General features: G+C 53.8%; 60 protein-coding genes, 1 pseudogene and 1 other annotated feature (2 of these 62 only partly in view). Of the genes and pseudogenes, 50 read left to right on the top strand and 11 right to left on the bottom strand.

The window, feature by feature from the left end; all coding sequences use genetic code 11:
* The 25 genes from B5G42_RS01080 to B5G42_RS00970 all read left to right on the top strand — a co-directional run.
* A protein-coding gene (locus B5G42_RS01080) for a VirB4-like conjugal transfer ATPase, CD1110 family (protein ID WP_087265852.1) crosses the window boundary here: on the top strand, window positions 1-2,166 show its 3' portion. It extends 171 nt beyond the left edge of the window; 2,166 of the gene's 2,337 nt are visible here — the last part of the coding sequence; the start codon falls outside the window, past its left edge; the stop codon is at window positions 2,164-2,166.
* A gap of 90 nt (window positions 2,167-2,256) precedes the next feature.
* Window positions 2,257-4,317: a C40 family peptidase gene (locus B5G42_RS18425; protein WP_242961085.1), complete on the top strand. Its 2,061-nt coding sequence runs from the start codon at window positions 2,257-2,259 to the stop codon at window positions 4,315-4,317.
* Between the two features lie 255 nt (window positions 4,318-4,572).
* On the top strand, window positions 4,573-7,797 hold the full coding sequence (locus B5G42_RS01070) for a helicase-related protein (RefSeq protein ID WP_087265850.1): 3,225 nt from the start codon (window positions 4,573-4,575) through the stop codon (window positions 7,795-7,797).
* 15 nt (window positions 7,798-7,812) lie between these two features.
* Window positions 7,813-8,472 (top strand): DUF4391 domain-containing protein, encoded by a 660-nt coding sequence (locus tag B5G42_RS01065; protein WP_087265848.1) that lies wholly within the window; start codon window positions 7,813-7,815, stop codon window positions 8,470-8,472.
* Window positions 8,447-9,016 carry a hypothetical protein gene (locus B5G42_RS01060; protein ID WP_087265847.1) on the top strand — a complete coding sequence of 190 codons (570 nt, stop codon included), beginning with the start codon at window positions 8,447-8,449 and terminating at the stop codon, window positions 9,014-9,016. The genes B5G42_RS01065 and B5G42_RS01060 overlap by 26 nt, the downstream gene beginning before the upstream one ends.
* Before the next feature lie 8 nt (window positions 9,017-9,024).
* A complete protein-coding gene (locus tag B5G42_RS17700) occupies window positions 9,025-9,315 on the top strand; it encodes a hypothetical protein (RefSeq protein WP_140399764.1) in 291 nt (96 codons plus the stop codon).
* Window positions 9,316-9,319: 4 nt separating this feature from the next.
* Entirely contained in the window at window positions 9,320-11,263 is a 1,944-nt protein-coding gene (locus tag B5G42_RS01055) for a site-specific DNA-methyltransferase (protein ID WP_087265845.1), read from the top strand.
* Between the two features lies 1 nt (window position 11,264).
* Window positions 11,265-11,582, top strand: a complete 318-nt coding sequence (locus B5G42_RS01050; RefSeq protein ID WP_087265843.1) for a hypothetical protein — start codon at window positions 11,265-11,267, stop codon at window positions 11,580-11,582.
* Between the two features lie 5 nt (window positions 11,583-11,587).
* Complete coding sequence (locus B5G42_RS18050) at window positions 11,588-11,737, top strand: hypothetical protein (RefSeq protein ID WP_162611023.1); 150 nt, start codon at window positions 11,588-11,590, stop codon at window positions 11,735-11,737.
* A gap of 4 nt (window positions 11,738-11,741) precedes the next feature.
* On the top strand, window positions 11,742-14,798 hold the full coding sequence (locus B5G42_RS01045) for a type III restriction-modification system endonuclease (protein ID WP_087265840.1): 3,057 nt from the start codon (window positions 11,742-11,744) through the stop codon (window positions 14,796-14,798).
* 81 nt (window positions 14,799-14,879) lie between these two features.
* Window positions 14,880-15,602, top strand: a complete 723-nt coding sequence (locus B5G42_RS01040) for a helix-turn-helix transcriptional regulator (protein WP_087265838.1) — start codon at window positions 14,880-14,882, stop codon at window positions 15,600-15,602.
* A gap of 44 nt (window positions 15,603-15,646) precedes the next feature.
* Window positions 15,647-16,750 carry a hypothetical protein gene (locus B5G42_RS01035; RefSeq protein WP_087265836.1) on the top strand — a complete coding sequence of 368 codons (1,104 nt, stop codon included), beginning with the start codon at window positions 15,647-15,649 and terminating at the stop codon, window positions 16,748-16,750.
* Between the two features lie 185 nt (window positions 16,751-16,935).
* Window positions 16,936-18,822: an XRE family transcriptional regulator gene (locus B5G42_RS18540; RefSeq protein ID WP_242961084.1), complete on the top strand. Its 1,887-nt coding sequence runs from the start codon at window positions 16,936-16,938 to the stop codon at window positions 18,820-18,822.
* A gap of 55 nt (window positions 18,823-18,877) precedes the next feature.
* On the top strand, window positions 18,878-20,032 hold the full coding sequence (locus B5G42_RS18535) for a hypothetical protein (protein WP_242961083.1): 1,155 nt from the start codon (window positions 18,878-18,880) through the stop codon (window positions 20,030-20,032).
* Window positions 20,033-20,314: 282 nt separating this feature from the next.
* Window positions 20,315-20,656, top strand: coding sequence for a DeoR family transcriptional regulator (locus B5G42_RS01015; RefSeq protein ID WP_006574316.1), 342 nt, complete (start codon window positions 20,315-20,317; stop codon window positions 20,654-20,656).
* A 381-nt stretch (window positions 20,657-21,037) separates the two neighbouring features.
* Entirely contained in the window at window positions 21,038-22,966 is a 1,929-nt protein-coding gene (locus tag B5G42_RS01010) for an ATP-dependent DNA helicase (protein ID WP_087265832.1), read from the top strand.
* Window positions 22,966-23,112 carry an SHOCT domain-containing protein gene (locus B5G42_RS18345; protein ID WP_006574319.1) on the top strand — a complete coding sequence of 49 codons (147 nt, stop codon included), beginning with the start codon at window positions 22,966-22,968 and terminating at the stop codon, window positions 23,110-23,112. The genes B5G42_RS01010 and B5G42_RS18345 overlap by 1 nt, the downstream gene beginning before the upstream one ends.
* A gap of 69 nt (window positions 23,113-23,181) precedes the next feature.
* Window positions 23,182-24,729, top strand: a complete 1,548-nt coding sequence (locus B5G42_RS01005; RefSeq protein WP_087265830.1) for a recombinase family protein — start codon at window positions 23,182-23,184, stop codon at window positions 24,727-24,729.
* A 3-nt stretch (window positions 24,730-24,732) separates the two neighbouring features.
* Window positions 24,733-25,509, top strand: a complete 777-nt coding sequence (locus tag B5G42_RS01000; protein ID WP_087265828.1) for a recombinase family protein — start codon at window positions 24,733-24,735, stop codon at window positions 25,507-25,509.
* A gap of 23 nt (window positions 25,510-25,532) precedes the next feature.
* A complete protein-coding gene (locus tag B5G42_RS00995) occupies window positions 25,533-27,170 on the top strand; it encodes a recombinase family protein (RefSeq protein ID WP_242961082.1) in 1,638 nt (545 codons plus the stop codon).
* Between the two features lie 24 nt (window positions 27,171-27,194).
* The gene (locus B5G42_RS00990) at window positions 27,195-27,944 is read left to right on the top strand and encodes a metallophosphoesterase family protein (protein WP_087265824.1); all 750 of its coding nucleotides are present in this window, start codon (window positions 27,195-27,197) and stop codon (window positions 27,942-27,944) included.
* Window positions 27,945-28,507: 563 nt separating this feature from the next.
* A complete protein-coding gene (locus tag B5G42_RS00985; protein ID WP_087265822.1) occupies window positions 28,508-29,041 on the top strand; it encodes a GDSL-type esterase/lipase family protein in 534 nt (177 codons plus the stop codon).
* A 156-nt stretch (window positions 29,042-29,197) separates the two neighbouring features.
* A complete protein-coding gene (locus tag B5G42_RS00980; RefSeq protein ID WP_087265820.1) occupies window positions 29,198-29,926 on the top strand; it encodes an alpha/beta fold hydrolase in 729 nt (242 codons plus the stop codon).
* A 13-nt stretch (window positions 29,927-29,939) separates the two neighbouring features.
* Window positions 29,940-30,158, top strand: coding sequence for an aspartate dehydrogenase (locus B5G42_RS00975; protein ID WP_087265818.1), 219 nt, complete (start codon window positions 29,940-29,942; stop codon window positions 30,156-30,158).
* A 142-nt stretch (window positions 30,159-30,300) separates the two neighbouring features.
* Window positions 30,301-30,777, top strand: coding sequence for a flavodoxin (locus B5G42_RS00970; protein WP_087265816.1), 477 nt, complete (start codon window positions 30,301-30,303; stop codon window positions 30,775-30,777).
* A 50-nt stretch (window positions 30,778-30,827) separates the two neighbouring features.
* Here B5G42_RS00970 and B5G42_RS00965 read toward each other — a convergent pair whose 3' ends face one another.
* The 4 genes and pseudogenes from B5G42_RS00965 to B5G42_RS00950 all read right to left on the bottom strand — a co-directional run bounded on the left by B5G42_RS00965 (window position 30,828) and on the right by B5G42_RS00950 (window position 32,606).
* Window positions 30,828-31,271: a GNAT family N-acetyltransferase gene (locus tag B5G42_RS00965; protein ID WP_087265814.1), complete on the bottom strand. Its 444-nt coding sequence runs from the start codon at window positions 31,269-31,271 to the stop codon at window positions 30,828-30,830.
* Entirely contained in the window at window positions 31,193-32,020 is an 828-nt protein-coding gene (locus B5G42_RS00960; protein ID WP_206406149.1) for a MerR family transcriptional regulator, read from the bottom strand. The genes B5G42_RS00965 and B5G42_RS00960 overlap by 79 nt, the downstream gene beginning before the upstream one ends.
* Before the next feature lie 53 nt (window positions 32,021-32,073).
* Window positions 32,074-32,190 (bottom strand): annotated as a pseudogene (locus tag B5G42_RS18905) (chloramphenicol acetyltransferase); the annotation flags it as partial.
* Between the two features lie 68 nt (window positions 32,191-32,258).
* Window positions 32,259-32,606 (bottom strand): hypothetical protein, encoded by a 348-nt coding sequence (locus tag B5G42_RS00950; protein ID WP_087265810.1) that lies wholly within the window; start codon window positions 32,604-32,606, stop codon window positions 32,259-32,261.
* 159 nt (window positions 32,607-32,765) lie between these two features.
* On the opposite strand from B5G42_RS00950, the gene B5G42_RS00945 reads away from it, so the two are divergent.
* The 11 genes from B5G42_RS00945 to B5G42_RS00895 all read left to right on the top strand — a co-directional run bounded on the left by B5G42_RS00945 (window position 32,766) and on the right by B5G42_RS00895 (window position 39,687).
* Window positions 32,766-33,317: a PadR family transcriptional regulator gene (locus B5G42_RS00945; protein ID WP_087265809.1), complete on the top strand. Its 552-nt coding sequence runs from the start codon at window positions 32,766-32,768 to the stop codon at window positions 33,315-33,317.
* A complete protein-coding gene (locus B5G42_RS00940) occupies window positions 33,314-34,684 on the top strand; it encodes an NAD(P)H-dependent oxidoreductase (protein ID WP_087265808.1) in 1,371 nt (456 codons plus the stop codon). The genes B5G42_RS00945 and B5G42_RS00940 overlap by 4 nt, the downstream gene beginning before the upstream one ends.
* A 127-nt stretch (window positions 34,685-34,811) precedes the next feature.
* Window positions 34,812-35,390, top strand: coding sequence for an SGNH/GDSL hydrolase family protein (locus B5G42_RS00935; RefSeq protein WP_242961081.1), 579 nt, complete (start codon window positions 34,812-34,814; stop codon window positions 35,388-35,390).
* On the top strand, window positions 35,387-35,797 hold the full coding sequence (locus B5G42_RS00930; RefSeq protein WP_087265806.1) for a peptide deformylase: 411 nt from the start codon (window positions 35,387-35,389) through the stop codon (window positions 35,795-35,797). Before B5G42_RS00935 ends, B5G42_RS00930 begins: the two co-directional genes overlap by 4 nt.
* Window positions 35,794-36,108 (top strand): TIGR04076 family protein, encoded by a 315-nt coding sequence (locus tag B5G42_RS00925; RefSeq protein WP_087265804.1) that lies wholly within the window; start codon window positions 35,794-35,796, stop codon window positions 36,106-36,108. Before B5G42_RS00930 ends, B5G42_RS00925 begins: the two co-directional genes overlap by 4 nt.
* A gap of 12 nt (window positions 36,109-36,120) precedes the next feature.
* Entirely contained in the window at window positions 36,121-36,837 is a 717-nt protein-coding gene (locus B5G42_RS00920) for an SDR family oxidoreductase (RefSeq protein ID WP_087265802.1), read from the top strand.
* The gene (locus B5G42_RS00915; RefSeq protein ID WP_087265800.1) at window positions 36,834-37,292 is read left to right on the top strand and encodes a flavodoxin family protein; all 459 of its coding nucleotides are present in this window, start codon (window positions 36,834-36,836) and stop codon (window positions 37,290-37,292) included. Before B5G42_RS00920 ends, B5G42_RS00915 begins: the two co-directional genes overlap by 4 nt.
* Window positions 37,293-37,304: 12 nt before the next feature.
* On the top strand, window positions 37,305-37,943 hold the full coding sequence (locus B5G42_RS00910; RefSeq protein ID WP_087265798.1) for a Vat family streptogramin A O-acetyltransferase: 639 nt from the start codon (window positions 37,305-37,307) through the stop codon (window positions 37,941-37,943).
* Between the two features lie 13 nt (window positions 37,944-37,956).
* Window positions 37,957-38,415 carry a metallophosphoesterase family protein gene (locus B5G42_RS00905; protein WP_087265796.1) on the top strand — a complete coding sequence of 153 codons (459 nt, stop codon included), beginning with the start codon at window positions 37,957-37,959 and terminating at the stop codon, window positions 38,413-38,415.
* A complete protein-coding gene (locus tag B5G42_RS00900) occupies window positions 38,415-38,960 on the top strand; it encodes a DUF6933 domain-containing protein (protein ID WP_087265794.1) in 546 nt (181 codons plus the stop codon). Before B5G42_RS00905 ends, B5G42_RS00900 begins: the two co-directional genes overlap by 1 nt.
* A gap of 7 nt (window positions 38,961-38,967) precedes the next feature.
* Window positions 38,968-39,687 (top strand): DUF5714 domain-containing protein, encoded by a 720-nt coding sequence (locus B5G42_RS00895; RefSeq protein ID WP_343286678.1) that lies wholly within the window; start codon window positions 38,968-38,970, stop codon window positions 39,685-39,687.
* 48 nt (window positions 39,688-39,735) lie between these two features.
* Here B5G42_RS00895 and B5G42_RS00890 read toward each other — a convergent pair whose 3' ends face one another.
* The 4 genes from B5G42_RS00890 to B5G42_RS00875 form a co-directional block, all read right to left on the bottom strand.
* Window positions 39,736-39,942, bottom strand: a complete 207-nt coding sequence (locus B5G42_RS00890) for a hypothetical protein (protein WP_087265790.1) — start codon at window positions 39,940-39,942, stop codon at window positions 39,736-39,738.
* Between the two features lie 54 nt (window positions 39,943-39,996).
* Window positions 39,997-40,653 carry a vWA domain-containing protein gene (locus B5G42_RS00885; RefSeq protein WP_087265788.1) on the bottom strand — a complete coding sequence of 219 codons (657 nt, stop codon included), beginning with the start codon at window positions 40,651-40,653 and terminating at the stop codon, window positions 39,997-39,999.
* An 87-nt stretch (window positions 40,654-40,740) separates the two neighbouring features.
* Entirely contained in the window at window positions 40,741-41,091 is a 351-nt protein-coding gene (locus B5G42_RS00880; protein ID WP_087265786.1) for a DUF2200 domain-containing protein, read from the bottom strand.
* Window positions 41,092-41,095: 4 nt separating this feature from the next.
* A complete protein-coding gene (locus tag B5G42_RS00875) occupies window positions 41,096-42,211 on the bottom strand; it encodes an O-acetyl-ADP-ribose deacetylase (RefSeq protein ID WP_087265784.1) in 1,116 nt (371 codons plus the stop codon).
* Window positions 42,212-42,410: 199 nt separating this feature from the next.
* On the opposite strand from B5G42_RS00875, the gene B5G42_RS00870 reads away from it, so the two are divergent.
* The 8 genes from B5G42_RS00870 to B5G42_RS00835 all read left to right on the top strand — a co-directional run bounded on the left by B5G42_RS00870 (window position 42,411) and on the right by B5G42_RS00835 (window position 48,575).
* Window positions 42,411-42,968, top strand: coding sequence for a TetR/AcrR family transcriptional regulator (locus B5G42_RS00870; protein ID WP_087265782.1), 558 nt, complete (start codon window positions 42,411-42,413; stop codon window positions 42,966-42,968).
* A gap of 65 nt (window positions 42,969-43,033) precedes the next feature.
* Entirely contained in the window at window positions 43,034-43,525 is a 492-nt protein-coding gene (locus tag B5G42_RS00865) for a hypothetical protein (RefSeq protein ID WP_343286677.1), read from the top strand.
* Window positions 43,522-43,932 carry a DUF2871 domain-containing protein gene (locus tag B5G42_RS00860; protein ID WP_087188173.1) on the top strand — a complete coding sequence of 137 codons (411 nt, stop codon included), beginning with the start codon at window positions 43,522-43,524 and terminating at the stop codon, window positions 43,930-43,932. Before B5G42_RS00865 ends, B5G42_RS00860 begins: the two co-directional genes overlap by 4 nt.
* A 143-nt stretch (window positions 43,933-44,075) precedes the next feature.
* The gene (locus B5G42_RS00855) at window positions 44,076-44,522 is read left to right on the top strand and encodes a MarR family transcriptional regulator (RefSeq protein WP_087265780.1); all 447 of its coding nucleotides are present in this window, start codon (window positions 44,076-44,078) and stop codon (window positions 44,520-44,522) included.
* The gene (locus B5G42_RS00850; RefSeq protein ID WP_087266066.1) at window positions 44,509-45,573 is read left to right on the top strand and encodes an FUSC family protein; all 1,065 of its coding nucleotides are present in this window, start codon (window positions 44,509-44,511) and stop codon (window positions 45,571-45,573) included. The genes B5G42_RS00855 and B5G42_RS00850 overlap by 14 nt, the downstream gene beginning before the upstream one ends.
* A 205-nt stretch (window positions 45,574-45,778) precedes the next feature.
* A complete protein-coding gene (gene amrA / locus B5G42_RS00845; RefSeq protein ID WP_087265778.1) occupies window positions 45,779-47,167 on the top strand; it encodes an AmmeMemoRadiSam system protein A in 1,389 nt (462 codons plus the stop codon).
* On the top strand, window positions 47,164-47,988 hold the full coding sequence (amrS, locus tag B5G42_RS00840; protein ID WP_087265776.1) for an AmmeMemoRadiSam system radical SAM enzyme: 825 nt from the start codon (window positions 47,164-47,166) through the stop codon (window positions 47,986-47,988). Before amrA ends, amrS begins: the two co-directional genes overlap by 4 nt.
* A 26-nt stretch (window positions 47,989-48,014) precedes the next feature.
* Complete coding sequence (locus B5G42_RS00835) at window positions 48,015-48,575, top strand: flavin reductase family protein (protein ID WP_087265774.1); 561 nt, start codon at window positions 48,015-48,017, stop codon at window positions 48,573-48,575.
* 61 nt (window positions 48,576-48,636) lie between these two features.
* Here B5G42_RS00835 and B5G42_RS00830 read toward each other — a convergent pair whose 3' ends face one another.
* A complete protein-coding gene (locus tag B5G42_RS00830) occupies window positions 48,637-49,533 on the bottom strand; it encodes a LysR family transcriptional regulator (RefSeq protein ID WP_087265772.1) in 897 nt (298 codons plus the stop codon).
* Window positions 49,534-49,671: 138 nt separating this feature from the next.
* Between B5G42_RS00830 and B5G42_RS00825 the strand changes: the two genes are divergently transcribed.
* The 6 genes from B5G42_RS00825 to B5G42_RS00800 all read left to right on the top strand — a co-directional run bounded on the left by B5G42_RS00825 (window position 49,672) and on the right by B5G42_RS00800 (window position 54,271).
* Window positions 49,672-50,253 carry a sugar O-acetyltransferase gene (locus tag B5G42_RS00825; RefSeq protein WP_087265770.1) on the top strand — a complete coding sequence of 194 codons (582 nt, stop codon included), beginning with the start codon at window positions 49,672-49,674 and terminating at the stop codon, window positions 50,251-50,253.
* Window positions 50,250-50,792, top strand: coding sequence for a flavodoxin family protein (locus tag B5G42_RS00820; RefSeq protein ID WP_087265768.1), 543 nt, complete (start codon window positions 50,250-50,252; stop codon window positions 50,790-50,792). The genes B5G42_RS00825 and B5G42_RS00820 overlap by 4 nt, the downstream gene beginning before the upstream one ends.
* A 119-nt stretch (window positions 50,793-50,911) precedes the next feature.
* Window positions 50,912-51,253, top strand: a complete 342-nt coding sequence (locus tag B5G42_RS00815) for a cyclophilin-like fold protein (protein ID WP_242961080.1) — start codon at window positions 50,912-50,914, stop codon at window positions 51,251-51,253.
* Between the two features lie 12 nt (window positions 51,254-51,265).
* The gene (locus B5G42_RS00810; protein WP_087265764.1) at window positions 51,266-52,018 is read left to right on the top strand and encodes a carboxymuconolactone decarboxylase family protein; all 753 of its coding nucleotides are present in this window, start codon (window positions 51,266-51,268) and stop codon (window positions 52,016-52,018) included.
* A 229-nt stretch (window positions 52,019-52,247) separates the two neighbouring features.
* On the top strand, window positions 52,248-53,753 hold the full coding sequence (locus tag B5G42_RS00805) for a GH25 family lysozyme (protein ID WP_162611022.1): 1,506 nt from the start codon (window positions 52,248-52,250) through the stop codon (window positions 53,751-53,753).
* Between the two features lie 128 nt (window positions 53,754-53,881).
* Window positions 53,882-54,271: a NifB/NifX family molybdenum-iron cluster-binding protein gene (locus B5G42_RS00800; protein ID WP_087188184.1), complete on the top strand. Its 390-nt coding sequence runs from the start codon at window positions 53,882-53,884 to the stop codon at window positions 54,269-54,271.
* Between the two features lie 58 nt (window positions 54,272-54,329).
* Here the strand turns inward: B5G42_RS00800 and leuA are convergent, their stop codons facing one another.
* On the bottom strand, window positions 54,330-56,021 hold the full coding sequence (leuA, locus tag B5G42_RS00795; RefSeq protein WP_087265760.1) for a 2-isopropylmalate synthase: 1,692 nt from the start codon (window positions 56,019-56,021) through the stop codon (window positions 54,330-54,332).
* 54 nt (window positions 56,022-56,075) lie between these two features.
* Window positions 56,076-56,311: a binding site (T-box leader), on the bottom strand.
* A 44-nt stretch (window positions 56,312-56,355) separates the two neighbouring features.
* Window positions 56,356-56,704 carry the end of a hypothetical protein gene (locus B5G42_RS00790; protein ID WP_087265758.1) on the bottom strand. The gene runs 1,046 nt beyond the window's last position, so only the last 349 of its 1,395 coding nucleotides appear in the window; its start codon lies beyond the right edge, outside the window — the gene reads right to left on this strand; the stop codon is at window positions 56,356-56,358.

Genomic DNA, 56,704 nt, shown 5'->3' with positions numbered 1-56,704 from the left:
TCCAAAGAGGACAAGACGTCCATGTTCCTGGGCTACTCGGAACTACTCAATGCCCTGGACACCGGCTCTACCACCAAAATCACCATCAACAACAAGCGGCTCAACCGCCGCAACTTTGAGCAGGAGATCCTGATCCCGCCCCAGGGGGATCATCTGGACGGGGGGCGCTCCGAGTACAACGCTATGCTGCTGGACAAGGTCACCGACTCCTCCAACAGCATGGTGCAGGAGCGATATGTCACCGTCTCCACCCATAAGAAAACGCCCGAGGAGGCTCGGACCTTCTTCGACCGGGTCATGAATGATGTGACCACCCGGCTCAATCACCTGGATTCCCACTGTGAGGAGCTGGACGCGGTGGAGCGGCTGCGTGTGCTCCATGATTTTTACCGGGTGGGCGAGGAGTCCCGGTTCCATATCGATCTGCGGGAGTGCATGAAAACAGGCCGTTCCTTTAAGGACGCCATCTGCCCGGACAGTATGGAGTTTCGGAAGGACCACTTCATCCTGGGCGACAAATATGGCCGGGCCATGTTCCTCAAGGAGTATGCCAGCTACATCAAGGACTCCATGATCAATGAGCTTACCAGCCTGAACCGCACCATGATGCTGTCCATCGACGTGATCCCTGTCCCCACCGATGAGGCCGTGCGTGAGATGCAGAACCGCCTGTTGGGGGTGGAGACCAACGTCACCAACTGGCAGCGGCGGCAGAACAGCAACAACAACTTCTCCGCGGTGGTGCCCTACGACCTGGAGCAGCAGCGGAAAGAGACGCGGGAAATGCTGGATGATCTAACCACACGGGATCAGCGGATGATGTTCGCCGTGGTGACTCTGGTGCATCTGGCCGACAGCAAGGAGGAGCTGGACAGCGACACAGAGACCCTCCAGTCCATCGCACGCAAGCATTTGTGTCAGCTGACCACTCTGAACTGGCAGCAGGACGCGGGCCTTGTCACCGCCCTCCCCTTGGGTCTGCGGCGGATCGACGCCCTGCGCACCCTTACCACCGAGGCCCTGGCCGTCCTCATGCCCTTCAAAGCCCAGGAGATCCGGGACCGGGGCGGCATCTACTACGGCCAGAATGTCATCAGTAAAAATCTCATCATTGCCGATCGCAAGCAGCTCCTCAACGGCAACGGATTTGTTCTGGGCGTGTCTGGCTCCGGCAAATCCTTTACCGCAAAACGGGAGATTACAGCCCTGGCCCTCTCTACCCAGGATGACATCCTGATCATCGATCCGGAGTCGGAATATCGGCCCCTAGTGGAAGGGCTGGGCGGCGAGGTGGTGGAGATCTCCGCCACCTCCAGCAACCACATCAACGCCATGGACATGGAGCAGGGCTACGGCGAGGGTGAAAACCCCGTGGTGCTGAAATCGGAGTTCCTGCTTTCTCTCTGTGAGCAGTCTGTGGGGGCCGGAAAGCTGTCTGCCAAGGAGAAGTCTATCATCGACCGCTGTACAGCACAGTGCTACCACGACTATGTGCAGGACGGCTGCCGGGGCCAGGCCCCCACACTCCAGGACTTTCACGCCGAACTGCTGCGCCAGCCGGAGGCCGAGGCGCGGGATGTGGCTCTGGCCCTGGAACTGTTCACGGAGGGCAGTCTCAACACCTTTGCCAAACCCACCAATGTGGACATGAGCTCCCGCATCGCCTGTTATGACATCCGAAAACTGGGCAAACAGCTGCTTTCCATGGGCATGCTGGTGATCCTGGACAGCTTTCTCAACCGGATCACCCGCAACCGCCGCCTGGGGCGGAATACCTGGATCTACATCGATGAGATCTATCTGCTGTTCCAGCATGAGTACAGCGCCAACTTTCTGTTCACCCTTTGGAAGCGGGTTCGGAAGTACGGTGCCTGCTGTACCGGCCTGACCCAGAATGTAGACGATCTGCTCCAGTCCCACACGGCCCGGACCATGCTGGCCAACAGCGAGTTCCTGGTCATGCTCAACCAGGCCAGCACCGACCGGCTGGAGCTGGCCCGTCTACTGAACATCTCCGACAACCAGCTCTCCTATATCACCAATGTGGACTTTGGACGGGGCCTCATCAAGTGCGGCAGCGCCATTGTGCCCTTCATGGACAATTTCCCCCGTCATACGCAGCTCTATAAACTGATGACGACCAAGCCCTCTGACTTGGCCGCGTAATAAAACCAGGGAGGGGCCAAGGCCCCTCCCTGCTGGAGTGAGGTGAGATATATCGATAAAATCAAAGAGAAACCCCAGGTGCAGCACACTTTGAAAGAACGGGTCAAGTCCGCGCCGAAGGAATTGATCCGGCGGGGGCTGGATGACGGCACAGAGCGCCTGCGGGGCCAGCTGCGGGACACGGCCCAGCACGGCCAGCGGGATGACTTCGGCGGCGACCAGCTGGGCGATGCCGAGGTGAGCGGTGTCAAACGGGCGGAGCAGCTGGCCGAGCATCTGCTGGGAAAACGAAAGAAAGGTGCAAAGCACACCCCGGATGCAGGCCCGGACGGATACCCTGACCGTCACGATCCGCCAGGAGCGGCAAGACCAAGAGATGACGGCACTCTGCCTCCAAGGGGCCGCCGCCGCGGGAAAGAAGCGGGAGATCTGCTCCGGACGCAGAGTGCGGGCAGAAGCCAGCCCCAGCCGCAGTCCGCACTCCAAACGCCTCAAAAAAGAAATATCAAGACCAAGGACGCCTATCTGAAGATGCAAGCCGATCCCGCGCCTGCCACACCGCCAAGCGCCTTGCAGCAGGGAAAAACGTCCTTTGTGCGGGAGCGCCAGGGCACCCTTCTCCGCAGCAGGAAACTGGAGCAGCGCTTGCCTGTGAGAAAGGTCGGCCCCTTGGCAGCTCCTCCCTCGGGAAAACGGCCACAAGGTACAGAGGCCCGCAAGCAGCTACATCAGGTGTCCGGGCAGACAGGTGGTTCTCGTGTGCAGCCCCGGCCTCACGGGGAGGTCTCCAGGCAGGCTATGGGCAGCACCGCAAAGACGGCAGTAAAAGAACGGGGTGTGCCGGTCAAATCGGCTGGCCATCCCATTCGCAAAACGGCTGGGATTGGAAAGCCGGGTGGGAAACCGCCTGTAAGAGCGTTTCCGGCCCGACAGGCCCGCCGTGCGGCGGAGGCGGGAGCCAGGCTGGCACAGACTCAAAAGGCCGCAAAGGTGGCCCGTATGACCGCCAGACAGGCCGCACAGGCGGCAAACCGCGCACTACGCGCTGTGATCGCGGCAGCTAAGGCTTTGGCCGCCGCGGCCACAGCAGGCGGTGGGGTGGTGATCGCGGTGGTGGTTGTCATCTGTTTGTGCGGCATCATCCTTGCCTCACCGCTGGGGATCTTTTTTGCCGGACCTGATGAAACAACCGGAGCCATCTCTCCCGCCCAGGCGGTGGCACAGATCAACGGCGAATTGGGAGAGAAGATCTCCAGCATGCAGGCGGAGGGTGGATATGACACGCTGGAGATCCAGGGACAGCCGCCCCCCTGGTCTGATATTCTGGCGGTGTTTGCCGCCAAAACGGCGGGCGCTGCTGATGGAACGACCGTGGCGATATTGGATGCGGCCAATGTAGAGGCCCTGCGCACAGTCTTCTGGGACATGACAAAACTTGCCTCCTCCTCCAGAGCGGTGGAGCATCCCGCCTCCGGAGACACTCCGGCCTGGACAGAGCAAATACTCACTGTGACGATCACCGCCAGGACGCCGGATGATATGCGGGTATTTTATTCTTTCACAGAGGAACAGAACAAGGCTCTGGATGAACTGCTGGCAAATTCCGACATGCTGGCTGCCTTGACCGGGGATCTCACGATCTCTGACGCCACAGCAAAGAAGCTGCTGGCTGACCTGCCCGCTGATCTGGACCCAGAGCGCCGGGCTGTGGTGGAAACAGCCTGTAGGCTGGTAGGCAAGGTCAACTACTTCTGGGGCGGGAAGTCTCTGGTGATTGGCTGGGACTCCCGCTGGGGCCAGCTCACCAAGGTATGGGCGGACGGCAGCTCGACTACCGGAACCTACCTGCCTTACGGGCTAGATTGCAGTGGATTTGTCGATTGGGTATTTTACAATGTTACTGATGGAGAGTACGTCATAGGCCACGGCGGTGGTGCCCACATGCAGCACACCTACTGTACCCCCATCTCTTGGGATGAGGCCCTACCGGGGGATCTGGTGTTTTATCCCGGTGACGAGCACGTGGGAATCGTAGGCGGCAGAGATACAAATGGCAGGCTTTTAATAATTCATTGCGCTTTTAGCCAAAATAATGTAGTTATTACGGAGTCAGAAGGCTTTGTGGCTGCTGCAAAACCATCATTTTATTAAATTGCAAAAGGAGGACAATACCACATAAAAATAGAGGAGCAGTGTGGTATTGTCTTAAATTTATCCGTACTACGATATATGCTGCTTGATTCTATTCACTTTCGGCGGTGTACATTTAATAGACCTGTTTATGGGACTCCTAATTTGATAGGATTTTTATTGTGGAGATTATTGGGATTTTGTGCTATCCTGTAGATAATTTATATGAATAGTCAGCACAATGATGCGATTCAAGTAATGAGGTGGATACAGCTTATGAAGATCATCAATAACATTACAGAAAAATTATCCGATGACCTGCACGTGGAGATCTCTCCCCACAGCAAAGTATCCATTGCTGCCGCCTGCTTCTCCGTCTATGCCTATGAAGAATTAAAAGAACAACTGGAGCAGGTGGATTCATTACGCTTTATCTTCACTTCACCTACATTCCTCTCCGAACCGTCGGCAAAAGAGAAACGGGAGTTCTATATCCCCCGCCAGGCGCGTGAAAAAACGCTGCATGGCAGTGAGTTTGAAATCCGCCTGCGCAACGAGTTTACACAGAAAACCATCTCCAAAGAATGTGCTGATTGGGTACGCCGTAAAGCGCAGTTCAAATCCAACTGCACCGATGAGACAATGCCAGGGTTTCTTGCCGTGGACAGTGAGCACCCGGTAGCTTATGCTCCCATCAACGGCTTCACTCGAGCAGATCTGGGCTGTGAGCGGGGCGGAAATATGTTCAGCATGATCCAGCAACTTGACGCACCGGAAAGCAAAGCCTATCTGCAGCTGTTTGATCAGCTTTGGGCCGATAAACGGCGTATGCAGGATGTAACGGAGCAGGTTCTGGAGCGGATCACCACTGCCTATCAGGAAAACAGCCCCGAGTTTCTCTACTTCTTTGCTCTTTACAACATCTTCAATGATTTCCTGGAGAATCTCAGTGAGGATGATCTGCCAAACGAAGCAAATGGTTTTAAGGACAGCTTAGTCTGGAATAAGCTCTACACCTTCCAAAAGGATGCCGTGCTGGCAATCATCAGTAAACTGGAGCAGTACAACGGCTGTATTCTGGCGGATAGTGTAGGCTTGGGCAAGACCTTTACCGCTCTGGCTGTTATCAAGTACTACGAGAACCGCAACCTGCGGGTGCTGGTGCTCTGTCCGAAAAAACTCAGCGATAACTGGATGACCTACAAGGCCAACTATGTGAATAACCCCATCGCCGGTGACCGTCTGCGGTACGATGTGCTATTCCACACCGACCTGTCCCGCAGCAAGGGATTTTCCGGTGAACTGGACCTTTCCAAAATCAACTGGAGTGCCTACGACCTGGTGGTCATCGACGAGTCCCACAACTTCCGTAATGGCGGCAGCAGCCACAGCGACGAGGGAAAATATAACCGCTACGACGCCCTGATGGAGAAAGTCATCCGTCCCGGTGCCCGTACCCGTGTGCTGATGCTCTCTGCTACTCCTGTCAATAACCGCTTCTATGACCTGCGCAACCAGCTGGCTCTGGCCTACGAGGGCAACAGCGAGGCATGGCGGGACAAGCTGGACACCACCCGCTCGGTAGAGGAGATCTTCCGCAATGCGCAGAAAGCTTTTAACACCTGGAGCGAGTGGGATGTGGAGTTGCGTACCACCGACAAACTTATGCGGATGCTGGACTTCGATTTCTTTGAGATCCTGGACGCTGTCACCATCGCCCGCTCCCGGCGGCACATTGAGAAGTACTATAATGTGGGCGAGATCGGCAAGTTCCCCACACGGCTGCCGCCCATCTCCAAGCGCCCGCCGCTGACCGATTTGAGCGACGCCATTACATACGGCGAGATCTATGACCTGCTGCTCAGCCTGACCTTGAGCATCTATACCCCCTCCAACTACATCCTGCCCAGCCGTATGGAGAAGTACGCCGACTTGAATCACGAGGGTAAGAACAGCCTGACCCAGGTGGGCCGTGAGCAGGGTATCCGCCGTCTGATGAGCATCAACCTGCTCAAACGCCTGGAAAGCTCCGTCCACTCCTTCCGCCTGACCTTAAAGCGCATCCAAGACCTGATCTGCACGACGCTGGATACCATTGCCCACTACGATCCCAACCTGACTTTGGAGCTGAACGACCTGACCAGCAAGGTGGACTTTGACTCTGATGACCAGGAGATGGATCTGTTCACTGTGGGCAAGAAGGTGAAAATCGCCCTGGAGGACATGGACTATGTGACCTGGCAGCACGATCTGGAGGAGGACTTCAACACCCTCTATGTGCTGGTCAACATGGTGGCCGACATTACCCCGGAGCACGACAGCAAGCTGCAAATGCTGCTCTCCACCATAGCCGAAAAAATCGACCGCCCCATCAACCCCGGCAACCGAAAGGTAATCATCTTCACCGCCTTTTCTGACACGGCGGAGTACCTCTACGACCATGTCAGCACTTTTGCCCAGAACAAGTATGGCCTGCACACAGCCCTGATTACTGGTTCGGTGAGTGGGCGCACCACAGTGCCGAAATTCAAGGCCGATCTCAATAATGTGCTGACTTGTTTCTCTCCCATCTCAAAAGACAAGGCGGCCCTGATGCCAAACGGTCCGGACATCGACCTACTTATTGCTACCGACTGTATCTCCGAGGGTCAGAACCTGCAGGACTGTGACTGCCTCATCAACTACGACATCCACTGGAACCCGGTGCGGCTGGTGCAGCGTTTTGGCCGTGTGGACCGTATCGGCAGCCGGAATGAGCAGATCCAGCTCATCAACTTCTGGCCGGATATGCAGCTGGACGACTACATCAACCTGAAAGCCCGGGTGGAGACCCGTATGAAGGCCCTGGTCATGACCTCCACCGGCGACGACAATCTGCTCTCCCCCGAGGAGCAGGGTGACCTGGAGTACCGCAAGGCCCAGCTCCAGCGGCTCCAGACCGAGGTGGTGGATTTGGAGGATATGGGCACCGGCGTGTCCATCACCGACCTGGGCCTCAACGAGTTCCGCATGGAGCTGATGGAGTACGCCAAGGCACACCCGGAGCTGGAAACCTGCCCCGGCGGCATCAGCGCCGTGGCAGCGGCCACACCAGACGCTCCGGCAGGCGTGGTGTTTATTCTGAAAAATGTCCATAACGAGGTGAACATTGACAACCGCAACCGGCTCCACCCCTATTACCTGGTCTATCTGACCGAGGACGGTGTCACCGTCCATGACCACCTCTCCCCCAAGGACACCCTGGACGCCATGCGGCAGCTGTGCCGGGGCAAGGACAAGCCCATTGAGGAACTGTACCGTGCCTTCAATCAGGAGACCGAGGACGGGCGGAATATGGCCGTCTATTCCAGTCTGCTGGAGGACGCGGTGCTGTCCATTCTGGACGCCAAGGAGGACAGCGACCTGGACAGCCTGTTCCGAGCAGGCGGCACCTCGGCCCTGCTCAGCCAGGTGTCCGGGCTGGATGATTTTCAACTTGTCTGTTTTCTCGTCGTCCGATAAAATGGAGGTAGTGCCATGTTGGACTTTCCCAAATCAACGGCTTTTGGCCGCAGATTCCCCAAGCAGAAACTCTATGAAAATTTGGATGTGTCCACCGAGGTCAAGCGGCTTTTTGTGGAGCAGGTAAAGCTGATCACCTGGGCCAATAAACTCTCCCCCGAGACCATGAACATCGCCCCCGGCCAGGCGGTGCGGGAGATCGAGGTGTTCCGCCTAACGCTTCAAGGGCAGGAGCTGGACGAGCGGGTTCTCTCCCTGATGGATAAGCAGATTCCCTACCACATTCTGTTTCTGCTGGAGCGGCCCGACGGCTGCGTCCGGCTCCATGTGACTTACAAGGAGGCCAGCCAGAGCGGCAGCAACGCCTTCCAGCTCCGGCAGAGCTATCGCACGGAGTGGAGCAAGCCGGAGAACTGGTCTCTGAATCTCACCGCCCTGGATATGGACGCCCTCTACGAGAGCATTGTCCGCCAGATCGCCGGTGATGCCATCGACGCGCCCCAGGGCGAGAGTCTGAAAGAGGCGGTGGAACAGACCCAGCAGCGGGAGAAGCTGGAAAAGCAGATCGCCCAGCTGAAAGCGATGATGAAGAAGGAGAAGCAGCTGGGGCGGCAGATGGAACTGAGACGGGAGATTCGGAGGCTTGAAAATGTCATTCAAAGAGATACTATTTAAGATTGCAGGATTATTGCATAAATATTGGAAGCCAATTACCCTTTTCATATTTCTTTTTTTCATCATCATTCCCACTTGCATCAATTTGGCTTTCAAATATGATAGTGGAATTATTATTTTACAAGCCGAATGGGATGCCTCTGATGCGTTGAGTTTTTATGGTGGAATTTTAGCGGCTGGGCTTGGAATTTATGGCGTATTTTTATCTATTCAGTATGCACAGAAAAACTATAGAGATGATTTGAAGAATCAGGTATTACCGTACCTTGTTGTCACACAACTACGAGGGCTTTCTCGTTATAATGCACTTGTTGATGGCCCGGATATCAAAACAAAGGCCGAGAATAGTCCTGAAGGAAATGAGTCAGATGATCCTTTATACGAAGAATATAAGTTAACTAAGATCTACTATATAATTGAGCCAAACGGAATAAAAAATTATATAGATATTCCACCAAGATATAAGCCAATATTGGAAAAAAAGGCGCATCGTGGGAAACTGTTGCCAATGGATGTTATATTCTACAAAAACGGCCATATATAAGTTTCCCTGTGGAAATAGAAAATGTAGGAAACGGAACTGCTGTTTATGCGCGAATTGGATTTTATAAAAAAGAAGATACTCCCCAATATTTACCCCCAATACAGTTAAAGCCGAAAGAAACATTTTATATTCACATTTTCTCCGTATTACCACTTGAAAATGTCTACGGAGAATACACTTTAAGCATCATTTATCAGGATATTTATCACAATAGATATGAGCAAAGCTTCCCATTTACTGCTGAAGCTCAAGGATATCACATGGACTTAAATGATAAGCAAGTTTGTAGGGAGGAATAACCTTATGGAAAAACTGAAATTTGAAACCCCGGATATGGTGGCCGGGAGTATTGAGAAAATCGGGGCACTGTTCCCCGCTGCGATTACGGAGATGCGGGGCGAGGACGGGCAGATTAAGAAGGGCATCAATTTTGAGGTGCTCAAGCAGCTGCTCAGCCGGGATGTGGTGGACGGCGATGAGTGCTATGAGTTCACCTGGGTGGGCAAGAAGGCCGCTATGGCCGAGGCTGCCCGGCCCATCACCAAAACCTTGCGCCCGGTGAAGGAGGACAGCCGGGACTGGGACACCACCCAGAACCTCTATATCGAGGGGGACAACCTGGAAGTGCTGAAAATCCTCCAGGAGAGTTATCTTGGCAAGGTCAAGATGATCTATATCGACCCGCCCTACAACACCGGCCACGACTTCATCTATCGGGACAGGTTCCAGCGTTCCCAGCAGGAAGAGAATGAGCAAATGGGAATGTACGATGAAGAGGAAAACCAGATGTTTGAGAACACAGAAAGTAATGGCCGGTTCCATTCGGATTGGTGTTCGTATATTTACCGCCCCCTCATTCTTTCAAAGAATTTGTTATCACAGAACGGTGTTATCTTTATATCGATCGATGATCACGAATATGAAAACCTCAAGAGAATCTGCGATGATACATTTGGCGCGAGTAATTACATTGCAACTATAATAAGAAATACTAATAGTTCAAAAAATCAAAGCTTGTTCGTATCAGTAAGCCATGAATATTGTATTGTTTATGCTAAAGATATTGAGTCTCTTAAGCAAAAGTATGCTGATAATAAGTGGAGCGTTCCCAAAAATAATGTAGATGAATACGTAAAAAAAGTAAAGTATTTGAAAGACCAGGGCTTATCAGAAGCCGAAATTACCGAAGAATTAAAAGAGCTTACAAAGTATCCTCGATTTATTGATTTTACCAACTATTGGTATTTTGATGAAAGGGGACTGTATAGAAAAGGAGACTTAGGTGGAGTCAAAAACGGCAACATGACCCCCTTATACAATCCTCTAACCGGAAACGAAGATCCAGTGCCACCCGGAGGGTTTAGATTTAACCCTGAAAAATTAGCTAAACTTGTAAAAGAAAATAGAATACATTTTCACACAGATGGAAGTCTTCCAACAATTAAGCGCTATTTACACGAAAACTTGGGACAGCGCCCAAAGTCAATTATGTCTGATGATCAACGACCAGACCATTCAATGATGCAAGAATTCAACACGCCATTTGACAATCCCAAACAATTGGCATTTATAAAACGGATTATCAGTATCGCAGATCATGATTCAATTATTCTTGACTTCTTTTCCGGCTCCGCTACTACCGCCCACGCTGTCATGCAGCTCAATGCCGAGGATGGCGGTCACCGCAAATTTATTATGGTGCAGTGGCCTGAATTGTGCGCTGAAGGAACAGAAGCTGCCAATGCTGGCTACAAAAACATCTGCGAGATTGGCAAGGAGCGTATCCGCCGGGCCAGGGACAAAATCAAGGCGGACAATCCCCAGGGCACACAGGATCTGGACACTGGTTTCCGGGTATTCCGGGTGGACAGCAGCAACATGAAGGATGTGTACTACCAGCCAGATGAGCTGGATCAGCAGTCCATGTTCGATCTGGTGTCCAACATCAAGGACGACCGCACCGATCTGGATCTGCTCTATGCCTGCCTGCTGGACTGGGGCGTGGAGATCCACCTGCCCCACTCCAGCACCGACCTGGACGGCTGTACCGTCCACAATGTGGACAACGGCGCCCTCATGGCCTGCTTCAGCCCCAATGTGCCCCGCTCCGTGGTGGAGTATATGGCAAAGCAGCAGCCCCTCCGCGCCGTCTTCCGTGACAGCGCCTTCGCCTCCGATGATGCTAAAATCAATGTGACGGAGATTTTCAAAAACCTCTCCCCGGATACCAAAGTGAAGGTGATTTGACATGAGCCTGTATATTCCAATTAGGATAGTGGCGTATGCCAGCGGAATAGATGAACAACAGATTCATCGAGATATTCAAAACGGCAATCTGCGTTCGGATAATGGCGTTGTGTGGTATAGAGATGCAGCTCAGTATGTGTACGAAAAGTGGAGACAAGGCAAAGTTTTGATGTATGAGCCATACTCCGATAATGTAGACCAGTCTTTTGCCATGAGAGTCCTCTCATTGATGGATGACGCGATTGCAGCTGGAAATTTGACTGTGAAGTGGACAGAGAAAAATCAAAACCACAATAAAACAAAAAAAGAAAAGGAGTAAACATCATGGATGAAATCACCACTTTGTTAAAAGAAATTCTCAAAGAACTAAAAAATATTGATTCATCGTTAGACGGTATTCGAAATGGTGCATACGACTCGATTGAATGCGTGTGTGATAAGCTTTCTGATATCGAAGAAAAATTAGGGTCTTGATTTTATGAAACTTCAATTCAAACACCAGCCCTTTCAGGCAGAGGCGGCTGCGGCGGTCTGCGATGTGTTCAACGGCCAGCCCATGCGCACCACCACCTACCGCCTGGATCTGGGTGATATGACCAATGTCCAGACTGACCTGGACATGACGGACACCGGCTTCCGGAACCACCCTCTGGTGCCGGAGCTGACCAACGCCCGTATTCTGGACAACCTGCACGCCGTCCAGCGCCGGGGCGGCTTAAAGCCCTCCGATGCCCTGGCCGGGCCGGGCATCAACCTGTCCATTGAGATGGAGACGGGCACCGGCAAGACCTATACTTATGTAAAAACCATGTACGAGCTCAATGCCCGCTACGGCTGGAGCAAATTCATCGTCGTAGTGCCGTCGGTGGCCATCCGGGAGGGCGTCTACAAGTCCCTCCAGACCACCCAGGAGCACTTTGCCGGAGAGTATGGCAAGAAGATCCGGTTCTTCATCTACTCCTCCGACCGGCTCACCGAGGTAGACCGCTTCGCTTCTGACAGCGCCATCAATGTGATGATCATTAACATGCAGGCTTTCAACTCCAGCAAGAATCAGCGAATCATTGACAAGAAGCTGGACACCTTCCGCAGCCGCAAGCCCATTGACATCATTGCAAAGACCAATCCCATTCTCATTATCGATGAGCCCCAGAGTGTGGAGGGCAAGCAGACTAAAGAGAGCCTGAAGAAGTTCAACCCGCTCTTTACCCTGCGCTACTCCGCCACCCACAAGGAGAAGTACGACATGGTGTACCGGCTGGACGCCATGGACGCCTACAACCAGCATCTGGTGAAGAAGATCGCCGCGCTGGGCGTCACCCTCACCGGCTCCACTGCTACCAATAGCTATGTCTATCTGGAGGGCATCGACCTCTACAAAAACAAGGCACCCACCGCCCGCCTGGGGTTCGAGGTCAAGGGGGCAACTGGTACCAAAACTGTTGTCAAAAAAGTCAGCGGAGGGGACGACCTCTTTGCGCTGTCCAACGGTCTGGAGGAATACTCCGACCGCTATGTGATCCTGCCCGACGGCATTGACGGTCGGGACAACTCGGTCACTTTCCTCAATGGTCTGAAACTCTATGCCGGACAGATTCAGGGCAACGAGCAGATGACCGCTCTCCAGCGGCGTGTCCAGATCCGTGAAACCATCCGCACCCACATCCGCCGGGAGCGGGAGCTCTACCCCAAGGGCATCAAGGTGCTCAGCCTGTTCTTTATTGACGAGGTGGCCAAATACCGCTTGTACGACGGCGATAACGACGATGGCCGTAACGGCGAGTATGCTCGGATGTTTGAGGAAGAGTATGAAAATGTGGTAAGCGAGCTCCAGCGGGAGATTGGCGACGAGGCCTATCTCAGCTATCTGGACAAAATCTCCGCCCATGAGACACACCAAGGCTACTTCTCCATCGACAAGAAAAAGGGCAAGAAGGCTCGCTTTGTGGAGAGTAAGGTGGACCGCAAAACCCAGACCTCTGATGATGCCGATGCCTACGACCTGATTATGAAGGATAAGGAGCGGCTGCTCAGCCTGGACGAGCCGGTGCGGTTTATCTTCTCCCACTCTGCCCTTCGGGAAGGTTGGGACAACCCCAATGTGTTCCAGATCTGTACCCTGAAGCCCCAGAGCGAGTCGGAGATCCGCAGCCGCCAGGAGATTGGGCGCGGCCTGCGCCTGTGCGTCAATCAGCAGGGCGAGCGGATGGACGAGAGTGTGCTGGGCAGTGAGGTGCAGGAGCTGAACAAGCTGACCCTGGTCACCGATATGGCCTTCGGCAAGTTTGCCGAGGCGCTCCAATCCGGCCTGGCTGAGTCCCTGGCTGACCGTCCCAAGAAGGTGGATGTACAGCTGTTCATGGACAAGGTGCTCACCAACGCCAACGGGGAAACCGTCAAAGTTACCCGTGATTTGGCGGAGGCCATTTACGAGGATTTGATCGGCAACGGCTATGTGAAGCGGGGCGAGTTGACGGACAAGTACTACGCCGACAAGGCCAGCGGCACCGTTCAGGTGGCCGAAGAGGTCAAGGACTGTGCCGCCTCTGTGGTATCCATCTTGTCCACCATCTATGACAGCCACTCCGTGGAGCTTGAAGATGCTCACGGAAATAATGTGGAGGCCAAGGTGGACCCCGACAAGCTGAAAAAGAAGGAGTTTCTGGCCCTCTGGGAGAAGATCAACCAGAAATCCTTCTATACAGTCTCTTTTGACACAAAAGACCTCATCCAAAAAGCCATTGACAAGCTAAACGGTCATCTGGAGGTCTCCCGTATTTTTGTGAAAAAGGAATATGGTGAGCAGGAATCGAAGATTCAGTCGAAGGATCAGCTGCTCCAGGGCGAAGGCTTCACGCAGCGGAAAGCGGATCAGGAAGTGGCAGATCACTCTGTACTGGGTAGTGTACGCTACGATCTGGTGGGCAAACTGGTGGAGGAGACCGGCCTGACCCGTGCCACCGTCGCGGCCATTCTGGCCGGAATGGCTCCACAGAAATTTGCCATGTACCGCCTCAATCCGGAGGAGTTCATTCTCAAGGCAGGGAAAATCATCAACAACGAGAAAGCTACGGCCATCATCCAGCATATCGCCTATAACAAGCTGGATGCGGTCTACGATACTGATATCTTTACTGCTGCCACGCTGCGGGGAAAACTGGGGCAGAATGCCATGCCGGTGGACCGAAGCATCTATGACTATCTGATCTATGATTCGGATGGCGAGCGCAAGTTCGCCGGGCAATTGGATATCAACGAAAAAGTTGCCGTCTATGTAAAACTACCGAAATCCTTCTTCATCTCCACACCGGTGGGCAAGTACAGCCCCGACTGGGCCATTGCCTTCCATGAAGGCACTGTGAAACACGTCTATTTCGTGGCGGAGACCAAGGGTAGCAACGACACCATGGAGTTGCGTGGCGTGGAGGAAGCAAAAATTGAGTGTGCCAAAGCCCATTTTGCGGCAATCAGCAACAGCAGCATTACTTATGATGTGGTGAAGGATTTCGAGCAGCTGATGAATCTTGTGTCATAATTATTCCTGTGTTTTCACCTTTCATCTTGTCCTCTCCTGTCAAGTTCCGGTACAATGGGGCCAAAGTGAGGAGGAGATCACATGAATGGACTATCCTTTATCCGTCGGCGGTGCAATTTGAGCCAGGGACAACTGGCCGAAAAACTGGGCGTCACCCGCCAGGCCATCAATCTGTGGGAGAACCGCCGGGAGCCGCTGCCGGAGGCCCGTAAGGAGCAGCTCAGCCGGTTTTTCGGTCTGGAGCCGGAGCTGTTCGATGAGATCACCCAGGCACAGGAGGACGCCTTGTTCCATCGTCCCTGTTTTATGTACCGGGACGATGACGGACACGATTACTTCCTGTTTCGGGAGAATCCGCTAAGGCCTGTGGGCTGCCTGCTAAGGGAAACAACTGGGCAGCCCTTCACCCAGGATGAACAGATGATTTTAGACCGCCGGGAACTGGAAGAGATGCTGGACATCCTGCGTCAGGCGGTGTTTCCGAAAAATCGTTCCCGGTGGACCGCGTGGGATTCCAATGTGGCCATGAACCGGATGCGGTGTATCTTGGGCGGTATGACGGACGCTCTGGAGGCCATTCAAAAGCAGCCTAAAGAGCGGAAGATGGACTGCTTCTATTTGATGATGCAGGTGGAACTGGCTTTGGCTTTGGCGCTGGGCGGGATCGAGGAAGCAGATCTTCCCCATCAGAAGTTGGACGATGCGCCTGGGTTGGATACAGACCACATTGCAGGTCTGGCTACGGAATTCCAGAATTGGTTGAGCAAGCGCGCCGAGATGTCTGACGCCTTGTTTACCAAATAGAATATTTCTCAGTATAACGGCAGCCGGAAAGGGAGGCGTGATCCATGGCAACAATCCGATGTCCGCACTGCGGCAGTCCTGTCATGGTGCGGGGCAACCGCTGGGAGTGCGGCTGGTGTGGTGATTTTGGGAACATCTCATCGTTGAACCGCTCAGAACGCGTGAAGCTCTCCCGAGCCCACGACACGGCACTGGAAGATCTGGAGCGTGGTGTTCTCTCCATTCTGAATGGAATACAAGCGCACTTTGGCAGTGGAGAAAAAGAACGGCTTTTGGCCTGCAAGCTCGTCATTTACGGGATGTCCCACGCTTTGGTTCCAGCCAACAATCAGACACAACGTAACCTCCAACTTTTGCAGGCGTTTTTTCAGCGCTATTCCTTCTGCACGGCAGGTGAGGTGCTGGGTACGGCCCGCAGCGGAAAACCAGCCTTTGAGGATCAATTTCTGCTTACAAAGGAGCAACTTGGTTCTTTTTGGGAATCTTTGCTGCCTGATTTACCCCAGTATGAAGCATACAAAGCCTGGCCCAACTGGCTCTATCAAACGGTGGATGGCCTGAGCGATGTGGAAAGTTTTTTCTCCGGCGAGGACAGCTCTACTTTGTTTGATACGCTTCAGGAGGCGCTGGATGCCCACTGGAGCGCCTATCCCCTGCTCCATCCGGATCGCACCACTCTGGAGGCTGCCGTCCGCAACTGGGACTTCTCAGAGAATGAGTGGGCCTGCCGAGATCTGCTGATTGCCGCCTTTCCTGATGCAGTCCGCTTCTGGAGTGCGGAGGAACTTTTGGAGATGGACACCATGGAACTCCTGGGAAAAGTAAGTGAGTGGAAACCGGAAGTAGGCATCCAGATGATGAAATTGCTGCTGGATACTGCCGAGTGCCATCTCCAGGAGCCAGAAGTCGCCGAACAGCTGTTGGGTAATGATCTGTACGAACTCTGTCAGAATCAAACCGTCCAGCCCAAGCTTTTGGCTCAACTGAAAGAGGATGCTCGTCTGGTTCGGCAGTTGTTCCAAAGCGCCTATGTAGGCGACCTGCAAGAGGAGTTACTGGAGGCATGTGACTGGTTTGGAGAATCGATGCTGAAAGAGCATCTTCAATCTCTTTTGGCACAAAACCCTCATTTCAAGGAATTTGAATAGATAGAATGGCTCGGCCTGTGATCGACACTGGCCGAGCCTATTTTTTCCTGAAAATTCTTTATTCTTTAGCACAAGTGATGTATGACTTGTTGAACGATACATATCTTCCAATGCTCTTGTTATCAGACTCCCGATGGTATAAAATGTTATCAGAATCAGTCATTTACATGTAGGGGGGATTTTAAGTGGCAGCTGTAAGATCGATTTTCGAGCATGTCAGTAACAAGTGCTATAATGGACTATACGATGCCGCAAAAAAGTACCTCGATAACCATTGGCACACAATGGGGCTTGAAACTAGACGTGTGGCTGAAATAAAAAATGCTGAACTGATAGATGCAACTGTACAACGGGTTTATGTTACAGATCGACCTGGCAACTGTATTGCATTTGACATTGGCCTAGAGTTAGAGGTTTGCGTGTCGTCTGCCGATCACCACAATGACAGCGATGATACCTGCTATCCATGGCTTCGCTTTTCCTGCGAAGGGGACCTCTCCAAAGGCTTAGATGACTGGGAAATCCGCGAAATTACGCCTTATGTTAAGCGCAATGTACCAGACAATTCTATGTCTGACGCGCTGGTTCCAGATATCCGCCCTGCACAATATGAAAAAACGGCTACAGACTTTCTTGAGGAATATTATCCAGAAGCCTTACGAATTACAAAAGTTGGAGAACCTCCTATTTATGTCGACCCTTATGTTTTAGCCGATCGTCTGGGGCTTTCGGTTTTGACGCATCGTATCAATAAAGAAGGGTCCATTTTTGGACAGCTCTTCTTTTTGGAAGCAGATGCGGAAATGTACGATATCGAACATGACAAGTACGTAGTTATCCATGTTCCAGCAAAAACCATAGTTGTTGATCCCCGGATGTACCTGTTCCGTAATCTCGGATCTGTCAACAATACCATTATCCACGAATGTGTCCATTGGATCAAGCACCGCAAGGTGTTCATGCTGGAAAAGCTGTATAATGAAAAAATACATGGAATTACCTGTGAGGTTGTCGGAGGGGCAAGAGCAAATATGTCCAAGCAGGCAACAGAGAAAATGGAACAGCAAGCTAACCGACTAGCTCCTCGAATCCAAATGCCTGCAGCCCCTTTTAAGGCAAAAGCTTCTGACTATATTGCCAAATTTATGCGCGAAATCGGTGCACACCACGAAATTGAAGTTATGGAGGCGGTAATTCAACAACTTTCGGTAGAGTTTGTAGTCTCTAAGCAGGCTGCTAAAATTCGCTTGGTAGAGCTGGGTTTTGAATCGGCTGTTGGTACATTTAATTTTATCGATGGCCATTATGTCCCACCGCACAGTTACAGCAAGGGAGCCATTTCCAGAAACCAAACATTTACCATAAGCGGTCGGGATGCAGCAATACAACGGCTGGTTAACCCCGCTCTCCATTCTCTGACGCAGGATGGAGATTACCTTTTTCTTGAAAACCACTATGTTTTCAAGGCCCCGATGTATATTAAGAAGGATTCCGAAGGTCACCTCCATCTGACAAAATATGCCCGTTCTCATATGGACGAGTGCTGTTTGGTCTTTGATATGGAGATTCAAGGGGATATTAGCAAGGAATACCATACGGTTTGTTATCTTAATCGTGAAGAAGGGGCCTATACCTTTAACATTACATATAATGAGGATTTTCGCGCCAAAACCAAGGAGCAACAAAAAGCTTACCGTCAAAAGGAAAAACAGGAAGAAATAGAAATTCGTATGAAAATGACAGATGACCCTTCTCAATGCATGAAACTGCTCCTTAACTGGAAAGGAATGAGCAATCTTGACTTGGGCGTTGCTATTAATAGAGATGAACGCACCATTAGACGAATCGTCAATGGAGAGAACGTTCCAAGCTTAGAGACTGCTGTCCTGATTTGTCTGGGGTTGAACTTGCCCCCAATTATCAGTTCCAAACTGCTGGATTCACTTGGGGTTAAACTGATACCTAGTAAATCCACTCATCTCTGGTACCAGGAAGTCCTAAATGTAAAATATAACGAACCTGTTGAGGATGCCCAGGCTTATCTTGCAGAGTTTGATATTGAACTAAAATAAAATTTTGGACACCCTGTGTCCGGAGACCTTAGTTTGCTAAATAGGAGGCTTCAACATGTCTGGTGTGCGTAAATCTGAACGCAAAAATCCCCAGCGAGATTTACCACCTAAACCTTCACCGTCTTACGATGAAGTTAAGAAAAAATTTGGTATGGAGAACATGACAATAGAAGAATTAACAGTTTTTCTTCGACATACCTCCCGATGGCTTGGTACTGATCTTACCACAAAATCGGTTAAAAACTATATCAAAACTATTTGTGACCATAGCGATGGGCTGTTGCGACCAGATGATTTTAAAGAAAATCCGGAAAACCCCAAAAGTTCATATTGCATACGGCCAGAATGTCAGGGACTACTAATTGTCTTGATCAATTCTGAATATTTTGACGGACGCAAGAATGATCGTAGATTAAAGACCCGTTCTGACCTTAATAATCAATTAGCAAAAAATGTACGAGAGTATCTTACAGACAGCGATAAGCAGCTCGTCTTAAATAACCCAAGCTATGTCAATGCAGAATTAGAGGCTCAATTGTCCCGGCAAATCAACCAGCAACTCATCACTCTTTTGCGTACGATGTACCACGTTTCACCAGTTATTCGATATAAATTGATGATGGAATTTCTAAAACAGCTTGTGAGCTTAAACGACTGGATGTCCAGACAAGATTCGAAGGAAACTGCTGCTCGTATGGTTTATGCGCATGAGCTGGACGAAATACATGATGCGCTGTATCAGAAAGGGCTGTTTTCCTCTAAATCGCTGGATGAATTACTGATTAACCTTCTGGCGTTTCGTATGCATGACAAGGAATTCACTTATATCAAAGATAATGAGGAAATGACTCCAATAGGTGTGTATTTAGCCACTCTCATTTTTCAAGGTGGGTTTCCTGAAGAATCTGAAGCTCAAAAAAAGATGAATGACATTGATCGAGCAGTCGAAAATCAATCACTCTATCAATGCATACAGGAAAAGGCCAAGAAGATTTTAGATTTAAGCAATCCCTTTGAGGAACAAATGTATTACGATCTGATGAATATGGCCAAAATACGCTGTTGTACCCCGTATGTTTCTCCAGAAGAATACGATCGCATGGTGCGTTTTACAGAAAGTGCAATTGCAAATGATAAGTGGGATATTTTAAGTAAATTCTGGGAATTAGACAATCAAATATTATCCAGGCATGACATGGAAAAAAACTGAACCGATATCTTTCCGTTTCTAATGCACCTCTTGCATGGTAGCCTAAAAGCACCAGATGAGAGTTGACTCAGAAACGTGCGCCGGGGCGCATCTGAATGACTTTAATTGTCATTTGGATGCGCCCCGTTTTTTTTAATTCCGAATGTAGCGCGACGGACACGCCATGTCCGATGCTCACTCAGCAGAGATGCTATTCTATGTCCACCAAGGCCGGACTCATTTTTTCAAAAAAGTTTTTTAATCCGGACATGAGCTGTCCGCTTTAACCTGTATGATTCGGCCATGGAGGTGAAAGGGGGTGAGAGTGTGAGGATCAACGACCGGCAGCAGCAGATCATCAATCTGCTGTGCCAGCGGCGGAGCGATACCGTTCAGAATCTGGCGGCGGAACTCGGCGTCTGCGAACGGACCATCCGCCGTGACATTGAAGAGCTCACACTCACCTACCCCCTTGAGACAGTCCGGGGCCGATATGGCGGCGGGGTAAAGATGGCCGACTGGTACTTCCAGGACCGGCCTAAACTATCCCCCAAGCAGACGGCTCTGCTCAAGCGACTAGCAGTTGGACTGCATGGCGAGGACCTGGATGAAATGAACCAGATCCTGGCCCGTTTCGCTTCCTGAAGGAGCGCCCACCGCTCCACGGCACCTTGAAAAGTTCATACCAGCAGTACGGATTACCACCGAAACAGTCAAGCGTCATGCAGCGCGCGCCATGACGCCCACGGCAATGCCCTGGGCTGAGCGAGAACGCCACCTGCATGGGGCGCTATGGCACGCGCTTTTGCAATGACGCTGTTTGGGTACATAATGAGACACCTCGCTTGGCCTGCGCGTAAGACAGGCGGTGCTGCCCTGGAGTTGAAAGCAGTAGAGACTCCAGGTAAAAGCCCGTGCGGCTTCTTGCCGGAAGCCGATCCGTACTGTTCCCCATCGTCGGGGGGCGAGCTGCAAATACGACGATAATGAAAAAAATTAACTCACTTATTCAAGGAGATTTTACAAATGATTAGTTATCATAACAGGCAGGTCGCACATCATGAAATCGACCATATCTTTCAGGACATCTTCCCAAGCCATGGCATGACGGCTCGGCCCAGCCAAATCGAGTTGAGCCACAAGATGCTGGATGCCATGATTCACAGCAAAATCGCTTTAAGTGACGCGGGAACGGGAATCGGCAAGACCTATGCCTATCTGGTGGCTGGTGTTTCTTTTTCTCGTGCGTTGAGCCGGGAGAACATCCCTTTCCAGCCCATCCTCATTTCCACCTCCAGCATCGCCCTGCAAACGGCGGTAAGGGAGGAATACATCCCGTTCCTCTCCTCTGTTCTTTTGGAGGATAAGCTGATCCAGGCCCCCATCCGGGCGGTCATTCGAAAAGGAAAAGGCCACTATGTCTGTGATGAGCGTCTGATGCGCCGCCTGCGGCAGGTAGACCTGGAGCGAAAAAATCCGCTGGCTGCCCAGGCCCTCCTCTCCCTGCGGGATTATTTGGACACAGACCAAGCCCCCCATCTCAGCCAATATGATCGAAACCGGGTATGTGTCCCCTCCGTGTGTGATTGCCGCCGGGATGGCTGCCGGTACCTCTGCTATATGGAAGCCTGCAACTCTGACCGCTATCTGTTTCAGATCTGTAACCACAATCTGCTGCTGGCAGACGCCATCCATCGTGGCAGCGGTCACCGCCCCATCCTGCCGGACGTCGGCGCTTTGATTATTGATGAAGCACACAAGCTGCCTGAGACTGCCCGGCAGATGTTTGGCATTACCCTGGCAGCCAAGGACATCCGCACGCTGATCCGCACCCTACGGGCGGAACGATATCTGCTGGCATCGGAATCCCTGGCTGATATGGCATCGGCGCTTTTGAAGCTCATGTCTCTGCCCCCTGATGGTAACCGCCCTTTTTCGGACTATGTCCGACACATGATAGGACCAGCCCGAACCCTGGCTACCATCCAGAGGCAGCTCGGCGGGGTACTGACACCAACCGCCAGAAAGGAATTGGATCGGATATCCTCCGCAGTCCATCTGTTTTTGGAGGAACGCTCTGACCTGGTATTCTACACTGCGGCGGATAACGATGGCGGCACATTGCTGTGCGCCTCCATCTCCGACCTGACCGCCCAGCTCCAAGCAACACTCTGGTCACAGCCCCAGCCTGTCCTCCTTACTTCCGGAACATTGGCCATAGGCAAGGACTTTTGTCGTTTCAAAGAGGAGGCTGGCCTCACCGGCAACTCTCGGGTGGAGGAATCTGTTTCGCCCTCTCCCTTTGATTACCGGAAAAACTGCCTGCTGTATTTTCCTGCCATGCCGCCCAAGCAGCACGAAGTAGACTACTTTGACAAGCTGGCTGAAGAGATCCGCACACTGCTGATCGCGGTCCACGGCCATGCGTTGGTACTGTTCACTTCTTATGCAGCCATGTCCGCTGTGAAGGATCGTTTGAAGCAGCACCCCCTTCCATTCCCGCTGTTTACCATGGGACGGAACGCCCCGCACACCATGGCCCAGTTCAAGGCGGCACCCGGAAGCGTCCTGTTTGCCACCGGCGCCGCCTGGGAGGGTTTTGACTTTCCCGGAGACTGTGTCTCTTTGCTGGTCATCCCCCGACTACCGTTCCAATATCCGGACGCCTTGCAAGAAAAAAAGAGAGAGGCATATCCTGATCTCCGCACGTTCATCCGGGCCGTGGCTGTGCCGGAGATGCAGATCAGACTTAAGCAGGGGTTCGGACGAGCCATCCGCTTGGAGACTGACACCTGTGCCATCGCCATTTTGGATGAACGAGCCGCCAAGGGCAGCCGTTACTTCCGGGATGTTCAATCCGCGCTGCCGGAAATGCCTGTCACAAGCAGCATCTATGCGGTAGAACGGTTTATCCGGCGGGTCAAGGATGAGAGCTACTTTGAGGAGGCTGCGTGATGGAGATCCGAAACGAACTGCGTTACCTGTTATCGGTGGGTCTATGGGAACGGATGGCTGCAGACGGCCTGCTGACCAAAGAAGAACTGGCCAGAGCCAAACGGTTGTCTGCAGAACGATACCGGCCCGGAACTGTTTGGGAATAGTGCTGGCTATTCCCGCAGGGGTGTGGTATGGTTTCGTTGCCGAAAAAGATGGAAGGAGGCGAATGAGAAATGGCTGAAGTACAAGTGATCCCACCCAAGGCAGCGAGACCAGACACCCTGCGGGTAGCAGCCTATTGCCGTGTCAGCTCCGACTCTGCGGACCAGCTCCACTCCTACGCCGCCCAGATCCGGGCCTATACGCAGGCGATCAACGCCCACGATGGCTGGAATCTGGTAGACATCTACGCAGATGAGGGCCTGACCGGCACGCGGATGGATAAGCGGGAGGACTTCAACCGCCTGATGGCAGACTGCCGGAAGGGCAAAATCGATAAGATCGTGGTCAAGTCCATCTCCCGATTTGCCCGGAACACCCGTGACTGCCTCGCCACCCTGCGGGAACTTTCCTCGCTGGGTGTAACCGTCAAGTTTGAAAAAGAGAATATCGACACTGGAACGCTCACCTCAGAACTGATGGTGAGCGTTTCCGCTTCTCTGGCCCAGGAGGAATCCATCTCCATCTCCAAAAACCAACGTATGAGCTATCAGCGCCGCATGGAGCGCGGGGAGTTTATTACCTGCTCCGCACCATTTGGATACCAAATCGTTGATGGTAAGAATCTTACAATCGTAGAGGATCAGGCAAAGATCGTAAAGTGGATTTTTGCAGCCTATCTTAGAGGATATAGCTCCGAGTGGATTGCCCAGGAGTTAAGTGAGAATGGGCCTGCCCCCCTTCATGGTGGGCAAAAATGGCATCAGCAGACCATTCGAAAGATCTTAACAAACGAGAAATACATTGGAGATGCCCTCTGCCAGAAAACCTACACAACCAACACATTTCCATATCGCAGGAAAGATAACCATGGCGAGGCGGATCAATATTATGTAGAACATACCCACCCTGCCATTATCAGCTATGAGGACTTTCAAAAAGTTCAGGAACTGCTGAAGCGGCGGGCAGAACGGCAGTCGATTCCACATGATCAGACCCCGCTTGCTCGGAAGATCATCTGTGGGCAGTGTGGGACGCTGTACATGCGGAGAATTTCGAAAGCTGGATACGTCTCCTGGGTATGTCGCAAGCATGACAGAAAAGCCGCCGACTGCCCCAACGGACGGATCAGCGAGGACAGCATCCATGCGGCATTCCTCCGGATGTATCGTAAGCTTCGCACCCATGACGGCATCGTGCTGTCACCTGTGCTGAGGCAAATGGATACTTTGTCAGATGCCCTGCACCGCGGCAACCCGGCCATGCTGGCGGTCAACACAGCCATCGCCACGGCATCCGAGCAGAGTTATCACCTCACAAAGCTGCACACGGCAGGTCTCCTGGACAAGGCTGCCTTATCCGCAAAGCAGGCGGAACTCAACGCCAAGCTGACAGAACTACGACGGGAGAGGCGAAAGCTGCTTTGCAATGAGGATATTGATGAGCAGGTCGATGCAATTCGCCTGACGATTGATACCATCCGGAACGGACCAGAGACTCTGTCCAGCTTTGACGAAATCCTGTTCACCAAGCTGGTGGAACGAATCGTTGTAGATACCCAGAGCACCATCCGCTTTCAATTATATGGCGGATTTGAATTCCAAGAGACGCTGGAGGCGTAGGCAATGGCAAATCGGAAGATATTGTATGGCTACCAGATCATACACGGCGATCTGGTCATCCAGGAGGAGGAACGACTCACTGTTCAAAATATATTTACCACCTATCTGGCCGGGTTATCCTATCAGGCACTGGCAGACCGGATGAATGCGGACAACATCCCGTTCTCTCAGGAATCGCCGCTGTGGAACAAGCACAAAATCAAGCGAATGCTGGAAAACTCTCGCTATGCCGGGGGAAATGGATACCCACCCATTATTGACCAAGATACCTTCCAGCAAGTGCAGGAAAAGATCTCAGAAAAGACAAGTGGGAAGTTTCCACGCCGGACGGAATCGGATGGCTTATGGCAAAAGCTGCGAAGCGGATGCTGTCAGACTCGCCTGCTCCGAACCGGAGGGCCAATCGGGCATACCGGAAACGTCCATCTGAAATGTTCTGCCTGCAGAAACGCATTTGTTGTCGGGAAGGAGGAACTGCTTGCGCAGACGGCACGGCAGCTTGCGGCACATGAAAAACCCATATGTAAGCCATACGCGCCCTCTGCGGAGGCTGTTCGCCTGGCCAATGCCATTAACCGGGCGTTGGAACAGCCAGGAGACGGTAAGGAGGCTCTCTCCCACATCCTGCAAGGGGCAGCTGCCCGGTATGCCTGCTGTGATGATGGTGTGGATACGGCTGTAAGCCAAACGCAGCCCGACCAAATCGACTGGGAACGCTTCGAACGAACGGTCTCCCATATCATAATCGGAACAGATAACGCAATCACCGTACACTTCTGATTAGGAACAGAAAGGACAGCAAAATGGAACAATCATCACTGGAACGCACCATCCACCGCATTCCGGCATCACGGTCCAATGTAGCAAGCAACAAGACGAGGCTCCACGGCAGGCAGCGGGTGGCGGCTTACTGCCGGGTCAGCACCGACAGTGAGGAGCAGATCAACAGCTACACCGCCCAGAAAGCCTACTACACCCAGAAAATTGAGGAGTCCCCAGATTGGGAACTGGCGGGGATCTTCGCGGACGAGGGGATCACCGGGACCAGTATGAAGAAGCGAAAAGAATTCAACCGGATGATCACCGCCTGCAAGCGGGGCGGGATCGACCTCATCCTCACAAAGTCTCTCTCCCGTTTCGCCCGGAACACCGTAGACTGCCTGGAGACGGTGCGGATGCTGAAGGCCAGGGGGATCGGGGTCATCTTCGAAAAGGAAAATATCAATACGCTGACAGAGTCCAGCGAGTTCCTCATCACTCTGTTCAGCGGATTTGCCCAGGCCGAGAGTGAATCACTCAGCTCCAATATCCAGCTGGGTATCCGGATGGCAATGAAAGAAGGAAAGGTCAACTTCCACTACAGATCCATGCTGGGCTACCAAAGAGGAGCGGACGGTAAGCCGGAGATCGTACCGGAGGAGGCCGAGGTGGTGCGGCGAATCTTCCGCCGGTACCTGGAGGGCTGCAGTGAGGGCCAGATCCAGAGAGAACTTACCCAGGATGGGATCGCCACCGCAAAGGGTGTCAAGGCATGGTCCCATCAGATCGTGCATAACATCCTCACCAATGAAAAGTATGCGGGAGACGCCCTGCTGCAAAAGACATTCACCACAGACTGCATCAGCAAAAAGGTCAAGAAGAATACCGGCGAGTTGCCGCAGTATTACATCAAGGACAACCACCCTGCTATTATCCCGCGGGACATCTACCAGCGGGTACAGGAGGAGATGGCACGGCGGACCAGCAAGCGAAAGATTCTGCAGAAAAGCGGAAAAACAGAACAGGGCAAATATTCCGCCAAGTATGCGCTCAGTGAGCGGCTGGTCTGTGGTGAGTGTGGTTCCCCCTATAAGCGGTGTACCTGGGCCAGGAACGGCGTCAAACGGATCGTCTGGCGGTGCGTCTCCCGGCTAGAATTCGGGAAAAAATACTGCCATAACTCGCCTTCCATGGCAGAGGACAAGCTGCATACCGCGATCCTCACGGTGCTTAACCGGGTAGTCGAAGCAAGCGATGGCCTGCAGGATGAACTTGCAGAGACGCTCCGAATGGTATGTACTCCGGAAGGGGACGGGAACAACTTGATGGAATTAGAACGCAACATGGAAGCACTTACCACACGGCAGAATACACTGTTGGATCAGGTATTGGCCCACATGGATGACCTGACACTAACAGAGCAGCTCAAGGCCCTGTTGGAAGAAAAGCAGCACCTGCAGACACGGATTGATGCAGCGAAGAAGGAGGCAGCCAACAGAATCAACGAGGACTCACGTATGGCAGAGTTAGCAGCTTACCTGGAGGAACACCTCAGTGGCTTCCAACAGTATGATGACGGGATCGTTCGGCAGTTGGTTGAGCGGATCACCGTAGTCGACGCGGAAACGATTCGAATCAAATTCCGATACAGTGATGTAGAGATCGAGCAGGCCATGTGCTAAAATGGAAACAAGGAGCAACTACTTATGGAAATATTCATTACAGGGGATACACACGGAGATTTCCGCCGCTTCCGCCCGGACATCTTCTACGAGCAGGAACACATAACCAAGGAGGATTTGGTTCTGGTCTGTGGAGACTTTGGTGGAATCTGGTACGGTGATCCACGGGATGATGCAGGACTGGACTGGCTGGATAGTCTGCCCTACACCACGGCCTTCGTGCTCGGGAACCATGAAAACTATGACGCCTACAAAGGTTATCCCAAAGAGGAGTGGCATGGCGGACAGATCCAGAGGATACGTCCCTCCGTCCTGCATCTCATGCGGGGCCAGGTATATGAGCTCAACGGCAGGAAGTTTTTTACCATGGGCGGCGCATCCTCCCATGATATCCAGGATGGTATTCTGGAGCCGGACGATCCAGACTTCGAGGAAAAGTTTCAGCAACTCGAACAGCGCGGTGCGCTGTTTCGTGTGAACCATCGTTCCTGGTGGGCCGAGGAACTGCCTAGCGAAGCGGAATATCTGGAAGCCAGAGCAAATCTGGAGCGTGTCCGCTGGAATGTGGATTACATCATCAGCCACTGCTGCCCCTCCAGCATACAGGATGTGTTCAGCGGAGGAATGTTCAAAAAAGACGCACTGACCGAGTTCTTCGATGAAGTGTGTCAGAGATGTACCTTCCGGTATTGGTTCTTCGGCCACTACCACAGCAACATGGTGATCGAGAAAAAGTATGCTATGCTATATGAGCAGATCATAAGACTGAAGTAAGAAAGAGGGCTGTGCTGACGCATGGCCCTTTTTTCCTATCCTGTTTGCACATGGCTTTGTCAGTATGTCAATATGGGGGTTCGGAAATGGCTTGAAAAAAGCGCAGAAAAACAAAAATACAAGATGCGCAAAACCGCGAACCCATTGAGCCGCAAGGCTTTCCGGGCTGTATCTTTTTCGGCAACAAAAGACAGTTTTCTCAGAAAAACCGTCTTATAGACGGTTTTTCTTTGTTTAGCGCTCAGATTGGGACGCATTGTATCATGGAAATCCCACCTGCTGAGATCTATGGATTTCAGCAGGTGGGATTTTTTCACCTATTGCTTTTGTCATATGTTAGATTTACTATATTAAAATCATAATGTTTTGTACTTCCCTCGGCTGGCTGGTACCAAAGGCTACTTTGCCACGGTAAAACAGCTGATCGACAGGGCTCCGGAACGGAGGCTATGCCATATTGCTTAGAGAAGCTTGAATATCAATTTGACCGAGGAAACATAACGTACTATCATTTATCGTGTACATTTACAAGCGCTCAGTAATATGCAAAGAGGAGAACTTGGATGAAGATTGTCTGTTTTGGCGATTCTAACACCTATGGCTATGATCCACGCTCTTGGTTGGGCGGGCGGTATGATGTGGACAGCCGGTGGGTGGATATCCTGGCCTCAGAAACCGGTTGGGAAGTCTGCAACATGGGAGAGAATGGACGGGAGATTCCCAGGTCAGCGCCTGACCTTCCAGCGGACACCGACCTGCTGATTTTCATGCTGGGTACCAACGATCTGCTCCAAGGATGCAGTCCTGAGCAGGCTGCCGGCAAACTGAAGCACGTCCTCTCCCAACTGTCGCTGAAACCGAATCAAATTTTGTTGATCGTACCGCCGCCCATGGCTCCGGGGCAGTGGGTGCCCAGTCAGCAGCTGATTGACCATTCCCGCACTTTTGCAGGGTGTTGCCGCAGACTTGCCCAGCAGCTTGGTATCCGCTTTGCCGATGCCGGGGAATGGAATATTTCCCTTGCTTATGATGGAGTCCATTTTACAGAGCAGGGCCACAGAGCCTTTGCAGCGAACCTTTTGGAGGTACTCAGATGAAACGAATTTTCTCGATCTGGGGCCGTTTTGCTCCCGGTACCAGTGCCTGCGCTGTATCAACGAATGCCCCCAGCAGGTGATCAGTCCACAACTGGGCGACGTCGCTACACCATCCGGGCGCATCTGCCCCGGAATGAGCAATGAGGTGATTCATCCATGCAAACAAAGCGAATGCCCCGACATAAAAAATGGCTCATCGCTGGAGGAATCGTTCTTCTGATCCTGGCCATTCTGACGGGGCTGTTTTTCTGGTATGTGTCCGACTATTATCCAGCGGACGAAACTGCCCTGGAGGTGATGTCCCAGGACAGCGGCATTACGGTACAGGACAATCTGACGATTTTATCCCCGACTTATCCCACGGACACCGCCATCATTTTCTATCCCGGCGCCAAAGTGGAGGCAGAGGCTTACCTGCCTCTGCTGGATCAGATCCGACAGACCGGGGTTACTTGTATTTTGGTACATATGCCTTTTAATATGGCAATATTTGATGCCAATGCGGCAGAAGTGGTGATTGCCCGGTTTCCTGAGATCCAGCACTGGTATATGGCCGGCCACTCCATGGGCGGCGCCATGGCGTCCAAGTATGCCTCGGACCATCCCGACCAGGTAGAAGGGCTTATTCTGATGGGTGCCTATATCTACGGTGATTATCCGGATGAAAAGACGCTCACCATCTACGGCTCCCTCAACCAGAGTGTGGAGGACCATATCGACTACACGGAGAACATTGTGGAGATCGAAGGGGGCAACCACGCTCAGTTCGGCAACTACGGACCCCAGAAAGGCGATCCCCCGGCCACTATTTCCGCCCAGGAGCAGCAGGCTCAGACGGTAGCTGCCATAAAAGCGTTTCTGTGGCCGGCTGATGCTGAGAATTGAGGAGGGGCACCGGATGTTTTTCAAGAAAAAGCAGGAGAAGCGTACCTATGACCAGGAAAACCAGAAGCCGGTGATCCGCTCCAGCATCTGTACTGGGGAAAAGGTAGCAGGATTTCAGGACATCCACACCGGGAAATTTACCGAGGTCATGCTGATCCGCACCTCCGGCGACCTGGAGGAATTTTGCCGCCTCTATGGTATCGGTGCGGGTGAGATCTCTACGCACTATTGATTTTGAGCGGAAATACAGGGAGCTTCCCGGCAGAAAAGCAGAAATGCCTTGTCGGAATAGCGGTAAATAGAAAATGAGCATTTTACATTCCTGCGTGTCGGATTTACAATGAGGGCAGAAGATGCGTAAGGAGGTTGTTCGTATGAACGCATTGGTTGCTTATTTTTCCGCTACCGGCACTACCGCCAAAGCGGCAAAGGCTCTGGCAAACGCCGTGGGCGGGGAACTCTATGAGATCAAACCTGCTGTGCCCTACACCAGCGCCGATCTGAACTGGATGGACAAAGGCTCCCGCTCCAGTGTGGAGATGAAGGACATCCGCTCGCGCCCTGCTCTGGCTGACACCAACGCCCCGGTAGCCGAACACGATGTGATCTTCCTGGGCTTCCCCGTGTGGTGGTATGTGGCCCCCACCATTCTCAACACCTTCCTGGAGGCCTATGACTTCACCGGAAAAACCATTGTTCTCTTCGCCACCTCTGGCGGCAGTGGTTTGGGCAAGTCGGCGGCTGGGCTTCAGGTCAGCGCCCCCGGCGCCAAGATTCTGGATGGCCGGATGCTCAATGGCCGCCTGAATGAGGCGGAGCTGAAGACCTGGGTGGACGGGCTGAAGCTGTAATACATCCCAAATGTTGAAAAAGTGGAGTGTCCCAATAGACACTCCACTTTTTATAGCTCTCTTTGAAGGTACACCATATCCACCAACTGAACACCGCACTCATAGATCGGGTGGTCATAGTGGGCGGTGAAAAAGTTCTTGACCAGGTGATGTCTGTAAAAGCCGCAGGATTCGTAAAACGGAACGGTGGAGGGGCTGTCCCCAGTACCCACCTGCAGCACCGTATACTGTCCTGTGTAGGTTCGGATGAGGAAGTCCACTATGGCCTTCCCATACCCCCTGCCCTGACAGTCCGGTTTTACGGCAATGTTTTTCAGTTCCAGAACCCCATCCCCCTCGTCGGTCACCACGCATTCAGCCTTGACCCCACCGTCTTCCAGCACATACATGGTCCCACGCTCCAGATAGCGGTCAATCATGTCCTCCTGCTCGTCTGCCAGCAGCAGTAAATCCAGGTATCTCTTTTTGTCCGTTTCCACTTTTCTGATTTCCATGGGATGGTCCACCTTTGCCTGGCAGTCTTGATGGGACTTATGATATCATAGTAGGCGGTAAACCGTTCATCCATCACATACAGCTCCGCAATCCCACGATGCTTTGCGGCATCATACTGGTTCCCGGTGATGGTAAGCCACTGGCGGTGAAGAGTGCAGATTTCTTTTCCCTCCTCGCTTTCCGGGGAGAGGCCAGCCTGGACAGCCGCCTCCAGCCGCTCTTGAATCTCCTGACCCAGGCCGGTCCATGCCTGATATTGCTCCTGGGTCAAATTCATCACCGCGGCGTTGGCCTCGTCTACCTCTTTATCTCCGTACTTGGCCCGGGTCTCGGCTCCGTAAACTTCCTCGGTGTGGGCTACCGTGCGCTCCTTGAACGCCTCAAATTTCTGCTCGTCGCTCATAAATTCCTTCCTTTCTTCCGCTCCGATGGTCTCTTTTACCGACCGGATCAGTTTCCCCAGCCTTTCCTGCTCTGCCTCCAAAGCGGCAAGATGGTTTCGCAGGGCGGCCAGACGGTCAAAGGAGGGATCGTCCAGACATTTCTTGATCCGGGCCAGCTCCACCCCGAGGGCCCGGTAATAGAGAATGTCCTGCAGCCGGTCTACTTCTGCCTTGCCGTAATAGCGGTAGCCGCTCTCCGCTACCCGGCTGGGTTTCAGCAGCCCGATCTGGTCGTACCAGCGCAGCGTGCGGGTGGTCACCCCGGACAGGTGCGACAGTTCCTGAATGGAATACTCCATAAACATCCCTCCTGGGGATACTGTATCAGTTGACGGAGCGTCAGAGTCAAGGGGAAATGTTAGACTTGATGGATCTCCTGTTGCAGGCGCTCTAAAAATTCTGCCGCCGGAATTCCATCCATCTGGGTGTGGTGGAACTGGAAGGACACTGGCAGAATGGTACGCAGCCACTTTTTTCGATATTTACCCTAAATCCATACGGATAATCATAGCGCTTCTAATCTTTTTTAGAGAGAATCTGGGGCTATTTTGGCTTCTTGCCAAAATAGGCGTTTTCAATCAAACCCAGGTGTGCCAATTTTGCCTCAATTGCGCCCCGGCTTCTTCCGTGCTCTCTGGCAATGGCGGAGAGTTTCATTCCAGAATAAAACTCATCAACCAATTTATCTTGTTCTGCCTGAGGCCAGGACTTTCCTGCGTTTGGTGTGTTCGCCCCTTTTTTGGCGTCCTGAGTCGAGGAGAGGATATGGTGCAGCGCGCGGATGATATCCGGATGATTGCAAATATGGTTTGGTGGAAAGAGTTCACCAGTAAACGGGTCCATACCGTCCGCCAAGGCGGACAACAGTTCTTTTGCGCGAATAGTATCCATAGAGCCAGCCTCCTTCCTTTCCGTGCGAAACAGTTCCCTGATGCTGTATTCAGTATACTTGGATTACCAAGATACGGCAAGTAGAGCTGTGCAGTTTTGCATTGACTGAAACACAAGTCCTGCTCTATAATATCTCTATTAGATATATTGGAGGGCGTTATGGAATACCTGATTTTAGGGCTGCTGATTCTATCTCCCATGACGGGGTATGAGTTGCAGCAATTCATCAAGAAAAAACTGGCCCTGATCTGTTCCCATAGCGCGGGCAGCGTGCAGACGGCTCTTGCCAAGCTGAAGAAAGAGGGCAAGGTGACAGCCTGTGAAGTGATCCAGGGCAAGCGCCGTAAAAAGCGCTTTTCCATCACGGAAACTGGCAGATCTGTTTTTTCTGCCTGGGTGGCTCAACCCATGCAGGCGGACAGGGTGAAGAACATGGAGCTATCCCGTCTGTTCTTTGCGGGGCTGGCACGGCCGGAGGAGCGCCTGGCCGCTATTCGGGACTACATCCGGCAGATGAAGGAGACCCGCGGGGTCCTCTGTGCCATTCAGCAGCAATTCCGGCAGATGGACCCGCAGGAATTGCCGTCTGGGACCGATTGGTCCCAGATACTGCGCTTTCAGGGATACACCATTCAGTACGGTATCGCCGCCGCTGACTTTGAAATTGGCTGGTACAGCCGTCTGCTTCACGAATTGGAGGAACAACCATGAAAATTCTTGTTTTGAATGCCAGCCCCAAGGGCAAGAATTCCACCACGGTCCACACCGCGCTGTATTTGCAGGCGCTGCACCCGGAGCATACCTTCACTGTCCTTCCGGTGGGCCAGCGCATCAAAAACTATGAGAAAGATTTTGCTCCGCTGCGAGAGGAATTGGAGCAGGCAGATCTGCTGCTGTTCTGCTATCCGGTCTATACCTTTATTGCGCCCTATCAGCTTCACCGGCTCATCGAGCTCATCAAGGCAGATGGTGTGGACCTCTCCGGCAAGTTTGTCTCTCAGATCACCACATCCAAACACTTCTATGATGTGACCGCCCACCGCTATGTGGAGGAGAACTGCTTTGATTTGGGCATGAATGTGGTGCGGGGGCTGTCCGCCGATATGGACGACCTGCTCACCCAGCAGGGTCAGCAGGAGGCACGGAACTTTTTCGATCAGCTGATATTTTCCTGCGAGCACGGGCTGTTTGTCACACCGCCTGCCAGAGCGCCCCGGCGGGAGAAGCCGGTCTATCAGCCGGTACTGCCCGCTGTCTCCAAAAGCAAAGAGAAGGATGTTGTGATCGTTACCAACTGCGCCCCTGAGGATGAAAACCTCCGGAATATGATTGCTGATTTCCGTGCCGCGCTGCCCTTTGAGAGCCGGGTGGTAAATTTGAGGGAGTTTCCCTTTGCCGGTGGCTGCCTTGGATGTTTCGGCTGCGCCATCACAGGGAAATGTGTCTATACCGATGGATTTGACGCATTTTTGCGCAATACCATCCAGACCGCCGACGCCTTTGTCTACGCCTTTACCATCTCCGACCATTATACCCACTCCAGCTTCAAATGCTTTGATGACCGGCAGTTCTGCAACGGCCACCGTACTGTTACCCACGGTACGCCCATTGCCTACCTGATCAGCGGCGACTATCAGTATGAGAGCAACCTGCGCATGATCGTGGAAGGCCGCAGTGAGGTGGGCGGCAACTATCTGTGTGGCGTGGCCACCGATGAGGGCAATACTGCTGCCGATGTGCAAAATCTGGCCGATGCTGTGGTATTTGCTATGGAGAAGAAGCTGTCCCGCCCGGCCAATTTCTACGGGGTGGGCGGCATGAAGATTTTCTGGGATCTCATTTATGTTATGAGAGGCATGATGAAAGCCGACCACAAGTTCTATAAAGAACACGGCATCTACGACTTCCCCCAGAAACAGAAAAAGCGCATTCTGCAAATGAAGCTGGTAGGTGCCATGCTGGCGGTTCCCTCTGTGCAGAAGAAGATGAAGGGACAGATGAACCAATACATTATTGGGCCGTACCAAAAGGTAGTAGAGCAGGCCCGGGAAAGTGCCGGATCGGCGAAGCAGAATTGATTACGGATCTGATTGAAGGGTGCTCTCCGCTCAGCGGTGAGCACCCTTTTCAGCAAAAATACATGGGGCCTTCATGACAATTTTAGCATTGCTGTGCTATACTGTAGCAAACAGAAAAAGAAGGGATATGGACGTGCGGATTTTGATGCTGGGCAACAGTTTTACCTTTACCAATCATATGCCTCAGATGCTGGCTCAACTGACTGGGGCGGAAGTGGTCCACCACACCCGGGGCGGGGCGCGGCTGTCGGAGCACCTGAACCCCAGGACCAAGCTGGGTGCATTGACGCAGGAGGCGCTGGACAAGGAACATTGGGACTATGTGGTGCTCCAGGAGATGAGCCACGGACCTATAACCGCGCCCAGCAGCTTCTTTGCCAGCGTGGAGCAGCTCTGCAACAAAATTCGGGAGAATGGGGCAGTCCCCATCCTCTACGCCACCTGGGCCTACCAGAGAGGCGGGGCTAAGCTGACAGCCAAGGGCTGGGATTATGACGAGATGACCCATAAGATGTCTGAAGCCTACCACAAAGCTGCCAGAGAGAACCATGCCCTCATTGCTGATGTGGGGCAGAAGTTTTATGAGATGTCCGATACTCAGGACCTCTATGCCGCCGATGGTGTGCATCCCAGTGAACTGGGCTCCCGTATCGCGGCCGAAACCATTGCGGCGGTCATTCAGGAGCAAAAGGAGAAATTACGATGATTCGAGATATTTGCAAAGATGAGGTGTTTCTGGCCCAAAAGGCGGAGCCTGCCACGCTGGGCGATGTTCAAGTGGCTGCCGACCTGCTGGAGACACTGGAGCACCACAAGGCCGGCTGCGTGGGTATGGCGGCCAATATGATTGGGATCAATAAGCGCATCATTGCTTTCGATAACGAGGGCAGCTACATGGTCATGTTCAACCCGGAGATCGTTAAAAAGTCCGAGCCCTATGACACGGAGGAGGGCTGTCTCTCCCTGACCGGCGTCCGCCCGGCCAAGCGGTGGAAGACCATCAAGGTACGCTGGCAGAACGAGAAATTTCAGGAGCGGCTGAAAACCTTCACCGGCTGGACGGCTCAGATCATCCAGCATGAGATCGACCACTGTGAGGGCATCATCATATGAAAAAGTGCAGGATCACTGTCATGCGCATCACCCGATACGAGGACCTGATGGCCCAATATGAGAATCCCATCGCTCATGCCTGCGACATGGAGGTGGGCCAGGTCTTTATTGCCAATGGCTGGGAGAAGCCTGTGGGCTTTTGCCAAAGCGCCTGGGATACCCTCTCGCCCTTTGTGCTGGCCCTAAGCCACGGGGGTGAGAACTTCTACGACGGCTGGATGAAGAACCCCAAATCCGCCATGCTCTCCTGTAACGACGGGTTCCGGCCGGTGAGCTTTCTGGTGGAAACCCTGGATGAGGACGCGGACTGAGGAGGAAACGCCATGTTTGAACATAGAGTTGCCGTGGTTACCGGCGGAGCAAAGGGTATCGGCAAGGCGATTGCGGAGGAATTCCGGAAAGCAGGCGCCGAGGTATGCGTGATTGACCTACTTCCCAACGATTATTTTGTGGGTGATCTGGCCGACCAGACCGTTCTGGAGGACTTTGCCCGCAAGGTGATTGCCGACTATGGTCATGTGGACTTTTTGGTCAACAATGCCCTGCCCCTGATGAAGGGCATTGATGCGTGCAGCTATGAGGAATTCAATTACGCTCTGCGCGTTGGGGTCACCGCGCCTTTTTACCTTGCCAAACTGTTTGCGCCCCACTTTGCTCCCGGCGGGGCCATCGTAAATATCTCCTCTTCCCGGGATCGGATGAGCCAGCCCCAGACCGAGAGCTACACGGCGGCCAAGGGTGGCATCTCCGCCCTGACCCATGCCCTGGCGGTGAGCCTGGCCGGTAAGGTGCGGGTCAATTCCATCTCGCCCGGTTGGATCGACACCGACTATACCGTTTATGACGGTCCGGATGCCATTCAGCAGCCCGCAGGCCGGGTTGGCAATCCCCTGGACATTGCCAATATGGTGCTCTACCTGTGCTCGGACAAGGCAGGTTTTCTTACGGGAGAGAACATCTGCATTGACGGCGGCATGACCCGCCAGATGATCTACCACAATGACTTCGGATGGACCCTGCAAGGAGGAAACGGTCTATGAAAACTGCCATCTGCTACTATTCCCGCCACCATGGGAACACGCTGAACGTTTTGGAGGCCATGGCGGGCGAGGGGGATGTGGACCTGATCGATGTTACCACCCGCCAGACCGTCCGGCTGGAGAAGTATGACTGTATCGGTTTTGCCTCCGGCATCTACGGTTTTGAATTCCAAAAGGCTGTGGTGGAGTTTGCCCGGCAGTACCTGCCCCAGGGCAAGCCGGTGTTCTTCGTCTATACCTATGGCGGCGCCAAGGGTAGTGGGGCCAAGGCTGTGGCAAAGATCGCGCAGGAGAGAAGTTGCCAGGTGCTGGGCGAGTTTTCCTGCAAGGGCTACGACACCTTTGGCCCCTTTAAACTGGTGGGCGGTATAGCCAAAGGGCATCCGGACGAGCGGGATCTGGAGAACGCCCGTAAATTCTATCGGGAGATTCAGGCGCGAAATACGCACGGTTAAGGAGGTCATGTTATGTTTGGACCGGACCCGAATGCTGTCCACCCGAATGAGAACATCCCCAGCGTTTGCTACATCAAGAATGTTATCACCCGCCCCAACATTGAGGTAGGCGATTATACTTATTATGACGACGCTGCCACCGGTGGAGAGGATTTTGAGGACCATGTGACCCACCACTATCCCTTCATCGGGGACAAGCTGATCATTGGAAAGTTCTGCGCCATTGGTAAAGGCGTGGAGTTTGTAATGAATGGGGCCAACCACCGTATGGAGTCGGTCACCACTTACCCCTTCAATATCTTCGCCCACGGCTGGGAGAAGTGCACGCCTTCATTGGACCAGCTGCCCTTTAAAGGGAATACGGTGGTGGGCAATGACGTGTGGATAGGGCAGGATGTCACAGTCCTGCCCGGTGTCCACATTGGCGACGGCGCCATTATCGGGGCCAATTCTGTGGTGGCAGGCAATATCCCGCCCTATACTGTGGCGGCAGGGAACCCCTGCCGTGTAGTCAGGCCCCGGTTTGGCCAGGAGCTGACGGAGTATCTGCTCAAGCTGCGGTGGTGGGATTGGGAGGCGGAAAAGATTTTCTGCAACCTGGAAGCACTGTGCAGCGGTGATCTGGAGCAAATTCGCCGCATTGAGTTATAATGGAGGAAACTACATGAAGCTTGCCATTCTCTCCGACACCCACGGCCTGCTGCGGCCGGAGGTGGTGGAGCAGCTGAAAACCGCCGACGCCATTCTCCACGGCGGCGACATCAATAAACAGAGCATTGTGGACCAGTTGAGGCAATACGCGCCTCTCTATGTGGTCCGGGGCAACAACGATAAGGAGTGGGCGGAAGACATCCCCCATGATCTTACCATCACCTTGGATGGTGTGACGTTCTATATGGTCCACAATAAGAAAGAACTTCCCGCAACGCTTAACGGTGTGGATGTGGTGGTATTTGGCCACTCCCACAAGTATGTGCAGGAGGAGAAGAACGGTATTTTGTGGCTCAATCCCGGCTCCTGCGGCCCCCGGCGGTTCCATCAGGAGATTACCATGACGATGGCGGAACTGGCAGATGGGGAGATTCGGGTGGAGAAAATCTCCATTCCCCACGAGGTAAGGTGATGGAACTGGGACTGACTTTCCCCCTCAAGCGATTTTTGAAGATGAAAACGCCGGCCTACGGCACGCAGCCAGACCGGCGTTTCTGCTGGGACCTCCATGTCATCGATCTGCGGGGGTGCAAGTGTCTGCTGGCTGTCCACTGTCACAGCCGGTATACCTTTGTACGCTATGATGTAACGCCCCTTCAGTGGGCGGACCTGCCAGGCCTGTTTCGGGAGGGGCTGAGGGAAAGCTTTATCGCCGCTGGGTTTACCGAAGATCAGGTGAAAACATATCTGCGGCAGGCGGGCGAGATCGCAATCACCCGCACCCACGGCCGCCGGGAGGTGGCCTTTCTCAACCGGGCCTGGGAGGATGTATTGGCGCTGGATCTGTGCCTGGATACGGATTGTCAGGCCCAGCCTCTGCTGGACCATGCCGTCAATACAAAGCCCAGCCGGTGCGTGGGCTTTGAGGGGCTTGGAACGAGCCTGGAGCGGGTGAATGCCATATATGAGCATGAGAGGAGACAGGAGTTTGAACAGGGAAGAATGTCTGATTTGTAAGGCGCCTTTGGAATATCTGACCCAGGATGAGGTCATGGAATGCGCCATCTGCCATAAGAAGGAGTCCAGCAAAACCCGTTGTGTGGCGGGTCATTATGTCTGCAATGACTGCCATACCCAGGGTATGGACAGTATCTTTGGTCTGTGTCTCTCTGAGACTTCTGCCGATCCTGTGGCCATTCTCCGCCGGATGATGGAGCTGCCATTCTGCCATATGCACGGTCCGGAGCACCATGTAATGGTGGGCGCGGCTCTGCTTACTGCCTATAAAAACGCCGGTGGTAACCTGGAGTTTGAGAAGTCGCTTCGGGAGATGTATAGCCGGGGCAAGGCGGTCCCCGGCGGAGCCTGCGGCTTTTGGGGAGCCTGCGGAGCGGGGATCGCCACAGGACAGTTCCTGGCCATTGTTACCCAGTCCACACCCCTGGCCCAGGAACCCTGGGGTTTGAGCAATCAGATGACCGCCCGGGCGCTGGAGAACATCGGCCGGGTGGGCGGCCCTCGATGTTGTAAGCGGGACTCCTTCCTGGCCATCCTGGCCGCCGTGGACTTTACCAAGGAGCATCTGGGGGTAGAGATGGAACGGACAATTCCTGTCTGCTCTTACAGTGGCCGGAACAACCAGTGCATCGGCAAGCGCTGTCCGTTCTCGGCGGCAAAAGCACTTGAAACGAAAGAATTTAAAACCGTTAAACGTGCAAAGCTGGTAAAACTATCTTTGAAATGAACACAGCCCGGAACTTCTGGATGATAAGAAGTTCCGGGCTTGTTGTTGTTATGCCTGTACTTGTTTCAGCTCCTTCTCAATCAGAGAAACAGCAATCGTAAAGGCCTGGATGCGGCGTCTGGCCAGTGTGATCTGGGATTTCAATCGGGCGGGATCTTCTTTCCCTTCCAGAGTCTTGACGGTTTCCCGCAGCTTATGCAGGGTAGAGTCGATCTGCCGTTTGGCCTCCACAAGTTCATCTTTGGTATAGGTCATGCTTTGCCTCCTAAAATGGACCTTACTTATCGTGGTGCTGCGGGAGAGCATCCTTTAGCGGCGGTTGCTCTTCCGCTTGCGAAGATCCTCCTCAATATCGTCTTTCCAGTGCTCATCCAGCGTAGCACAACACCGGACAGCGGTGACAGCCTGACTCACCACCTCGTAGTTGAGGCGAGTACCCTCGCTGTCACAGTGGTAGTTTACCGCCCGATCCGGGGCGATGCCCAGCGTTCCCGCCGTTTCCACCGCGTCGATGTTGGCGCCCAAAAAGAGAAACTCCCAGCCGTACTTCTCCTTCTGGCGCTGGATCATGGTTTTGACCTGCTGAGAGGTATAGCGGCGGCTGGCATTCTCCATGCCGTCGGTGGTGATGACGAAGAGGGTGTGCTCCGGTACATCCTCACTCCGGGCGTATTTGTGAATGTTACCGATGTGATGGATGGCACCGCCGATTGCGTCCAGCAGGGCGGTGCAGCCCCGGACATAGTATTCTCTGTGGGTAATAGGCTCGACCGCTTCAATTTTTACCCGGTCATGGAGCACCTGGGTATGGTCGTTAAAGAGAATGGTGGAGACAAAAGCCTCGCCGGGCTCCTTTTTCTGCTTCTCCAGCATGGCGTTGAAGCCGCCGATGGTATCGGCCTCCAGTCCCTGCATGGAGCCGCTGCGGTCCAGGATAAAGACCAGTTCCGTCAAATTCTTTTTCATAGAAAAATCCCCCTGTTCTGTGTTGTTTGGCTTACGAGCACAGTATAGAGGGATTTTATGTTTGTTTGGTCGCCTGGCGGGCGACAATTATGCTCTCAAAATTTGCGCCATGGGTTTGCCTTTGGCCAACTCATCCACTAGCTTATCCAGATACCGGATTTCCCGCATCAACGGGTCCTCGATTGCTTCCACCTGAATGCCGCATACCTTGCCGGTGATGAGGGTTCGATTGGGATTCATGGCCGGGGCATTTCGGAAGAAGTCCCCATAGCTGGTATCAGACTGCTCCAGGCGGGCAATGTCCTCGACGCTATATCCGGTGAGCCAGGTGGTCACCTGGTCCACCTCTTCCCGGGTACGACCCTTTTTCACTGCCTTGTTGATTAGAAGCGGATAGAGCTTGGCAAAGGACATCTGTGTCACATCGGTACGGGGCATGGTATTAACCTCCCAGCAGGCTCTGATCAAAGGCGAAGAGAGCCTCGTTGATCTCAAAGATGTTGTAGTTTTGGTGGGCGATGAAATACTCCACGATGATGTCGAACTTACTGGCGTGGGAGAAGGCAAAGCCTGCCTTTCCCAGCATCTCACGGGCCTCCTGCAGAGGCAGCTCCAGGGCCACGGCGAAGGCCATAGCGGTGGGCTTAGAGGGCTTGTAGTGGACGTCCGAGCGGATCTTGGAGAAGAGTTTTCGGTCAATGTTGGCCTTTTTATAGCACTGGGCGTCGGTGAGACCACGCTCATCGATCTTCCGCAGCAGCATCTGAGAAAAGCTTTCATCCAGTTGACTGAGGGCCTCGTCCAGACTGATGGTCAACGATGTGGGGGGCAATGGTGCTGCTGTAGGGGTCAGTGGTGTTCCTGGAATAGACTCCCACATTGACGTTGTTAAAAAACGCTCATCCGGCTGGCTCAGGTTTTCGTCCGACCAATGCGCTGCCTTTGCAGGAGTCCACGGTACTTCTGTCATGGAAGGGGCGTTAAAGCCCGCGGAACGGCGGCGCTGCTCTTCCAGACTGTCGGTATGTTCGGACACATAGTGGTCGTCGATATAGGCGGCAATATCGGCAAAGAGCTTTCCGCCGATGGTGTAGGCGGCTCGGTCGAAGATCACCAGATAGACGGTCATATCGTGGGAGAGCAGGAAGTCTCCGATGGTGTCCACCGCCACCTTCAGAGCCTGGTCCTTGGGGTAGCCGTATGCCCCGGAGGAGATAAGAGGAAAGGCCACCGTTTCGCACTTGTTGGCGAAGGCCAGTTCCAGGGAGGAACGGTAGGCGGAAATGAGAAGCTCCCTCTCGCCGCAACTTCCACCCTGCCAGACAGGGCCAACAGTGTGGATCACAAACTTGGCGGGCAGGCGGTAGCCCTTTGTGATCTTGGCCTGTCCCGTTTTGCAGCCGCCCAAGGTACGGCACTCCTTCAAAAGATCCGGCCCGGCAGCGCGGTGAATGGCGCCATCCACACCCCCGCCTCCCAGAAGGCTCTCTTTGGCGGCGTTGACGATGGCGTCCACCTTCATAGTAGTGATATCATTTCGCACGATGTGCAGGGGCATGAGAACACCTCCTCATTGATTGGTTTTATGATACCATGAACTGGTCGTTCTGACAAGGAACGGACATTTGCCCGCCTAAAAACCTATTGGAGGTCTTAGCTATCTCGATTTGTAGAGAGACCGCAGCATCCGGCCCCAAAATACTTGACAAAAGAGAATAAAACACTATAATGAACGATGTTCATATTGAGGTGATAGGATGAATACCGTAGTTACATCCAAAGAGGAGATCCTGAAGACCAGCCGTGAGCTCATCCAGCAAGCGGGGTGGTCTGCGGTCAATATTCGCTCCGTGGCGGCCGCCTGCGGTGTGTCGGTTGGTTCCATCTACAACTATTTTGATTCCAAAGCTGCTCTGATGGGTGCCACAGTGGAGAGCGTCTGGTGTGAGATCTTCCACCGCCCGGAGGATGAGGCGGTATTTCAGGATACCCAGGCCTGCATTACCTGGCTGTACCAACGGATGGAGTACGGCTGTAAACGGTATCCCGGATTTTTCAATCTTCACTCTCTGGGGTTCATGGGGGAGGACAAATCCGATGGAAAACGGCGGATGCAGCAGACCTGGCAGCATATTTTGGATAGCCTGCATTCTGTCTTGCTGCGGGATGCCAGAGTCCGGCCAGATGCCTTTACCGAAGCATTTACAGCGGAAAAATTTTCTGATCTCCTGTTTTCGCTGATGCTGTCTGCGTTGCTGCGGCAGGATTATGATCCCTCGGTTGTATTGGAGATCGTCCGCAGGACCCTCTATTAAAATTCCCACAACTCTGTGGGAATTTTGTATCCCGGAAATTGAACATTGTTCATTAGAAGGAGGCAATGATGAAAGTAAAACGGAATACGCTGCTGCTTCTGGCCTGTTTGGTGTGGAGCGCGGCGGGATTCAATATCCTTCGGATCGGCGTAATGGCCTATCCGACCTATGTTACGGTGCCGAACGCGCTGTTGTCGGTACTGGTGTTTGCCGTATTTCAGTATTTTATTTTTGGAAGGCTGGTCAAAAAGCACACTGCCCGGATTGCCGCCTATTTGGAGGAACGGCACTTTTTCCTCAAATTTTTTGACGGAAAAGCTTTTGTTATCATGGCGGTTATGATGACCGGGGGCATTGGCCTCCGAGTGAGCGGGCTGGCGCCGGAGCGGTTTATTGCCGTATTTTATACGGGCCTGGGCGCTGCACTGCTGCTGGCAGGATTGCTGTTTGGCAGAAACTTTATCAAGGCGACCATTGCAGCAGGCACCGTCCAAAACAAAATGGAACAAGAAGGAGAATATGAAACGGGAATGCAAATAAGGAGAGGAACTATATGAAACGCTATGCGAATACCGCGCTGCTGTACGCCATCCTGGCCATGGCGGGCGGCGTGTTTTATCGGGAGTTTACAAAATTCAACGGCTTTACGGCCAAGACCACGCTCTCTGTGGTGCATACCCATTATTTTCTGCTGGGTATGGTGTTCTTCCTGTTGATTCTTGTGCTGGAAAAGAATTTTTCCTTCACAGGCGCAAAGACCGGACGGGTGCTGGCACTCTATCATGTGGGCCTGAACCTGACCGCCGTGATGCTGGTGGTGCGGGGAGTGTTCCAGGTGCTGGGGACCTCGCTGTCCGCTGGTATGAATGCGGCTATCTCCGGTATAGCTGGAATTGGGCATATCCTGCTTGGAGTCAGTCTGATTTTGATGCTGCTGCAGATCAAGCGCAGCGTAACGAAATAAGACAGAAGAACGGGGTTGGTACTGCATTGCAGTATCAACCCCGTTCTTCTGTTTATCTTGGCGGACGATCATCCTGCCTATTGACATGGAGTTACAATTGGCATATACTTAACGAAGTTAAATAAATGGGAGATTGTACAATTATGGAATGGACAGATATGGTGCATTATCAGCAGCAGCTCCAAAAGGTTATGCGTTCGCTCCTTCCACTACGGAAATCCGTGCTTACCGCCAGCGAATGTGAACTTTTGGCTCATCTCTATCTGAAGCCGGAACAGAACACGCCAGTTTTACTCAGCCAAAACAGCGGCATGAAAATTGAGGCGGTCAGCCGGTGCCTGAAATCGCTCCATGAGAAAAACTGCATACGCAAGCAGCGGAAGGAAACAGACGAGCGGAGTTATCAGATTTTTATCACGGAAACCGGTCTTGCAGAATTGAAAAGGGGATACGAGAGTATTCTGCAGCCCTTCTATGATTTATGGCGCAGCACCAACCAGGATTTTGAGGCGTTTGTGTATTATGCGGACCGACTTGCCGTGCAGATTGAGAAAGGACAGGAAAAGCCCCATGACCATGAAGTTTTATGACGCGCTGCAGATGGACCCCTCCGTGCTGAAGCGGAAGATTGCAGCCTGTGAAGTAAAACGGGAGAAAACCTATTACTGGGTTGCGATAGCGGTTCGGTCTGTTTTGATCGTGGCTTTTGCCATTGTGTTTATCAGTTTGCTATCCGCTGTGTTCGGAAGCGACAACACCCCTCTGGCAGTGGCACTGTTCTGCATGATGCTTGGGATTCGCTTTGTCAATTTTGAATATTGCATCGGAGATTATCTGATTACCCTGGCAGCGGTGCTGGCTATTCTGGTTCTGGTTCCCAGTGCGGCGGCGGTGGTTCCGCCGGTTCTGTTGATTCCGCTGCACTTTGCGGGCTTTTTTGCCATTCTCTGCATGACCACCCAACGGCCTGAAATGGGTAACGGCGGCCTGTACAGCTTTGCCTACATCTATCTGACAGGCAATCCCGTCGTGGGAGAGGCGCTGGTTCGCCGCGGACTGTTGGCGCTGGTGGGCTATCTCATCTGCGGCGCCATCCTGTTTGCCAAGCACCGGGATCAGCATAAGACGACGCGTTTTCACCATGTCATGCGGAAGTTTGATCTTGCTGTGCCGGTTTATCTGTGGCAGTTTCGCATGGCCCTTGGCGTGAGTCTGGTGCTGACTGCGGGACAGGTGTTTGGAGTAGAGCGGTTCATGTGGATGGGATTTGCCTGTGCATCGCTGCTGTCGGAATATCCTTACTCCGGCAATACGGTTACCCGCTTCTGGCAGAGAATTGTGGGGGCGTTGGCGGGCTCCTGTGCGTTTTTTGTGGTTTATCTGGTGACGCCGGAAGCGCTTCACCCGTTAATGGGCCCCTTGGGAGGACTGTGTCTGGGCTTTTGCATCGATTATCGGTATAAAACGGCAATGAACTGTTTTGGTGCGCTGATGTTGGGGACCGGAATCTACGGACTCCAGGGAGCGGTGATCCTTCGTATTGTAGATACCATCTTGGGTGTGACCTTCGGCCTGGTGTTTGCGGTTATCTTCCATCGCCTGGCGGCGGCAAGATTTCTGACAGTACCGGAAGGAGAATAAGAAAACAGAAAAGGGGGCGGGCGACTGAAAGCTTTTTCGGGCGCCTGCCCCTTTTGTCCATTCAACCGGATATTGCAGATCGGTATGGGTGGAACGCATGACAACAATTTGTGTGCAGTTTTGTTGGGGAACGGCTTTTTCTGTTCCTTTTGCCGTGCTATACTGTTTATAGAAATCTTTGTATGGCCGGAAGGGAGCGGATAATATGCCTATGCTGGGTGCAATCCTGACCCCACATCCTCCGGTGCTGCTGCCTGAAGTGGGCAGGGGCCGGGAGTGTGAGATCAATGCCACCGGTCAGGCCATGCGTGCCGCCGCTGCGGAGGTGGCGCGGTGGAAGCCGGATGTGCTCATTGTAGCCTCACCACACACGGTTTTGTACGGAGATTATTTTCACATTGCTCCTGGAGCGGGTGCTTCGGGCGATATGTCTGCCTTTGGCGCCCCCCAGGTGCGCATTGAGGTAGAGTACGACGGGCCGCTGCGGGATGAAATTGTGCGTCGAGCCCGGGAAAAAGGTCTGGAGGCTGGCACCCTGGGCCAGCGTAACCCCGCTCTGGACCATGGAGCATTGATTCCTCTTGTTTTTCTCCGCAAAGCGGGCGTGGATTGCCCCATCATACGGATGGGCCTTTCCGGCTTCTCTTCGCTGGAGCACTACCGACTGGGACAGTGCGTAGCCGAGGCGGCAGAGGCATTGGGCCGTCGGGCTGTGTTTGTGGCCAGCGGCGATCTCTCTCATAAACTGAAATCTAACGGCCCCTATGGATTTGCGCTGGAGGGACCGGTCTTTGACCGGCGGGTGACAGAGACTATGGCGTCGGGGGATTTTCTGCAATTTCTCACCATGGACGCAGATCTCTGCCAGCGGGCGGCTGAATGCGGCCTGCGTGCCTTCCAGATGATGTCTGGAGCCTTGGATGGGCTGGCGGTGGAACCCCGGCTTTTGAGTCATGAGGGTACTTTCGGGGTGGGATACGCGGTGGCGTTGTTTCCGGTCACCGGACGGGATGAGGGCCGTCGGTATGCTGCCGCATTCCAGCAGGTCAGGCAGGCCCAGCTGGAGGAGAGACGTGCTAAAGAGGACCCCTGGGTAAAGCTGGCCAGGTTGTCGCTGGAGACTTATGTGCGGACCGGCGATCCTCTGGGGCAGCTGCCTGCGGGATTGCCCCAGGAATTGACCAGTCAGGCGGCAGGAGCCTTTGTGTCCCTCCATAAGGACGGACGGCTCCGTGGCTGCATCGGTACCATTGCGCCAACCCAGAGAAATGTGGCCTGGGAGATCATACAAAACGCCATTTCCGCCGGGACCCGTGATCCGCGGTTCCCGGCGGTGCGGGTCCAGGAGCTGGATGAGCTGGAGTACAGCGTGGATGTGTTGGGGGAGCCGGAGACTGTGGATTCCCCCGATCAGTTGGACCCCAGGCAATACGGAGTCATTGTCAGCTGCGGGCAGCGGCGGGGACTGCTGCTGCCGGACCTGGAAGGTGTGGATACAGTGGCGCAGCAGCTGGATATTGCCCGGCAAAAGGGCGGGATCGGCGCGGAGGACCGGTATCAGATCCAGCGATTTCAGGTGGTGCGGCACCGATGAGCATCTCGTGTGAATTGTGTTTTCACCGCTGCCAATTAGCGGAGGGACAGACCGGGCTGTGCAGGGCCAGAGGCAACCGGGGCGGACGGATTGTCCCGCTCAACTATGGCAAGCTGACTGCGCTGGCCCTGGACCCCATTGAGAAAAAGCCGCTGCGCCGGTTCCATCCAGGCAGTATGGTACTGTCGGTGGGCAGCTTTGGCTGTAATCTGAGCTGTTCCTTCTGTCAGAATATTGAGATCGCTGGAGCAGGGGAGACATTCCCAACTAGGGATTGCGCACCGGAGACGCTGGTGCAGGAGGCTGTACGTTTGGCCTGCCGGGGCAATATCGGTGTGGCCTATACTTATAATGAGCCGTTGGTTGGCTATGAGTATGTGCGGGACTGCGCCGCGCTGGTACACCAGGCCGGGATGCTCAACGTGCTGGTGACCAATGGTACCATTGCAGAGGACTGGTGGCGGAAGCTGCTGCCGCTGATCGACGCGGTAAACATTGATTTGAAGGGCTTTACCGAACGGTGGTACTGCGCCCTGGGAGGAGATCTGGAGAGCGTGAAACGCTCCATCTCCCTGGCTGCCGGCCGCTGCCATTTGGAGGTCACCACGCTGATTGTGCCGGGAGAAAATGACACGGAGGAGGAGATCCGGGCCCTGTCCCGATGGCTCTCCTCGGTCGATTCCCACATTCCCCTGCACATCTCCCGCTTTTTCCCCCGCCATCGTATGGCGGACTGTCCACCTACGCCGGTGGAGACGGTTTACCGCCTGGCAGATGTGGCCCGGGAAGAACTGCACGATGTTTATACAGGTAACTGCTGAAAACCATCAAACAGGAGGTATCATTTATGCGCAAGAATTTTGGAGCAAAACCCTGGACCTACCCCCAGCCGGTCTTTATCCTGGCCACCTATGGCGAAGATGGCACGGCGGACGCTATGAATGCGGCCTGGGGCGGCATCAGTGAGGAGAAGGAATTGTCTATGTGTATCAGTGCCGGTCATAAGACCACTGCCAATATTCTGGCCCGGAAGGCTTTTACGGTAAGCATGGCCACGGCAGAGCAGATGGTGGCCTGCGACTATGTGGGTATTGAGTCGGGCAATAACGTGGCCAATAAGCTGGAAAAAGCGGGCTGGCATACCAGCAAAGCAGAATTTGTGGATGCGCCCCTTATTGATGAGCTGCCTATGGCTGTGGAGTGCCGCCTGGTCAGCTATGATCCGGAGAGTTGCCGTCTGGTAGGCGAGATCGTAAATGTCAGTGCTGATGAGTCGGTTTTGGGAGAGGACGGAAAGATTGATCCTGACAAGCTGCAGCCCATTATCTTTGACCCCATCCACAATACCTACCGCAAGCTGGGTGAGAAGGTGGGCAACGCCTTCCGGGACGGGGCCAAGCTTAAGTAACAGGGAAGAAAATCATGCGTCAGGCCTCCAGTTTTTCTGGAGGCCTGACGCATTTGCTGTGTTACATGGAATTTGATTGGAAAGAGGCCAGATGGGTCTGCAAATATTCCCAGAACAGCTCTGCTGCCTTGGAAAATGTCTGGGATTTTTTCCAGACCAGGTGCATCCCCAGCTCCAGCTTTGGCTTCAGGAGCCGGAAGCACAGGTTGCTGCCGGTGGTGTTTAGCAGCTTGTCCAGGGTAAAGGCGTATCCCAGCCCCTCGTCCACCATTAACGAGGCGTTGTAGATCAGATTATAGGTGGCCACGGTGTAGAGCTCCGAGGGTTCTTTTTTGAGCCAGCGGTACAGGCCGCTTTTATTATCCACCTGCCGGGAGAGGATCAGAGGCTTGTCCCACAGATCATGGGGAGAAACGGTGTCTTGCTGGGCAAGAGGACTGTCTCGCCGCATCAGTACCCCCCAGGTGTCCTTCATAGGCAGTTCCATATAGTGGTACCTTGTTTTGTCCATGTCTCCAAGAAGGACGCCAAAATCCAACAACCCCTTGTCCAGCCGCTCGCATACGTCCACAGCGTCGCCGCTGACGATGTGGAAATGGATACCCGGGTAGCGCTCTCGCAGCTGTTTGGCAGCCCCAACGATTTGGCGCACGCCGTCTGTCTCACCGGTGCCGATATAGATATCCCCGTTGACGGTGTTGCCGGACTGCATAACCTCTTTCTCCGTCCGGTCCACCAACTCCAGAATCTCCTCCGCCCGTTTCCGCAGCAGCATACCGTCCTCGGTCAGCGTGATCTTCCGGTTGCCCCGGACCATCAGCTGCTTACCCAGCTCTTCCTCCAGCTCCTTGAGCTGCCTGGAGAGGGTGGGCTGTGTCAGGTGAAGGGATTGTGCCGCCGCTGAGATATTCTGTTCCCGTGCCACGGCCAGAAAATATTGAAGCACTCTCAACTCCATAGCGCTCACCTCTGTATAGATAATAGCATGACTTAACTATAGGTTTCAAGCATAGTAAGATATTCTATATAGGTATTTGTTATCTGAAAGCGCCGGTGATACAATGAAACCAAATACCTGAAGAATTGGGAGCGTAACATGGAGCTAGAAGAATTTTTGAATGAACTGAACAGCGGTAACGTGGTACAGGGCGGAAGCGAGGTTCACCAATTCATGCACGGTGTTAGCCAGGAGGCCTTGCGGATCACCGCGGAGATCAACGGGAGCTATCATGAACCGGCGCAGCTGCGGGCCCTGTTTTCTCAACTGATCGGCAAGCCGGTGGATGAGAGCTTCGGGCTTTTCCCGCCTTTTTACACGGACTGTGGAAAAAACATCCATATTGGAAAGAATGTGTTTATCAACGCGGGGTGCAAATTTCAGGATCAGGGCGGCATTTTTATCGAGGATGGTGCCCTCATCGGTCATAATGTGGTGCTGGCGACCCTTAACCACGTTGCCTCGCCGCAAGACCGAGGCAGCATGATCCCCGCACCGATCCGAATCGGGAAGAATGTGTGGATCGGCGCCAATGCTACCATTCTGCCTGGTGTGACCATCGGGGACGGCGCCATTGTGGCTGCCGGCGCGGTGGTGAACAGAGATGTGCCGGAGAATACCGTGGTAGGCGGCGTACCTGCAAAAGTCATACGGACCATCGGCGAGGAGGACGAAGCATGAGCAAGAAAGTTTTGGTGATTTCTACCAGCCTGCGTCACAACAGCAATTCTGATCTGCTGGCTCGGCAGTTTGTCCAGGGTGTCCAGGAGGCCGGCCATCAGGTGGAGCTGCTCTCCCTGCAGGGGAAGGAATTGCACTTTTGCAGGGGCTGTCTGGCCTGTCTGAAGCAGTCCCGGTGTGTGATTCAGGACGACGCCAACGCGATTGTGGAAAAGATGGCGGCGGCGGATGTGATTTGCTTTGCCACCCCGGTGTACTATTACGAGATGTCCGGCCAGATGAAAACCCTGCTGGACCGGGCCAATTCTCTGTACGCCGCCGACTACGCTTTCCGGGACATCTACTTGCTCACCGCCTCCGCTGAGGAGGAGGACAGCGCCTCCGACGGCCCTGTCAACGGCCTGAATGGCTGGATCGCCTGTTTTGAAAAGGCTCGGCTGGCCGGTGTGGTACGGGGTGGCGGCGTCAATGACCCGGGCGATATGGCCCGTCTGACCGAAAAGCTGGCCGAGGCCTATAAGGTGGGTAAGGGCGTATGAGAACCGCGGCAAAGTGGCTGTGTATGCTCCTTGCCTTATTGGGACTGTCGGCCTGCGGGGGCAGCGTTCCAGAAGAGACACAATCTGCGGAGACGGCATCCGGTCAGGAGGAAACGGCATTGAAGATCACAGTAGGCGATGAGGAACTGCTGGCTACCTTGGAGGACAACAGCTCGGCCCGTGAATTCAAGGAGCTGCTGGCACAGGGGCCGGTGACCATCGAGATGGAGGATTACGGTGGCTTTGAAAAAGTGGGCCCGCTGGGTACCACGCTGACCCGGAATGACCAGCAGATCACCACAGAGCCGGGGGATGTGATCCTCTATCAGGGCAATCAGATTGCGATTTACTACGGTACAAATACCTGGAGCTTCACCCGGCTTGCAAAGATCGATGATCCCGCCGATTTGCAGGCGAAGCTGGGAGAGGGAAGGGTTCAGGTTACATTTTCTCTTGAGTAGGAGGTATTTGTTATGGCAGTAAAGCAGACGGCGGGCAGAGATGCGCTGGGTGAGTTTGCTCCGAAATTTGCGGAGTTGAATGACGACGTATTGTTTGGACAGGTGTGGAGCCGGGAGGACAAACTCTCCCTGCGGGATCGTTCTCTGGTCACGGTTGTGGCTCTGATGGCTCAGGGGCTGGTGGACAGCTCCTTCCAGTATCACCTGAGCACTGCCAAGCAAAACGGTATTACCCGCCAGGAGATTGCGGAGATTTTGACTCATGCTGCCTTTTACGCAGGTTGGCCCAAAGCCTGGGCGGCCTTCCGTATGGCCAAGGAAGTGTGGGCCGAGGATGCCGGCGATGATGGTAAGGCCATGCACCAGAAAGAAATGGTGTTTCCCATCGGGGCGCCCAACGACGGGTTCTCTCAGTACTTCGTGGGCCAGAGCTACCTGCAGCCCCTCTCTGTCAGCCAGGTGGGGGTGTATAATGTGACCTTCGAGCCAGGCTGCCGGAACAACTGGCACGTCCATCACGCTGACAAGGGCGGCGGGCAGATTTTGATTTGCGTAGCTGGCCGAGGCTGGTATCAGGAGTGGGGGAAGGAGGCCAGGGAGCTGCATCCCGGCGATGTGGTCAACATTCCCACCGGCGTCAAGCACTGGCATGGCGCCGTATCGGACAGCTGGTTTTCCCATCTTGCCCTGGAAGTGCCTGGTGAGAACTGCTCCAATGAGTGGCTGGAGGCAGTTTCCGAGACCGAGTACAGCAAACTGGGTTGATTTTTATCCTGCAAAAAGGCTCCCGCCAGTCTGGCGGGAGCCTTTTTGTGCAGAAAACCCTGTGAAAACTTATGTATACTGCGTGGAACTATCTTGGGCGGAATAAAAGGAAAACAGCAAATATTATAAAATTTCCGTTTAAAACTTGTCGAACAGCAGGATTTCTGTTATGCTATTATCAATCGCATCATCCAAGACAGAACAGAGTCCAACGCAGAAAGGAAAGTCCATGGTTAGAAAGAAAGCAGTATCCGGGTTGCTGGCAGGCGCACTGCTGGCAGCCATGATTCCTCTGTCCTTTGGAGAAACGGTCCAAGCCGCGGGGAGCAGCGGGTCCTTTACCGACGTAGCCCCTGGCATATGGTATGCCGGCGCGGTATCCTATGTGTATGACAACGGTTTGATGAGCGGTATTTCCGGCAGTATGTTTGCGCCGGAATTGTCCATGAGCCGGGCCATGCTGGCCACGGTGCTCTACCGGATGGCAGGCAGTCCGGCAGTGAGTGGTAAGGACAATTTTACCGATACAGAGAATGATACCTGGTACTCCGACGCGGTGCTGTGGGCCCAACAAAACGGCTATGTGACCGGGTACAGCAGCCAGACCTTTGGTACCAACGACCCTGTGACCCGGGAGCAGGTGGCCACCATTTTGTGGCGCTATGCAGGCAGCCCAGACGCCAGCGCCGGTACACCCTATGCCGATGCGGATGAGATCTCGTCCTGGGCGGTTCCCGCAGTGGACTGGGCCCAGGTGGAGCAGGTGATCAGCGGTAAGCCAGGAAATTGCTTTGATCCCTCCGGCCAGGCAACCCGGGCGGAGACAGCGGTTATTCTGACCCGCTACGACCAGAACAGCCAGCCGGAACCGGAGCCCACGCCTACCCCGACTCCCACCCCAACTCCGACGCCTACTCCTACACCTACTCCCACGCCAACACTTACACCGGAACCTACCCCCAGCGAAAGCCCGGAGCCGGAACCCACCCCCAGTGAAACGCCGGAGCCCACGCCTACTCCAATGCCCATCCCAGCCAATCCCTATGACAGCGAGGCGTTTTATGTCAATGAGGACGGCTTCCTCAGCTACAATGGAGATGCGGAAAGCCATGTGGGCATCGACGTCTCCTCCCACCAGGGCAAGATCGACTGGGACCTGGTGGCGGAATCCGGAGTGGAATTTGCCATCATTCGGGTAGGTTATCGAGGGTATACCGTGGGTAAGATCGTGCAGGACCCCTATTTTACCTATAACATAGAAAACGCCACCCGAGCGGGTATCGATGTGGGGGTTTACTTCTTCTCTCAGGCGGTCAACGAGGAAGAAGCAATGGAGGAGGCCTATCAGACCCTGGAGTGGATCGAGGGATATGATGTGACCTATCCGGTGGTATTTGACTGGGAGTATGTCAGCGACAGCAGCAGCCGTACATACAACATGACCTACCAGGAGATCATTGACTGCACCAAGGCCTTTAACCAAGTGATCCAGGATGAGGGATATCAGCCCATGGCCTACAGCAATCCCAATCTGGTAAACAAGGGGTTTGACCTCTCTCAGCTGCAGGACTATCCTTTCTGGCTGGCTCACTATACCACCGGGTGGAAGCCCACCACATTCCCGTATTACTATGATATGTGGCAGTATTCCAGCAGCGGAACGGTAAGCGGGATCGAGGGTAAGGTGGATCTGAACATCTGCCTGGTGGATCTGAAGAAAAACAATCGAAAATAAGAAAAGATCGGGGGTGCGGCAATCCGCTGCACCCCCATCTTTTTTAGAATAATATTGACATATGCCGGAAATAAGCGTATGATGAGGCTATAATAATTGGCATATGCCGGGAAAAGGAGCGACGAACCATGAAGATCGCAGTTGCCAGCGTGGGAACAGAGGTAGGGGGCCACTTCGGCCATTGTGAACATTTCCGTATCTACACTGTGGAGGACGGCAAGATTCTGGGGGAGGAGCTGGTACCCAATCCGGAGCACAAGCCTGGATTCCTGCCCAATTTCCTGGGAGATATGGGGGTTGAGGTAGTCATTGCCGGAGGCATGGGTGCCCACGCCGTGTCTCTGTTCCAGCAGCGGAACATCAAGACCATGATGGGGGTCCAGGGGGACGCCCGCACCGCCGTGGAGCAGTACCTGAAAGGGGAGCTGAAGTCCACCGATGCCGTCTGCCACCACCATGATCACGAACACGAGCATCATCACGACCACAACTGCGGTGGTCATCATCACGACGCATAAAAAATGGACAAAAGGGGTCCCGCCGGTTTACCGGCGGGACCCCTTTTGCGTTGTGAGATTACAGCCCGTCGTGGTTGACGGCCCGGTTGATGGCGGACAGGATGCCCTTCAGAGGAGCCAGGTTGATGTTGTGGCTCATGCCCACACCGAACCAGTCCCGGCCCTCCTCATCCTGGAGGTGGATGTAGGCCACAGCCTGGGAGTCAGAGCCCTGCTTGATGGCGTGCTCCTTGTAGTCGATGAAGGTGAAGCGGTCCATCTTCTGACCGTGGATGGCGTTGAAGAAGGCGTCAATGGGGCCGTTGCCCGAGCCCTGAACCTGGAATACCGTGTCGGTGTGGCGAAGGGTACCGGCAAAGGTGACGTGGGAGTGGCCCTCCTCATCGGTAAACTCAGCAAAGGAGTGGCGCACCATCTCGTAGGGCTTGACGGCGTCGATGTAGTGGGTCTTGAACAGGTCGTAAATGGCCTCCGGTTTGAGCTCCTTGCCCACCCGGTCGGTCTCCACCTGAACGATGTGGCCGAACTCGGGGTGCATGGCCTTGGGCAGATCGAAACCGAAGGAGTGCTGCATGACGAAGGCGGAGCCGCCCTTGCCCGACTGAGAGTTGATGCGGATGATGGGCTCATACTGCCGTCCCACATCGGCGGGGTCGATGGGCAGATAGGGCACCTCCCAGTACTCGGTGCCGCTCTCCTCCATGTAGCGGGTGCCCTTGTTGATGGCGTCCTGGTGGGAGCCAGAGAAGGCGGTGAACACCAGCTCACCCACATAGGGCTGCCGCTCGCCGATCTTCATCTTGGTGACCTTCTCGTACACATCCCGGATCTTGTTGATGTTGGAGAAGTCCAGCTTGGGGTCCACGCCCTGAGTGTACAGGTTGAGAGCCAGGGTGACCATATCCACGTTGCCGGTGCGCTCACCATTGCCGAAGAGGGTGGCCTCCACACGCTCGGCGCCTGCCAGCAGACCCATCTCGGCGGTGGCTACGCCCTCGCCGCGGTCGTTGTGGGGGTGGAGGGAGATGATGGCGCATTCCCGGCTGGGCAGCTTGTCGATGAAGTACTCAATCTCATCGGCAAAGTAGTTGGGCATACAGTTTTCCACCGTAGTGGGCAGGTTGAGGATGATCTTGTGGTCGGGGGTGGCCCCGATGGCCTCGATGACCGCCTGGCAGATCTCCACGGCGGCGTCCATCTCGGTGCCCATGAAGGACTCGGGGGAATACTCGTACCGGAGATCCATACCGGCATCGATGGCGGGCTGGCTCAGCTCCCGGATGAGCTGGGCGGCGTCTACGGCGATCTTGGTGACGCCGGCCACGTCGGTGTGGAACACCACCTTCCGCTGGAGGGTGGAGGTGGAGTTATAGAAATGGAAGATAACGTGCTTGGCTCCGTCTATGGCCTCAAAGGTCTTGCGGATCAGATGCTCTCTGGCCTGGACCAGCACCTGGATGGTCACGTCGTCGGGGATGTGGCCCCCCTCAATGAGGGTGCGGATGAACTCATACTCGGTCTCGGAGGCGGAGGGGAAGCCCACCTCGATTTCCTTCACGCCGATGTCCACCAGCGTGTGGAACAGCTCCAGCTTCTCTTCCACGTTCATGGGATCGATAAGGGCCTGGTTGCCGTCCCGCAGGTCCACGGAACACCAGACGGGGGGCGCCTTCAGCTCCTTGTCGGGCCAGGCGCGCTTTTCCATTTTCAGCGGGACGAAGGGAATGTACTTTTCCTGTGCGGGTTTCATAATAGCAGTTCCTCCTTGGGCCAGGGAATAAGAAAAACCCCTGACCAGATTATGGTCAGGGGCGTAAGATACGCGGTACCACCCTGCTTCCGCCCGCCGTCACCGGCGGACGCTCATGGCCTCCAACAAGGCCCCGGCCGATAACGTGGCCGTGACGGCCTGCCCTACAACAGCAGCTTCAGGCAGGCGGCTCCGGGATCAGTATCCGCACGCTTTCCTCCGCCGGTTCGCACCAACCACCGGTTCTCTGAGGGGGACGGAACGTGCCTTCTTCCCATCATTGCCTGTTCTGGGATTTGATTGTTACCCATTCTAGCCGAACCGTCCGGTTTTGTCAAGAGGCAGTTTCCGACCAGGAGAGCACATGGGAGGGGGAGTTGTTGGTATAGACACCATAAAGTTTATACACATCTGCGGGCAGACTGAACTGATAGGTCCCCAGATAGGCCAGCCCGTCCCGATCGTATACAGACAGAAAGAACGAGGTGTTCTTTTCGTCCCCTGCGTAATAGGAGTCGGCAAAGATCAGCCGGTGGCTGTCATGGTCATAGAGGGAGGAGGTGGTGCTGTACCGGGCATACCCGGTCAGCTCATCGGCTGACGGATAGTAGGTGGGGGTGTATTGGTTATGGAGGTCCCCGGTCAGATCCACCTTCCAGCCCCCCTGGCCGTCGGGAACCAGT

It is taken from the genome of Flavonifractor sp. An91 (genome assembly GCF_002159225.1).
Taxonomy (GTDB): Bacteria; Bacillota; Clostridia; order Oscillospirales; family Oscillospiraceae; genus Flavonifractor; species Flavonifractor avicola.
The sequence above is the reverse complement of the archived record's forward strand: the minus strand, read 5'-3'. Positions and strand labels throughout refer to the sequence as shown.

Bases quoted from the DNA above. Each gene is read 5' to 3' on its own strand.
- B5G42_RS01070 (WP_087265850.1), top strand. From the start codon at position 4,573: ATGAAGATCATCAATAACATTACAGAAAAATTATCCGATGACCTGCAC.
- B5G42_RS01065 (WP_087265848.1), top strand. From the start codon at position 7,813: ATGTTGGACTTTCCCAAATCAACGGCTTTTGGCCGCAGATTCCCCAAG.
- B5G42_RS01060 (WP_087265847.1), top strand. From the start codon at position 8,447: ATGTCATTCAAAGAGATACTATTTAAGATTGCAGGATTATTGCATAAA.
- B5G42_RS01055 (WP_087265845.1), top strand. From the start codon at position 9,320: ATGGAAAAACTGAAATTTGAAACCCCGGATATGGTGGCCGGGAGTATT.
- B5G42_RS01050 (WP_087265843.1), top strand. From the start codon at position 11,265: ATGAGCCTGTATATTCCAATTAGGATAGTGGCGTATGCCAGCGGAATA.
- B5G42_RS18050 (WP_162611023.1), top strand. From the start codon at position 11,588: ATGGATGAAATCACCACTTTGTTAAAAGAAATTCTCAAAGAACTAAAA.
- B5G42_RS01045 (WP_087265840.1), top strand. From the start codon at position 11,742: ATGAAACTTCAATTCAAACACCAGCCCTTTCAGGCAGAGGCGGCTGCG.
- B5G42_RS01040 (WP_087265838.1), top strand. From the start codon at position 14,880: ATGAATGGACTATCCTTTATCCGTCGGCGGTGCAATTTGAGCCAGGGA.
- B5G42_RS01035 (WP_087265836.1), top strand. From the start codon at position 15,647: ATGGCAACAATCCGATGTCCGCACTGCGGCAGTCCTGTCATGGTGCGG.
- B5G42_RS18535 (WP_242961083.1), top strand. From the start codon at position 18,878: ATGTCTGGTGTGCGTAAATCTGAACGCAAAAATCCCCAGCGAGATTTA.
- B5G42_RS01015 (WP_006574316.1), top strand. From the start codon at position 20,315: ATGGAGGTGAAAGGGGGTGAGAGTGTGAGGATCAACGACCGGCAGCAG.
- B5G42_RS01010 (WP_087265832.1), top strand. From the start codon at position 21,038: ATGATTAGTTATCATAACAGGCAGGTCGCACATCATGAAATCGACCAT.
- B5G42_RS18345 (WP_006574319.1), top strand. From the start codon at position 22,966: ATGGAGATCCGAAACGAACTGCGTTACCTGTTATCGGTGGGTCTATGG.
- B5G42_RS01005 (WP_087265830.1), top strand. From the start codon at position 23,182: ATGGCTGAAGTACAAGTGATCCCACCCAAGGCAGCGAGACCAGACACC.
- B5G42_RS01000 (WP_087265828.1), top strand. From the start codon at position 24,733: ATGGCAAATCGGAAGATATTGTATGGCTACCAGATCATACACGGCGAT.
- B5G42_RS00995 (WP_242961082.1), top strand. From the start codon at position 25,533: ATGGAACAATCATCACTGGAACGCACCATCCACCGCATTCCGGCATCA.
- B5G42_RS00990 (WP_087265824.1), top strand. From the start codon at position 27,195: ATGGAAATATTCATTACAGGGGATACACACGGAGATTTCCGCCGCTTC.
- B5G42_RS00985 (WP_087265822.1), top strand. From the start codon at position 28,508: ATGAAGATTGTCTGTTTTGGCGATTCTAACACCTATGGCTATGATCCA.
- B5G42_RS00980 (WP_087265820.1), top strand. From the start codon at position 29,198: ATGCAAACAAAGCGAATGCCCCGACATAAAAAATGGCTCATCGCTGGA.
- B5G42_RS00975 (WP_087265818.1), top strand. From the start codon at position 29,940: ATGTTTTTCAAGAAAAAGCAGGAGAAGCGTACCTATGACCAGGAAAAC.
- B5G42_RS00970 (WP_087265816.1), top strand. From the start codon at position 30,301: ATGAACGCATTGGTTGCTTATTTTTCCGCTACCGGCACTACCGCCAAA.
- B5G42_RS00965 (WP_087265814.1), bottom strand. From the start codon at position 31,271: ATGGAAATCAGAAAAGTGGAAACGGACAAAAAGAGATACCTGGATTTA.
- B5G42_RS00960 (WP_206406149.1), bottom strand. From the start codon at position 32,020: ATGTTTATGGAGTATTCCATTCAGGAACTGTCGCACCTGTCCGGGGTG.
- B5G42_RS00950 (WP_087265810.1), bottom strand. From the start codon at position 32,606: ATGGATACTATTCGCGCAAAAGAACTGTTGTCCGCCTTGGCGGACGGT.
- B5G42_RS00945 (WP_087265809.1), top strand. From the start codon at position 32,766: ATGGAATACCTGATTTTAGGGCTGCTGATTCTATCTCCCATGACGGGG.
- B5G42_RS00940 (WP_087265808.1), top strand. From the start codon at position 33,314: ATGAAAATTCTTGTTTTGAATGCCAGCCCCAAGGGCAAGAATTCCACC.
- B5G42_RS00935 (WP_242961081.1), top strand. From the start codon at position 34,812: ATGGACGTGCGGATTTTGATGCTGGGCAACAGTTTTACCTTTACCAAT.
- B5G42_RS00930 (WP_087265806.1), top strand. From the start codon at position 35,387: ATGATTCGAGATATTTGCAAAGATGAGGTGTTTCTGGCCCAAAAGGCG.
- B5G42_RS00925 (WP_087265804.1), top strand. From the start codon at position 35,794: ATGAAAAAGTGCAGGATCACTGTCATGCGCATCACCCGATACGAGGAC.
- B5G42_RS00920 (WP_087265802.1), top strand. From the start codon at position 36,121: ATGTTTGAACATAGAGTTGCCGTGGTTACCGGCGGAGCAAAGGGTATC.
- B5G42_RS00915 (WP_087265800.1), top strand. From the start codon at position 36,834: ATGAAAACTGCCATCTGCTACTATTCCCGCCACCATGGGAACACGCTG.
- B5G42_RS00910 (WP_087265798.1), top strand. From the start codon at position 37,305: ATGTTTGGACCGGACCCGAATGCTGTCCACCCGAATGAGAACATCCCC.
- B5G42_RS00905 (WP_087265796.1), top strand. From the start codon at position 37,957: ATGAAGCTTGCCATTCTCTCCGACACCCACGGCCTGCTGCGGCCGGAG.
- B5G42_RS00900 (WP_087265794.1), top strand. From the start codon at position 38,415: ATGGAACTGGGACTGACTTTCCCCCTCAAGCGATTTTTGAAGATGAAA.
- B5G42_RS00890 (WP_087265790.1), bottom strand. From the start codon at position 39,942: ATGACCTATACCAAAGATGAACTTGTGGAGGCCAAACGGCAGATCGAC.
- B5G42_RS00885 (WP_087265788.1), bottom strand. From the start codon at position 40,653: ATGAAAAAGAATTTGACGGAACTGGTCTTTATCCTGGACCGCAGCGGC.
- B5G42_RS00880 (WP_087265786.1), bottom strand. From the start codon at position 41,091: ATGCCCCGTACCGATGTGACACAGATGTCCTTTGCCAAGCTCTATCCG.
- B5G42_RS00875 (WP_087265784.1), bottom strand. From the start codon at position 42,211: ATGCCCCTGCACATCGTGCGAAATGATATCACTACTATGAAGGTGGAC.
- B5G42_RS00870 (WP_087265782.1), top strand. From the start codon at position 42,411: ATGAATACCGTAGTTACATCCAAAGAGGAGATCCTGAAGACCAGCCGT.
- B5G42_RS00865 (WP_343286677.1), top strand. From the start codon at position 43,034: ATGATGAAAGTAAAACGGAATACGCTGCTGCTTCTGGCCTGTTTGGTG.
- B5G42_RS00860 (WP_087188173.1), top strand. From the start codon at position 43,522: ATGAAACGCTATGCGAATACCGCGCTGCTGTACGCCATCCTGGCCATG.
- B5G42_RS00855 (WP_087265780.1), top strand. From the start codon at position 44,076: ATGGAATGGACAGATATGGTGCATTATCAGCAGCAGCTCCAAAAGGTT.
- B5G42_RS00850 (WP_087266066.1), top strand. From the start codon at position 44,509: ATGAAGTTTTATGACGCGCTGCAGATGGACCCCTCCGTGCTGAAGCGG.
- amrA (WP_087265778.1), top strand. From the start codon at position 45,779: ATGCCTATGCTGGGTGCAATCCTGACCCCACATCCTCCGGTGCTGCTG.
- amrS (WP_087265776.1), top strand. From the start codon at position 47,164: ATGAGCATCTCGTGTGAATTGTGTTTTCACCGCTGCCAATTAGCGGAG.
- B5G42_RS00835 (WP_087265774.1), top strand. From the start codon at position 48,015: ATGCGCAAGAATTTTGGAGCAAAACCCTGGACCTACCCCCAGCCGGTC.
- B5G42_RS00830 (WP_087265772.1), bottom strand. From the start codon at position 49,533: ATGGAGTTGAGAGTGCTTCAATATTTTCTGGCCGTGGCACGGGAACAG.
- B5G42_RS00825 (WP_087265770.1), top strand. From the start codon at position 49,672: ATGGAGCTAGAAGAATTTTTGAATGAACTGAACAGCGGTAACGTGGTA.
- B5G42_RS00820 (WP_087265768.1), top strand. From the start codon at position 50,250: ATGAGCAAGAAAGTTTTGGTGATTTCTACCAGCCTGCGTCACAACAGC.
- B5G42_RS00810 (WP_087265764.1), top strand. From the start codon at position 51,266: ATGGCAGTAAAGCAGACGGCGGGCAGAGATGCGCTGGGTGAGTTTGCT.
- B5G42_RS00805 (WP_162611022.1), top strand. From the start codon at position 52,248: ATGGTTAGAAAGAAAGCAGTATCCGGGTTGCTGGCAGGCGCACTGCTG.
- B5G42_RS00800 (WP_087188184.1), top strand. From the start codon at position 53,882: ATGAAGATCGCAGTTGCCAGCGTGGGAACAGAGGTAGGGGGCCACTTC.
- leuA (WP_087265760.1), bottom strand. From the start codon at position 56,021: ATGAAACCCGCACAGGAAAAGTACATTCCCTTCGTCCCGCTGAAAATG.